The 57,671-nt window shown below is 38.5% G+C and carries 52 protein-coding genes (2 of these 52 running past the window's edge); 19 read left to right on the forward strand and 33 right to left on the reverse strand.

The annotated features are described in order from the left end of the window. The 3 genes from arsC to BFP77_RS14695 all read left to right on the forward strand — a co-directional run. Window positions 1–13 carry the 3' portion of an arsenate reductase (glutaredoxin) gene (gene arsC, locus BFP77_RS14685; RefSeq protein ID WP_099574785.1) on the forward strand. The gene continues 332 nt to the left of window position 1, outside the view, so only the last 13 of its 345 coding nucleotides appear in the window; its start codon lies beyond the left edge, outside the window; its stop codon occupies window positions 11–13. Window positions 14–100: 87 nt separating this feature from the next. Beyond that, a complete protein-coding gene (locus BFP77_RS14690) occupies window positions 101–610 on the forward strand; it encodes a hypothetical protein (protein ID WP_099574786.1) in 510 nt (169 codons plus the stop codon). 4 nt (window positions 611–614) lie between these two features. After that, on the forward strand, window positions 615–3,104 hold the full coding sequence (locus BFP77_RS14695) for an outer membrane beta-barrel family protein (RefSeq protein ID WP_099574788.1): 2,490 nt from the start codon (window positions 615–617) through the stop codon (window positions 3,102–3,104). A gap of 60 nt (window positions 3,105–3,164) precedes the next feature. Here BFP77_RS14695 and BFP77_RS17035 read toward each other — a convergent pair whose 3' ends face one another. Then, window positions 3,165–3,338 (reverse strand): hypothetical protein, encoded by a 174-nt coding sequence (locus BFP77_RS17035; RefSeq protein ID WP_099574789.1) that lies wholly within the window; start codon window positions 3,336–3,338, stop codon window positions 3,165–3,167. Window positions 3,339–3,502: 164 nt separating this feature from the next. Between BFP77_RS17035 and fumC the strand changes: the two genes are divergently transcribed. Further along, on the forward strand, window positions 3,503–4,900 hold the full coding sequence (fumC, locus tag BFP77_RS14705; RefSeq protein ID WP_099574791.1) for a class II fumarate hydratase: 1,398 nt from the start codon (window positions 3,503–3,505) through the stop codon (window positions 4,898–4,900). 74 nt (window positions 4,901–4,974) lie between these two features. On the opposite strand, the gene BFP77_RS14710 is transcribed toward fumC, so the two are convergent. After that, window positions 4,975–5,862, reverse strand: a complete 888-nt coding sequence (locus BFP77_RS14710; protein WP_099574792.1) for a hypothetical protein — start codon at window positions 5,860–5,862, stop codon at window positions 4,975–4,977. A gap of 170 nt (window positions 5,863–6,032) precedes the next feature. Between BFP77_RS14710 and BFP77_RS14715 the strand changes: the two genes are divergently transcribed. Together BFP77_RS14715 and BFP77_RS14720 are read left to right on the forward strand one after the other, a co-directional pair. Then, a complete protein-coding gene (locus tag BFP77_RS14715) occupies window positions 6,033–6,509 on the forward strand; it encodes a GNAT family N-acetyltransferase (RefSeq protein WP_180272367.1) in 477 nt (158 codons plus the stop codon). 6 nt (window positions 6,510–6,515) lie between these two features. Beyond that, window positions 6,516–7,310: an MBL fold metallo-hydrolase gene (locus BFP77_RS14720; protein WP_099574796.1), complete on the forward strand. Its 795-nt coding sequence runs from the start codon at window positions 6,516–6,518 to the stop codon at window positions 7,308–7,310. An 82-nt stretch (window positions 7,311–7,392) separates the two neighbouring features. Here the strand turns inward: BFP77_RS14720 and ettA are convergent, their stop codons facing one another. The 3 genes from ettA to BFP77_RS14735 all read right to left on the reverse strand — a co-directional run bounded on the left by ettA (window position 7,393) and on the right by BFP77_RS14735 (window position 10,474). Beyond that, the gene (gene ettA / locus BFP77_RS14725; RefSeq protein ID WP_099574797.1) at window positions 7,393–9,084 is read right to left on the reverse strand and encodes an energy-dependent translational throttle protein EttA; all 1,692 of its coding nucleotides are present in this window, start codon (window positions 9,082–9,084) and stop codon (window positions 7,393–7,395) included. 132 nt (window positions 9,085–9,216) lie between these two features. Then, a complete protein-coding gene (locus BFP77_RS14730) occupies window positions 9,217–9,399 on the reverse strand; it encodes a CAL67264 family membrane protein (RefSeq protein ID WP_099574799.1) in 183 nt (60 codons plus the stop codon). Window positions 9,400–9,472: 73 nt separating this feature from the next. Then, a complete protein-coding gene (locus tag BFP77_RS14735) occupies window positions 9,473–10,474 on the reverse strand; it encodes a Gfo/Idh/MocA family protein (protein WP_257212978.1) in 1,002 nt (333 codons plus the stop codon). A gap of 51 nt (window positions 10,475–10,525) precedes the next feature. On the opposite strand from BFP77_RS14735, the gene BFP77_RS14740 reads away from it, so the two are divergent. Beyond that, window positions 10,526–12,154, forward strand: coding sequence for an acyl-CoA carboxylase subunit beta (locus BFP77_RS14740; RefSeq protein WP_099574802.1), 1,629 nt, complete (start codon window positions 10,526–10,528; stop codon window positions 12,152–12,154). A 1-nt stretch (window position 12,155) separates the two neighbouring features. Here the strand turns inward: BFP77_RS14740 and BFP77_RS14745 are convergent, their stop codons facing one another. The 6 genes from BFP77_RS14745 to BFP77_RS14770 all read right to left on the reverse strand — a co-directional run bounded on the left by BFP77_RS14745 (window position 12,156) and on the right by BFP77_RS14770 (window position 20,418). Next, window positions 12,156–13,295, reverse strand: a complete 1,140-nt coding sequence (locus BFP77_RS14745) for a carboxypeptidase-like regulatory domain-containing protein (protein ID WP_099574804.1) — start codon at window positions 13,293–13,295, stop codon at window positions 12,156–12,158. Window positions 13,296–13,298: 3 nt separating this feature from the next. After that, window positions 13,299–14,000, reverse strand: coding sequence for a DUF2135 domain-containing protein (locus BFP77_RS14750; protein WP_099574805.1), 702 nt, complete (start codon window positions 13,998–14,000; stop codon window positions 13,299–13,301). Beyond that, a complete protein-coding gene (locus tag BFP77_RS14755; protein WP_099574807.1) occupies window positions 13,991–15,055 on the reverse strand; it encodes a carboxypeptidase-like regulatory domain-containing protein in 1,065 nt (354 codons plus the stop codon). Before BFP77_RS14755 ends, BFP77_RS14750 begins: the two co-directional genes overlap by 10 nt. Window positions 15,056–15,064: 9 nt before the next feature. Further along, window positions 15,065–16,816 (reverse strand): carboxypeptidase-like regulatory domain-containing protein, encoded by a 1,752-nt coding sequence (locus BFP77_RS14760; protein ID WP_099574808.1) that lies wholly within the window; start codon window positions 16,814–16,816, stop codon window positions 15,065–15,067. Window positions 16,817–16,882: 66 nt separating this feature from the next. Then, on the reverse strand, window positions 16,883–19,066 hold the full coding sequence (locus BFP77_RS14765) for a YfaP family protein (protein WP_099574810.1): 2,184 nt from the start codon (window positions 19,064–19,066) through the stop codon (window positions 16,883–16,885). A 5-nt stretch (window positions 19,067–19,071) separates the two neighbouring features. Continuing rightward, entirely contained in the window at window positions 19,072–20,418 is a 1,347-nt protein-coding gene (locus BFP77_RS14770; protein WP_099574812.1) for a M24 family metallopeptidase, read from the reverse strand. A gap of 85 nt (window positions 20,419–20,503) precedes the next feature. On the opposite strand from BFP77_RS14770, the gene BFP77_RS14775 reads away from it, so the two are divergent. Continuing rightward, window positions 20,504–21,250 carry a DUF4886 domain-containing protein gene (locus BFP77_RS14775; protein WP_143751920.1) on the forward strand — a complete coding sequence of 249 codons (747 nt, stop codon included), beginning with the start codon at window positions 20,504–20,506 and terminating at the stop codon, window positions 21,248–21,250. On the opposite strand, the gene BFP77_RS14780 is transcribed toward BFP77_RS14775, so the two are convergent. Genes BFP77_RS14780 through BFP77_RS14790 form a run of 3 tightly spaced genes read right to left on the reverse strand, consistent with a single transcriptional unit; the run spans window position 21,247 to window position 24,327 of the window. Further along, entirely contained in the window at window positions 21,247–22,332 is a 1,086-nt protein-coding gene (locus BFP77_RS14780) for an AMP-binding protein (protein ID WP_099574814.1), read from the reverse strand. The genes BFP77_RS14775 and BFP77_RS14780 overlap by 4 nt on opposite strands. Beyond that, on the reverse strand, window positions 22,319–23,284 hold the full coding sequence (locus BFP77_RS14785; protein WP_099574815.1) for a CPBP family intramembrane glutamic endopeptidase: 966 nt from the start codon (window positions 23,282–23,284) through the stop codon (window positions 22,319–22,321). The genes BFP77_RS14780 and BFP77_RS14785 overlap by 14 nt, the downstream gene beginning before the upstream one ends. After that, window positions 23,275–24,327 carry an o-succinylbenzoate synthase gene (locus tag BFP77_RS14790; protein WP_099574816.1) on the reverse strand — a complete coding sequence of 351 codons (1,053 nt, stop codon included), beginning with the start codon at window positions 24,325–24,327 and terminating at the stop codon, window positions 23,275–23,277. Before BFP77_RS14790 ends, BFP77_RS14785 begins: the two co-directional genes overlap by 10 nt. A 47-nt stretch (window positions 24,328–24,374) precedes the next feature. Here BFP77_RS14790 and BFP77_RS14795 point away from each other — a divergent pair, with 47 nt between their 5' ends. Further along, window positions 24,375–25,169: an SDR family oxidoreductase gene (locus BFP77_RS14795; RefSeq protein ID WP_099574817.1), complete on the forward strand. Its 795-nt coding sequence runs from the start codon at window positions 24,375–24,377 to the stop codon at window positions 25,167–25,169. Window positions 25,170–25,176: 7 nt separating this feature from the next. Here the strand turns inward: BFP77_RS14795 and BFP77_RS14800 are convergent, their stop codons facing one another. The 9 genes from BFP77_RS14800 to BFP77_RS14840 form a co-directional block, all read right to left on the reverse strand. Next, window positions 25,177–27,141 carry a histidine kinase dimerization/phosphoacceptor domain -containing protein gene (locus tag BFP77_RS14800; protein ID WP_099574818.1) on the reverse strand — a complete coding sequence of 655 codons (1,965 nt, stop codon included), beginning with the start codon at window positions 27,139–27,141 and terminating at the stop codon, window positions 25,177–25,179. A 485-nt stretch (window positions 27,142–27,626) separates the two neighbouring features. Beyond that, a complete protein-coding gene (locus tag BFP77_RS14805; RefSeq protein WP_099574819.1) occupies window positions 27,627–28,388 on the reverse strand; it encodes a LytR/AlgR family response regulator transcription factor in 762 nt (253 codons plus the stop codon). A 34-nt stretch (window positions 28,389–28,422) separates the two neighbouring features. Further along, entirely contained in the window at window positions 28,423–29,331 is a 909-nt protein-coding gene (gene menA, locus BFP77_RS14810; RefSeq protein ID WP_099574820.1) for a 1,4-dihydroxy-2-naphthoate octaprenyltransferase, read from the reverse strand. After that, on the reverse strand, window positions 29,331–29,933 hold the full coding sequence (locus BFP77_RS14815; RefSeq protein ID WP_099574821.1) for an SPOR domain-containing protein: 603 nt from the start codon (window positions 29,931–29,933) through the stop codon (window positions 29,331–29,333). Before BFP77_RS14815 ends, menA begins: the two co-directional genes overlap by 1 nt. A 182-nt stretch (window positions 29,934–30,115) precedes the next feature. Continuing rightward, window positions 30,116–30,952, reverse strand: coding sequence for a CvfB family protein (locus BFP77_RS14820; protein WP_099574822.1), 837 nt, complete (start codon window positions 30,950–30,952; stop codon window positions 30,116–30,118). A 115-nt stretch (window positions 30,953–31,067) separates the two neighbouring features. Continuing rightward, on the reverse strand, window positions 31,068–31,406 hold the full coding sequence (locus BFP77_RS14825) for a DUF2853 family protein (RefSeq protein WP_099574823.1): 339 nt from the start codon (window positions 31,404–31,406) through the stop codon (window positions 31,068–31,070). Between the two features lie 43 nt (window positions 31,407–31,449). Continuing rightward, window positions 31,450–33,204, reverse strand: coding sequence for a 2-succinyl-5-enolpyruvyl-6-hydroxy-3-cyclohexene-1-carboxylate synthase (gene menD, locus BFP77_RS14830; RefSeq protein ID WP_099574824.1), 1,755 nt, complete (start codon window positions 33,202–33,204; stop codon window positions 31,450–31,452). A 55-nt stretch (window positions 33,205–33,259) separates the two neighbouring features. Continuing rightward, window positions 33,260–34,363, reverse strand: a complete 1,104-nt coding sequence (locus BFP77_RS14835; RefSeq protein WP_099574825.1) for a chorismate-binding protein — start codon at window positions 34,361–34,363, stop codon at window positions 33,260–33,262. A 4-nt stretch (window positions 34,364–34,367) separates the two neighbouring features. Next, window positions 34,368–34,790 carry a PaaI family thioesterase gene (locus BFP77_RS14840; protein WP_099574826.1) on the reverse strand — a complete coding sequence of 141 codons (423 nt, stop codon included), beginning with the start codon at window positions 34,788–34,790 and terminating at the stop codon, window positions 34,368–34,370. Between the two features lie 63 nt (window positions 34,791–34,853). Between BFP77_RS14840 and BFP77_RS14845 the strand changes: the two genes are divergently transcribed. Together BFP77_RS14845 and BFP77_RS14850 are read left to right on the forward strand one after the other, a co-directional pair. Further along, window positions 34,854–35,492, forward strand: a complete 639-nt coding sequence (locus tag BFP77_RS14845; protein ID WP_099574827.1) for an alpha/beta hydrolase — start codon at window positions 34,854–34,856, stop codon at window positions 35,490–35,492. A gap of 5 nt (window positions 35,493–35,497) precedes the next feature. Continuing rightward, window positions 35,498–36,049 (forward strand): GNAT family N-acetyltransferase, encoded by a 552-nt coding sequence (locus BFP77_RS14850; RefSeq protein WP_099574828.1) that lies wholly within the window; start codon window positions 35,498–35,500, stop codon window positions 36,047–36,049. Between the two features lie 61 nt (window positions 36,050–36,110). Here the strand turns inward: BFP77_RS14850 and BFP77_RS14855 are convergent, their stop codons facing one another. Both BFP77_RS14855 and dnaK read right to left on the reverse strand, forming a co-directional pair. Then, window positions 36,111–37,037 (reverse strand): hypothetical protein, encoded by a 927-nt coding sequence (locus BFP77_RS14855; RefSeq protein WP_099574829.1) that lies wholly within the window; start codon window positions 37,035–37,037, stop codon window positions 36,111–36,113. A gap of 236 nt (window positions 37,038–37,273) precedes the next feature. Next, on the reverse strand, window positions 37,274–39,181 hold the full coding sequence (dnaK, locus tag BFP77_RS14860; RefSeq protein ID WP_099574830.1) for a molecular chaperone DnaK: 1,908 nt from the start codon (window positions 39,179–39,181) through the stop codon (window positions 37,274–37,276). A 184-nt stretch (window positions 39,182–39,365) separates the two neighbouring features. On the opposite strand from dnaK, the gene BFP77_RS14865 reads away from it, so the two are divergent. Continuing rightward, entirely contained in the window at window positions 39,366–40,790 is a 1,425-nt protein-coding gene (locus BFP77_RS14865; protein ID WP_099574856.1) for an L-serine ammonia-lyase, read from the forward strand. 19 nt (window positions 40,791–40,809) lie between these two features. Here BFP77_RS14865 and BFP77_RS14870 read toward each other — a convergent pair whose 3' ends face one another. Continuing rightward, window positions 40,810–41,766, reverse strand: a complete 957-nt coding sequence (locus BFP77_RS14870) for a phosphoribosylaminoimidazolesuccinocarboxamide synthase (RefSeq protein ID WP_099574857.1) — start codon at window positions 41,764–41,766, stop codon at window positions 40,810–40,812. A gap of 7 nt (window positions 41,767–41,773) precedes the next feature. Further along, a complete protein-coding gene (locus BFP77_RS14875) occupies window positions 41,774–42,727 on the reverse strand; it encodes a PhoH family protein (RefSeq protein ID WP_099574831.1) in 954 nt (317 codons plus the stop codon). Between the two features lie 130 nt (window positions 42,728–42,857). On the opposite strand from BFP77_RS14875, the gene BFP77_RS14880 reads away from it, so the two are divergent. Then, complete coding sequence (locus tag BFP77_RS14880; RefSeq protein ID WP_099574832.1) at window positions 42,858–43,688, forward strand: SAM hydrolase/SAM-dependent halogenase family protein; 831 nt, start codon at window positions 42,858–42,860, stop codon at window positions 43,686–43,688. Window positions 43,689–43,977: 289 nt separating this feature from the next. After that, window positions 43,978–45,096: a DNA polymerase III subunit beta gene (gene dnaN / locus BFP77_RS14885; protein WP_099574833.1), complete on the forward strand. Its 1,119-nt coding sequence runs from the start codon at window positions 43,978–43,980 to the stop codon at window positions 45,094–45,096. Between the two features lie 65 nt (window positions 45,097–45,161). On the opposite strand, the gene BFP77_RS14890 is transcribed toward dnaN, so the two are convergent. Together BFP77_RS14890 and BFP77_RS14895 are read right to left on the reverse strand one after the other, a co-directional pair. Beyond that, window positions 45,162–45,524, reverse strand: coding sequence for a DUF4870 domain-containing protein (locus BFP77_RS14890; RefSeq protein WP_099574834.1), 363 nt, complete (start codon window positions 45,522–45,524; stop codon window positions 45,162–45,164). Between the two features lie 82 nt (window positions 45,525–45,606). After that, window positions 45,607–46,026, reverse strand: coding sequence for a hypothetical protein (locus tag BFP77_RS14895; protein WP_099574835.1), 420 nt, complete (start codon window positions 46,024–46,026; stop codon window positions 45,607–45,609). A 117-nt stretch (window positions 46,027–46,143) separates the two neighbouring features. Between BFP77_RS14895 and mnmE the strand changes: the two genes are divergently transcribed. Both mnmE and BFP77_RS14905 read left to right on the forward strand, forming a co-directional pair. Continuing rightward, on the forward strand, window positions 46,144–47,514 hold the full coding sequence (gene mnmE, locus BFP77_RS14900; protein WP_099574836.1) for a tRNA uridine-5-carboxymethylaminomethyl(34) synthesis GTPase MnmE: 1,371 nt from the start codon (window positions 46,144–46,146) through the stop codon (window positions 47,512–47,514). Between the two features lie 49 nt (window positions 47,515–47,563). Then, window positions 47,564–48,304 (forward strand): tyrosine-protein phosphatase, encoded by a 741-nt coding sequence (locus BFP77_RS14905; RefSeq protein ID WP_099574837.1) that lies wholly within the window; start codon window positions 47,564–47,566, stop codon window positions 48,302–48,304. 6 nt (window positions 48,305–48,310) lie between these two features. Here the strand turns inward: BFP77_RS14905 and BFP77_RS14910 are convergent, their stop codons facing one another. The 4 genes from BFP77_RS14910 to BFP77_RS14925 are packed head-to-tail and all read right to left on the reverse strand — an operon-like array spanning window position 48,311 to window position 54,547. Next, window positions 48,311–50,680, reverse strand: coding sequence for a GumC family protein (locus tag BFP77_RS14910; RefSeq protein WP_099574838.1), 2,370 nt, complete (start codon window positions 50,678–50,680; stop codon window positions 48,311–48,313). Between the two features lie 37 nt (window positions 50,681–50,717). Further along, complete coding sequence (locus tag BFP77_RS14915) at window positions 50,718–51,503, reverse strand: polysaccharide biosynthesis/export family protein (protein ID WP_099574839.1); 786 nt, start codon at window positions 51,501–51,503, stop codon at window positions 50,718–50,720. A 27-nt stretch (window positions 51,504–51,530) separates the two neighbouring features. Beyond that, window positions 51,531–53,462: a polysaccharide biosynthesis protein gene (locus tag BFP77_RS14920; RefSeq protein WP_099574840.1), complete on the reverse strand. Its 1,932-nt coding sequence runs from the start codon at window positions 53,460–53,462 to the stop codon at window positions 51,531–51,533. Then, a complete protein-coding gene (locus BFP77_RS14925; protein WP_099574858.1) occupies window positions 53,459–54,547 on the reverse strand; it encodes a DegT/DnrJ/EryC1/StrS family aminotransferase in 1,089 nt (362 codons plus the stop codon). Before BFP77_RS14925 ends, BFP77_RS14920 begins: the two co-directional genes overlap by 4 nt. A 427-nt stretch (window positions 54,548–54,974) precedes the next feature. Here BFP77_RS14925 and BFP77_RS14930 point away from each other — a divergent pair, with 427 nt between their 5' ends. The 3 genes from BFP77_RS14930 to BFP77_RS14940 form a co-directional block, all read left to right on the forward strand. After that, entirely contained in the window at window positions 54,975–56,372 is a 1,398-nt protein-coding gene (locus BFP77_RS14930) for a nucleotide sugar dehydrogenase (protein ID WP_099574841.1), read from the forward strand. Further along, window positions 56,369–57,403, forward strand: coding sequence for an NAD-dependent epimerase (locus BFP77_RS14935; RefSeq protein WP_099574842.1), 1,035 nt, complete (start codon window positions 56,369–56,371; stop codon window positions 57,401–57,403). Before BFP77_RS14930 ends, BFP77_RS14935 begins: the two co-directional genes overlap by 4 nt. 212 nt (window positions 57,404–57,615) lie before the next feature. Continuing rightward, on the forward strand, window positions 57,616–57,671 hold the 5' end (the start) of the coding sequence (locus BFP77_RS14940) for an SDR family oxidoreductase (protein ID WP_099574843.1). The gene runs 940 nt beyond the window's last position; 56 of the gene's 996 nt are visible here — the first part of the coding sequence; its start codon is at window positions 57,616–57,618; the stop codon falls past the right edge of the window.

Genomic DNA, 57,671 nt, shown 5'->3' on the forward strand with positions numbered 1-57,671 from the left:
TTTTCTTGCCTAAATTGGGGAGAATGTTCATTTTTAAACATATTAACAAAGAATTAACCAATTACGGTTAAACCAACATATCGCATTATAATCTAACATCATGAAAATTTTATTGAAATCAAGTTTTGCAAGAATATCGCTTTTAGCAGTTTTGCTGCTTATTGGTTCTGAAAGTTTTGCTCAGTTCGGTCGCGGCCAACAAGGTTTTGGTGGCAGGGGAGCCTACGGCTATGGGAGACAGCGCAGTACTATTCCACAAGCCCAAGAAGCTCCAAAAAAAGAGGAGCCTCAAACAGCGGAACAAATCGTGGACGGCACCATGCCATCCATCACGGAAGCTCTGCAGCTTAACGAATTTGAAACGGCGGTTCTGAGTTCGGTTTTAAAGAAATACGTGCAAGAACGTATTGAAGCTCAAATTTTGAAATTACCTCCAGAGAAAATGAAGGAGGTTTATGAAAGTATAACGGAGCGACAAGATGAAGAGTTAAGGGCAGGATTACCTGCGGAGAAATACGAAGCCTTCGTTGAACTCCAAAAGAATGGCGTGGCCAAGACCATAAAGAATAATAAAAAGAAAAAAAAGAAACGCAAAAAAGACAAAAGTTAACCTTATGAAAAACATTTTCCTGTTACTCCTTCTATTATGTATTACTAGTATTAACGGTCAAAGACAAGGAGGGAATAAAGGGCAGCGACCCAGCCCTATAACAATAACAGGAAAAGTTATAGATCAAGAAACAAGCCAACCTTTAGAATACGCCACCTTTGTACTGCAAAGCATTAGAAATCCCGACAAAATAACAGGAGGAATCACCGACATAAATGGTATATTTAATGTAAAAACACCCCCTGGGAAATATAACTTAAGTATTGAATATATAGGGTATAAAACCTATAAAAGCGCTAATCAGGAAATCACGAAGAATACTGATATCGGTACTGTAAAGCTTCAAGTTTCTGCCGCACAATTAGAAGGGGTAGAAATTGTCGCTGAAAAAACTACCGTAGAAGTTAGGTTAGATAAAAAAGTATATAATGTTGGTAAAGACCTCACCAACAGTGGTGCCACCATAAGTGATGCATTGGACAATATACCTTCCGTGACCGTAGATGTTGATGGAGCTGTGGCTTTAAGGGGTAACGGTAATGTGCGCATACTTATAAATGGAAGGCCTTCGGCTTTGGCAGGTTTTGGATCAACAGATGCGCTCCGTCAACTCCCCGCAGATGCAATAGAAAAAGTAGAGGTTATTACCAGTCCGTCAGCACGGTACGATGCAGAAGGTACTGCAGGTATTTTGAATATCGTTTTGAAAAAAGAAAAAACCCGTGGTGTAAACGGCACAATTAACACCATTGTAGGTTTTCCCGCAGCAGCTTCACTTACTGCTAATCTTAACTTAAGAAAAGAAAAATACAATCTCTTTACTACCTTAGGATATTCCTATCGTGAACCACCAGGAAATGGTTTTGCCGACAACACTTACTTTAGCGATGCAAGTGAGTTTGATAGGATTATAGAAGAGCGAGATATCAACAGAATAAACAGCGGTTTTAATCTAAATTTAGGTGTCGAGTATTTTTTAACGGAAACCTCATCGATTACCGCAAGCGCCTTCGCTAGAACTAACGATGGAGAAGATATCACTGAAAATATTGCAACAGGATTCGTAGCGGGCGAAATTAACCGTATTGCGTTACGTGTGGAGGACGAGCAAGAAGAAGAGAAGAGCGCACAATTCTCCTTGAATTATAATAATGATTTTAATACCGAGGGACACAAGCTTACCGTAGACTTACAGCTTTCCTATGACGAAGAATTTAAACCAACACCGATTACAGAAAATCAAATCTTTCCCAGTACCGCGCCCATCGCAAACCTGAATATAGAAGAATTAGAGGTGCAAAATGAATATTTGGTGCAGGTAGATTATGTGCTCCCTATGGGAGATGCACAATTTGAAGCAGGATACCGAGGTAATTGGGAACAATCGGATACCGATTTTTATTTGGAAGAAGAACTCGATTTAGGTTCTGGCGTTTTTATCCCCAATGCAGGCCTCGTCAACCGCTTTGTATTTAACCAGAACGTGAATTCTTTTTACACACAATATGGAGATAAGTTAGGGGCTTTTTCTTATTTGGCCGGACTTAGATTGGAAAACACCCGACTTCAAGGAGAAATTGTAGGTGCGGACGTCGAAAGTTTGCAAGAGATAGTAGGCGAAGGAATAGATATTAATTTTGATAAGAATTACTTGGGCCTTTTCCCTACTCTAAACCTTATTTATGAGCTAGCAGAAAACGAGAATTTAACCTTAGGTTACAATAGGAGAATCAACAGGCCTAGAGGACGCTTTATTAATCCGTTCCCCTCACAATCTAGCCGGACCAATATTTTTCAAGGTAATCCGGATTTGGACCCTGCATTTGCAAATGCATTTGATCTTGGATACTTGAAACGATGGGAAAAATTAACTTTAACCTCATCTATCTATTACCAAAAAGAAACAAATTCTTTTGAACGTGTACAGGAAGAAACGGGACAAGTGACATCAGACGGTATTGTAGTTATCCGCTCTATCCCTATTAACCTAGCAACCAACGAGCGTGTGGGTGCGGAATTGGGATTGTTGTACAATCCGGCTAAATGGCTTCGGTTAAACGGTAGTTTTAATTTCTTTCAGTTTAATTCGGAAGGAGAATTCAACGGTGTTGATTTTGGGGCAACAAACACAAGTTGGTTCTCTAGATTTAGTTCAAAAGCAACCTTACCCGGTAAAATAGATTGGCAGACCAACGCCTTTTACCGTGGACCTACCAACAATGCACAAACTGAAAATGAAGGTATATTTACATTGAATTTAGCTTTTAGTAAGGATATTCTAAAGGATAAAGGTACGCTCGCGTTAAATGTGAGCGACCTATTAAATTCAAGGAAAAGAATTTCATCTACGGTAACCCCGTTTTTTACCTCGGAAAGTGAGTTTCAATGGAGAGAGCGTCAAATTACGCTTTCCTTTGTGTACCGTATAAACCAGAATAAGAAACCCGAGCGCGGAGGAAATCGAGGAAACGACGATGATGATTTTGAAGAATAAGAGCTAACGTGAAGCCTATAAGTATCTAAAATGAAAAAGAAGCCAATAAGGCTTCTTTTTTTATGCGTCACGCTTGGCTCGTTTGGCGTCACGTTTCTCTTTCAAAAGTTCTATAATATTACCTCCCAGCCAATAAGGCACTGCAAAGAGTAATAAAAATATCATTAACCAAAACCCGATAGTAAGTATGGTTAAAAATGCTAAAAATCCTAAATATTGGTCAAATTCGAACATATCAATATTATATATATCACAAAGATACCATAAACCTATTATTTTTTGCAAACTATAAATGAAATTAATTTGTCTTGAGGATAAAAAATAGGTTCTAATTAATTTAATCCTTTATTTTTAGCTTTTATCGTATACCTTAACTTTGTAATTGAAAAAAGTACAGTATGGAATATAGAATTGAAAAAGATACCATGGGACAAGTAAAAGTTCCAAATGATAAGTATTGGGGTGCCCAAACAGAGCGCTCTAGAAATAATTTTAAGATTGGGCCCGTAGCTTCTATGCCCTTGGACATTGTGTACGGTTTTGCCTATTTAAAGAAAGCTGCGGCTTATACCAATTGTAAACTTGGCGTTTTAACCGAATCCAAACGCAATTTAATAGCCCAAGTATGTGATGAAATATTGGCAGGTAAGCATGATGACCAGTTTCCATTGGTCATTTGGCAAACTGGCTCTGGAACACAGAGTAATATGAACATAAACGAGGTTATTGCAAATAGGGCACATGAGATAGCCGGCCATAAAATTGGTGAAGGCGAAAAAACCATACAACCCAACGATGATGTCAATAAATCGCAATCCTCTAATGATACCTTCCCTACGGGCATGCATATTGCCGCCTACAAGAAAATTGTGGAAGTAACGATTCCTGGAGTTACCAAATTACGAGACACCTTACAGGAAAAGAGTGAAACATTCAAGTCCGTTGTAAAAATCGGAAGAACGCATCTTATGGATGCCACTCCCCTAACCCTTGGTCAGGAATTTTCCGGTTATGTTTCTCAGCTAGATCACGGTCTAGTGGCCTTAAAAAACACCTTAGGCCACTTAAGTGAATTAGCACTGGGCGGAACTGCGGTAGGAACTGGACTCAATACGCCAAAGGGTTATGATGTCCTGGTGGCAAAATATATTGCTGAATTCTCCGGTCTTCCATTTGTAACGGCCAAGAATAAATTTGAGGCACTAGCAGCGCATGATGCTATTGTTGAAAGTCATGGGGCGCTTAAACAATTAGCAGTTTCATTGAATAAGATAGCGAACGATATTCGCATGATGGCCTCGGGGCCAAGATCGGGTATCGGAGAAATAATTATCCCGGCCAATGAACCCGGCAGTTCCATCATGCCCGGAAAGGTGAACCCTACGCAATGTGAGGCCCTGACCATGGTCTGTGCACAAGTAATGGGTAACGATGTAGCCATAGGTGTTGGAGGTACACAAGGACATTATGAATTAAATGTTTTCAAGCCGATGATGGCCGCTAACATTTTACAGTCCGCTCAGTTAATAGGAGATGCTTGCGTTAGCTTTGAAGAAAACTGTGCTGCGGGTATAGCCCCGAATCATTCCGTAATCAAAGAATTATTGAACAACTCCTTGATGTTGGTGACCGCGTTAAATACTAAAATTGGATACTATAAAGCGGCGGAAATAGCCAATACAGCGCATAAGAATGGAACTACTCTAAAAGAAGAAGCTATTAATTTAGGCTACGTAAGTGCTGAAGATTATGATGAATGGGTAAAGCCCGAAGCTATGGTAGGTAGTTTAAAATAGGGTCGTATTTTGCCATAAAACAAAAAGGGCAATCCATGATGGATTGCCCTTTTCTTATAAAATGGATAGTGTTCCTACTTTAAGGTAAACTGAGAAGTTCCCAGTAATTTCAACTTGTCGTCATATACATTTACCATGTATTGTCCTTTTTGAAAATCACCTGCCGGCTTATTGATATAATCACAGATATCCAAGGACTTGTTCTCGTAGTAGAAACCAGTTCCCTTGCTATAGGTTATTGAAGCACCGTTATCATTGGTCTTAGAAAAACTCTCTCCTAAAACGTTTCCTTGAGGATCTAATGTCTCAATATAGAACTCTCTGTCCCCTGCTTGTGCTATAACGTTATCAGCAACTGTAAAACAGATTTTAAACTTATCTGTAACTTTAGCTCTTGAAGTAGAGACTAGTTTACCGCTGTTACGCTCCTTAACGGCATCAACGTTTATTTTTGAAAGATTCAAAGCGGAACCCTTCTCTACAACATCTGCTAATTGTGTATTTTGAACTACAAGAGAATCATTGAAGACCGTTTGCTTCTCTAACTCCACGTAAGTACTATCTCTCTGCATGGCGATCATGCTGTTAGAACGTGTTAACGAATCTACTTGCTTTAATAATTGCTCTCTTTCCGCTTTAAGAACACCCACTTGTCTTCTATATCTTGCTAAAGAAGAAATATCGGCTTTCATCGTTTTTACAGAATCAATATATTTTGCAATATTATCTCTGGCACTTACCAATTCCTCATTAGTAGCATTGCTCTCTAAAATAGCCTTATCATATTCAGATTTTAAACTATTCAAATCTTCTACTACCAGTGCTTTTTCTTTAGTAAGAACAGTTTCAGTCTTCTTTTTATCTTGATAAAGACTTACTGTGTAAATAATGGTACCTAAAAGCACAACACCAAGTAATGCCGCTAATACCTTTAATCCATTGTTATTTTTTGTTTCAGTCATAATGTACTATTTAATTAATCTTAGTTGATTTTCAATAAATATTTTTAATTATATCATTATTATATACGAGTAGAACAGTTTTTTAGATGTTGAAAGTGTTAATTAATTGAAACGGCTTTAATTACATAACTTAACTTTGTTAAATCAATTGAACCTATCAATATATTATCATGGTTAACATAGTCCCATTTCAAAGTGAGTATGCTACGGCTTTCAGAGACTTGAATATGGCGTGGCTCAAGGAATATTTTTATGTAGAGCCAAAGGACAGGATGTTATTGGAGCATTGCCAAGAGCACATTATTGATAAGGGAGGGCATATTTTCGTTGCCCTAATAGAAAACCGTCCTGTGGGTTGCTTTTCGCTTATTCCCATCTCAGCTAAAATTTTTGAACTTGGCAAAATGGCCGTGTCCAAGGAAAATCAAGGAGAAGGAATAGGACAACAATTACTCACTTTTGCCATAGACTTTGCAAAACAACGGAATTGGGAAAAAATCATTCTCTACTCTAGCACTAAATTACCGAGTGCGCTTTATATTTATAGAAAATATGGATTTAAAACCGTTGCACTGGAAAAAGATTTACCTTACGCAAGAAGTGATATAAAAATGGAATTAAATTTGATTCCCGTAATTGAAAAATAACGAATAATGAAAAAGATTAGCGTCAGTCTAGTACTACTATCAGTGCTAATATTAGGCTGTAAAGAAACGAACAAAACCAAGATAGCGCAAACTGAAACATTACCCAGTAATGAGGCTGTGACGGAGAATTCAGACTTAAAAATAATACCTATCGCCCATGCTACGACTGTTCTAGAGTGGGACGATATTGTTATCTACATTGATCCCGTGGGAGGTGCTGAAGCCTTTTCATCTCAAAAAGACCCCGATCTCATATTGATAACGGACATTCACGGCGATCACTTTAACTTAGAAACTTTACAAGGACTCAATACCATGAAGTCCAAAATTGTTGTACCACAGGCTGTAGCTGATAAAATGTCTGATGAATTTGTACCACAACTGGATATTCTAAATAACGGTGATACAAAAGAACGTTTTGACATTAGCATCAAGGCAATACCGATGTACAATTTGCGAGAAGAAGCCTTGAAGTTCCATGAAAAAGGCAGAGGTAACGGTTATGTCTTAACAAAGGGAGGCGAAAGTCTTTATTTTTCAGGAGATACCGAGGATATTCCGGAAATGAGAGCCTTAGAAAATATAGATAAGGCTTTCATCTGTATGAACCTCCCCTATACCATGACCGAAGAAAGTGCTGCGAATGCAGTGCTCGAGTTTGAGCCAAAACAAGTGTATCCTTACCATTACAGAGGAAGACCTGATGTGAGTGATGTAGCAAAATTCAAAAAAATCGTCAATGATGGAAATCAGGACATTGAGGTAGTTCAGCTAGATTGGTATCCCAATGAGGATTACTAAAGTATAGGTAACACATATAATACTGAAAAAAGCTCCTAAGAAATTCAGGATCTTTTTTCAGTATTGACATCAGCAGCGACTACTATCGAATCAGCTTTTTGTATTTAATTCGCTTGGGCATAATATCCGCCCCTAAGCGTTTCTTTCTGTTTTCTTCGTAATCAGAGAAAGAACCCTCAAAGAAATAAACTTGCGAATCACCCTCAAAAGCCAATATATGCGTACAAATCCTGTCTAAAAACCATCTATCGTGAGATATCACCACAGCACAACCAGCGAAGTTTTCTAACCCCTCTTCTAGGGCTCGTAAGGTATTTACGTCCAGATCGTTCGTTGGTTCATCTAAAAGTAAAACATTACCCTCTTCTTTTAAGGTCATGGCCAGGTGCAATCGGTTGCGCTCTCCACCGGAAAGCATACTTACCTTTTTGTTCTGCTCACTTCCTGAAAAATTGAATCTACTTAAATACGCTCTGGAGTTAACTTGTCTGCCCCCCATCATTACGAGCTCTTGTTCATCACTGAAATTTTGCCAAATGGTTTTTTCAGGATCTATGTTAGCGTGACTTTGGTCTACGTAGGCAATTTTAGCGGTATCACCTACGATGAACTCTCCCTTATCGGGTGTTTCTTCTCCCATTATCATTCTAAATATGGTCGTTTTACCAGCACCATTAGGACCAATAATACCTACTATACCCGCTTGTGGTAAGTTGAAAGCTAAATCCTCATAAAGCAACTTGTCGTCATATGCCTTGCTCACACCTTTGGCCTCGATAACGTTTGTACCTAGTCTAGGACCGTTGGGAATATATATTTCCAGCTTTTCGTCCAGCTGCTTTTGATCTTGGCTCATTAACTTGTCATAATTCTTCAAACGTGCCTTTTGTTTGGTCTGTCTTCCTTTTGCTCCTTGCCTTACCCACTCCAGCTCTCGCTCTAAAGTCTTCTGTCTTTTAGAGGCCGTTTTACTTTCTTGGGCCAAGCGTTTCGATTTCTGGTCTAGCCAAGAAGAATAATTCCCTTTCCAAGGAATGCCTTCTCCCCTGTCTAACTCCAATATCCAACCGGCAACGTTATCCAAGAAGTACCTATCATGCGTTACGGCGATTACCGTGCCTTTATATTGGGCCAAATGATGTTCTAACCAATGTACGGATTCAGCATCTAAATGGTTCGTAGGCTCATCTAAAAGTAAAATCTCCGGCTCTTGAAGCAGTAATCTACATAGGGCAACCCTTCTGCGTTCCCCACCGGACAGCACTCCTATTTTCTTATCTGAATCAGGTGTTCTTAAGGCATCCATCGCGATTTCTAGCTTGGTATCTAACTCCCAAGCGTTGGAGGCGTCTATCTTATCTTGCAACAAAGCTTGTTTATCCATAAGTTGCTGCATCTTATCCGCATCTTCATAAACTTCTGGAAGCCCAAACATGTCATTGATTTTGTTATATTCATCTAAAATGGCCACGGTTTCCGAGACACCTTCTTTAACAATCTCAAGAACCGTTTTATTTTCGTCCAACTCCGGCTCCTGTTCTAAGTAACCTACATTATACCCAGGAGAGAAAACTACATCACCTTGAAAATTTTTATCGACTCCCGCGATTATCTTGAGCAAGGTGGATTTACCTGAACCGTTCAGGCCCAAAATACCAATTTTTGCTCCGTAGAAGAAGCTTAAATAAATGTTCTTTAGAACAGGCGTATTCGCATTCTTGTAGGTTTTGGTTAAACCGGACATAGAAAAAATGACCTTCTTATCGTCAGACATAAATTTTTAATATTAAATGTTAGATGTAATTGAACAATTGGTGAACGTTCGAAAGTATCGCACGTATTTTATATAAGATCAGCGGATTAAGTAAGGACTATTATTCCTTAGATTTAAACGCTATGGTAAATTTTAAACCCTACCCTTCAGTGCATTGAATACCCAAGCAATGGCAAAAAAACCTACGCCTACAGAGGCAAAACCCCATCCGGCAACATCATCATATCTAAAGGCCCCTAAGGCAATAAGTCCAAGCCCAACTCCTATCATAATCCAAGTTGCCCATGCCAATACTGTATTCTTATTCATGCTCATATGCTCATTTTGGTTTGTGGTAACTCCAAATATCGTGAATTTAAAAAATAATACAAGATTTTTTAGACAGGTTTTACCCTTCAAATGGGAATCTTACACCGGCTTTGTTCCTTACCGTATCTAAAAGCGCACACAAATCGGTACTATTCTTATGGCTCCAAAGTTCACTTTGTAATAAACCTGCTTCCAGACAACGCTGTACCTCTTGAATTTCATAAGAGTATCCCTTGCCAACTTTACCAACCTCAACATCCGTCGTTTCTTGCCCTTTTTGTACGATATATCCAGAAGTTTCATGCCATCTAGGTTTTATATAGATAGACCCTTTGCTGCCGGCTATCTCCGCCTTCATCTCCGAATTAGAAGATAAACCGCTATAAAGTATGGCCTGTGCTTGCTCATATTCGAAAATCATGGAAGTCTGAACTTCAACCCCGGTTTTATGAAAATTTGATTTTGCCGTAATATTATCTGGCATTCCTAATAGGAGATAAGCCAGAAAAATAGGATAGATTCCGATATCCAATATAGAGCCCCCTGCCAAAGCCGGATTTAAAATTCTTCCCTTCTCATCCCTATCCAATCCATAGAAGGCAAAATCGGCCTTTAAATAACCGAGGGCACCTATTTCACCATTTTCAACAAGTTCCTTTACCTTTTTAATGGTAGGATTAAATCGGGTCCATAAGGCTTCCATTAAAAAAACCTTATTCCCCTTAGCTTTTTCGAGCATACCTGCTACCTCTGCACCATTTATGCCTAAAGGCTTTTCGCAGAGTACATGTTTTTTATAATCCATCGCCATAATACTCAGTGCTGCGTGCGATGTGTGTGGCGTAGCGATGTAAACCACATCTACAGTATCACTTTTAAAAAGGTCTTCATAGCTTCCAAAAGCGTGTGGAGCGTTATAATGAGCAGCAAATTCCTGTGCTTTTGTTACATCTCTGGATGCTACCGCAGTAATGGCATTATCCTTCACCAAAGCCATATCCTTAGCAAAGGTGTGAGCAATATTACCGGCTCCTACAATTCCCCATCGTATCATTCTAAAAGGTGTTTGAAGTTTATCCAAATGTACTCAATTTTCCTGCTTATCTTTAACCTATAAATTGAAACTACTGGAATGGATATTAAGTTCAATAAAAACGAAGACGTAAATAAATTGATGCTTTCCGAGCTTCGAAAAAAACTAGCCGAGGTTGCTTTAGGAGGTGGTAAAGCCAGAATTGAGAAGCAACACAAGCAAGGGAAAATGACCGCTCGCGAGCGTATCGATTATTTATTGGACGATACATCCCAAAGTATAGAAATAGGGGCATTCGTAGGTGATGGCATGTACGAAGAACACGGGGGATGTCCATCTGGTGGGGTTGTTATAAAGATGGGTCATGTTTCGGGAAAACAATGCTTGGTAGTTGCAAACGATGCTACGGTTAAGGCAGGAGCCTGGTTTCCCATAACCGCCAAAAAGAACTTACGGGCCCAGAAAATTGCCATTGAAAATAAATTACCGATCATTTACTTGGTGGACAGCGCAGGGGTTTACCTGCCTATGCAGGATGAGATTTTTCCGGATAAAGAACATTTTGGACGCATCTTCCGCAATAATGCTATCATGAGCAGCATGGGAATCACGCAGATTTCTGCCGTCATGGGTAGTTGTGTGGCGGGTGGTGCCTATTTGCCCATTATGAGCGATGAGGCTCTAATCGTAGATAAAACCGGTAGCATCTTTTTAGCGGGAAGTTATTTGGTAAAAGCTGCTATTGGGGAAAGTATAGACAATGAAACCTTAGGAGGTGCTACCACACATTGCGAAATCAGCGGTGTTACGGATTATAAGGCAAAAGATGATGGGGCAGCACTTGATACCATTAAAAACATAATGGATAAAATAGGTGATGCGACCAAGGCAGGATTTAACCGCAAGGAGACGGCAGCACCTAAGAAAGACCCAAAGGATATTTACGGCATATTACCGGGTTCTAGATCCGAGCAATATGACATGATGGACATAATAGAACGGCTGGTGGACGATTCGGAATTTGAGGCGTATAAGGATGGTTACGGACAGAGCATCCTAACGGGCTATGCCCGGATTGATGGTTGGGCAGTAGGTATTGTCGCCAATCAACGAAAGGTGGTCAAGACCAAAAAAGGAGAAATGCAATTTGGAGGAGTCATCTATTCGGACTCCGCAGATAAAGCAACACGCTTTATAGCCAATTGTAACCAAAAAAAGATTCCACTGGTATTTTTACAGGACGTAACCGGATTCATGGTGGGGAGTAAGAGTGAACATGGCGGAATCATAAAAGATGGAGCAAAAATGGTGAACGCGGTCAGTAATTCCGTGGTGCCTAAATTCACCATCGTTATTGGCAACAGCTACGGCGCAGGGAATTACGCCATGTGCGGAAAAGCCTATGACCCCAGATTTATCGTCGCATGGCCAAGTGCGGAGTTAGCGGTCATGAGCGGAAATTCTGCGGCAAAAGTACTTTTACAGATTGAAAAAGCTTCCTTGAAGAAGAAGGGTGAAACGATAACCGAAGCCAAAGAAAAAGAACTGTTCGATAAAATTAAAAAACGCTATGACCGGCAAGTATCTCCCTATTACGCTGCGGCCCGTTTATGGACCGATGCCATCATAGACCCACTTGATACTAGAAAATGGATTTCAATGGGTATAGAAGCTGCCAATCATGCGCCGATTGAAAAGGCTTTTAACATGGGCGTTTTACAGGTATAAACTATTCACTTTCTAAATTGACATTGACCCTGGTTCTATCTAGAATTTTAATCAGTTTGGTTTTCATATCCGCTGCTTTAAAGGTAACTAAATCCCCTTTTTGGGCCTTTAGGACATATCTACCTTGCGTATTGGCTACGGTAGATTCACCGTTCATTTCATTGGTAATAGTTGCACCTGAAACCCCACGCCCCGCAAAGAAAACAAAGCCTGAAATATTCAAGTTCGTCGCTTTCTTTCCTTTAGCGACCAGAGCTTTGAAATTACGGGCGGGCTTATCGGAATAATAGGTAGAATTCAATTGATACGCCATAGCTGATTTTTCTAATTTTTCCCACGCCGCCAGACTCGCGTATTTTCTATAAGAGTGTGTATACTTATTAGGAGCTGCCATGAGCACCAAGCTCACTTTTTTGGCTCCATATATTTTTAATAGTTCCAAACTCAGAATAAAATCGTTCTTAACATAGATATCATAAGGCGATAAATCTACCTTAGATACCCTCGCGTTTTTGCCTATTGTATGAAAAATACTCTTACCAGAAGTATTCAGGTTAGTGCCCGGAAAACTCTTAAAACCGTCTTCATCATAAATATTAATGCGTACAAGAAGACTATCCGAGGCATTGGAGGCAACTTCAAAAACCAGGTCCTCTAGTTTTCTGAGACCTTTTTTTACTTTTATTTTTGTGGCCAGTTCTCCGCCTAAAGCAATATTATCCTTCCAATAGCCATAAATTTTCTCACCAGTATTTTGATAGCCAATAATTTCCTGAATCTCATAAGCGCCCTTATTGGTTACTACAATCTCATTAAGTTTTACTATTTCTGGCTGCAGTACTATTTCAGGGTATTCATCATAAGCGAACTGTAAATCTTTTACCGCTTGTTTAAATGTTTTATAACCGATTGAAGAAAATTGCAAGGAATCCCTAAGGCTATATTCCTCTTTGTTCAATTCTAAATGAAATAGACCCTCTTCATCACTAACGGTCCCGACACCTCTATTGACAATACCAATATTGACATAAGGTACAGACTCCTTAGTCTTAGCGTCTAGTACACGACCCTTATAATCTTGTTGTGCATACATCGGTAAGCAGGAAAGGGCGACTAAAATTATAAATAATATTTTCCGCATAATTTAATTTGAAACAATTGAAAGCGCATTCGAAACCGTGAACAATTGCTGGTTTACGTTTTTCAGACTCAACTTAAAGACTTTAGTTTCTTTACGCTGTGACGCACTACCGTAGTTGTGGTAGATAGTTGCTTTCAAATAAGTAGGTGTTAAACTTTTGTTTCCAAAATATTTAGCGTTTACTTTCCATACCCCTTTAATACTTTCATCTATAAGATATTCTTCACTTGAGAAACCGGATATCTTCTTGTTCTTTAAGCCTTCTGCATCGGCAAAGAGCGAATGTTCCGATTTGAAATAATTTTCCTCTGGGTTTACGAACTGTAGCTCGAACTCCGCCTCACTATCGTTCCATTCGAATACCAATCGCGTGCCGTTGAACTCGTCGTCCAACACAAGGTTCTTCAGTTCTTTTTTACGCAACAAATCTTTTCCCTTTAAAGCGATAAGATTGTTCAGCTCGCGTTCCATGATAATGTTCTGGTCGTCCTCCGCCCTCAGGAAACCCTCTTGCAACAGATAACCGTATCTGGCGTACATTGCCGCAGCTCTTTGGTTTTCTCCAATCTCGCGATAACTGTTGGCCAAATCCATATAACTCTGCGCGTAATTGGCACGAAGTATAAAAAGTTCCTTGTAAAGCTCACTGGCTTTCTTAAAGCTTCCTTTCTCTTGGTAAAGGTAAGCCAGGGCTTTTAAAGCCATAGGGTCTGAGGCGAATAGCTCTTTATGTTCTTCGATGATACCATAAGCGAATTCACCGTTCCCAAGTTCCTTTGAAAAATACTGATAGGCATCCAAAACAAAGTGGTAGGATTTACCGTATTGTGCCGATCGTTCCCTATAAATTTTCTTCGCTCCTCTTCGGTTACACTACTCCTTAATTGCCTCAGATATTCCGGCTCGTTCGAGGAGGTATCGAATGCCAGGGCGTCGTTTGAGTAAATATTGTTTCGAAGTTTTGCTTGATCATAATTTTCAATACCATTAGTACCGGGCGAGAAATTACCCGTTTTAGTGTTGATGATGACAATACCTCCCTTAGCCATGGTCCCATATTTAGTTAAACCGGAAAACGAAGGGATAACTGCAATTCTCTTTATATTAGAAATATCGACCATTGCACACGGCAAGCTTTCAAATACCGTTCCATCCACTTCATAAATTGAACCTCCTCCTCCTGCATTTCCTAAAGAAGTAACTTTCCTCATGGTTGTCTCCAAAAGATCCGTTACAGGATTGCACCTCGACGCTACTCCTGCAAATCGATTATTGATTAGGAAGGATAAATCGGGATAAACAATTTTAATTTCTTTCTCATCAACGGTTCGCATAGAATAGCCCACAACATCCTTATCCAAAATCCCGAACATGGTTTTGATAAGATTAGGATTGGTATTGTATTCTTGAAAGAGTTCTTTTTGAGTTTTACGTGGTAGGGTCTTAGTCACCGTAACATTATCCAGTTCATTTACTTCTGGCACCATTACAATATTTAATGTTCTACTAACATCCTCGGCAAGTATTTCCGCAGTTTCAAAGCCAACATAACTATAGCGAAGTAAAGCACCTTCTTTTACATTTAAGCTGTAATAACCGTTAGCATCGGTCTTGGTTCCATTTTTCGAATTTGATACAGTGATATTAACATCCTCCATCGGGGTCATACCGTTCGTAACCTTACCCGTAACGGTGATTTCATTTTGTTGACCCCATACAATAGAGGTAAACAGCCATAACATGACAGTGAATCTATACATATTCAGGCTTTAATTACCCACCACGGTGGACATATTAGAGACCGTAAACAATTGCTGGTTCACGTTCCTTAGGCTTAGTTTGAATACCTTGGTCTCCTTACGTTGCGATGCACTACCGAAGTTATGGTAAATAGTTGCTTTCAGATACGTTGGGGTGAGGCTTTTGTTGCCGAAGTATTTGGCATTTACTTTCCACACTCCTTTTACACTGTCGTCTATAAGGTATTCCTCACTGGAGAAACCGGATATCTTTTCATCTTTGATGCGATTTGCATCGGCCAGCAACGAATGTTCCGACTTAAAATAGTTCCCCTCGGGATTCACGAACTGTAGTTCAAACTCCACCTCACTATCGTTCCACTCGAATACCAGGCGCGTACCGTCGAACTCATCGTCCAAGACCAAATTCTTTAGTTCTCTTCTTGATAGCAATTCTCTACCTTTTAAAGCTATAAGATTGTTCAATTCCCTATCCATGATAATACCTAAATCTCCCTCAGCTCTTAAGAAGCCTTCTTCCAACAAGTAACCATATCTAGCATAAATTGCCGCAGCTCTTTGGTTTTCTCCAATCTCGCGATAACTATTGGCCAAATCCATATAACTCTGCGCGTAATTGGGTCTAAGACGAAAAACTTCTTTATATACTTCGTTGGCTTCTTTAAGTCTACCTTCTGCTTGATAGGTATACGCTAGCGCTTTTAAAGCTAGGGGATTATCATAAATGACTTGTTTGTTGTTTTCAATAATACCGTCTGCAAAATCAGTATTTTTCCATCTATTAGAAAAATGGTCGTAAGCGTCCAAAATATAGAAATATGAACTTCTGTACACCTTTATCTGTTCATTGTATGTGGCGATGGCCTCGGCCTCGCTTTTACTATCCATTAATTTAGTAAGGTAGATAGGTCTATCTTTTTTTAAATCCTCGCTAGTCAGTACATCCCCATTAAATTTATTGTTCCGAAGTCTTGCCAGGTCATATGGCTTATCCGTACCAGGCTCTGGGAAATAGTTAGCTCCTTTGGTGTTAATGACTATGACACCTCCATTTGCTGCTCCTCCATATTTTGTAACGGCCCCTAGACCGCTGATTACAGCAATCCGTTCTATATTTTCTATTTGTAGAAAATTAGGGAAATCTGTAATAATCAATCCATCAACATCATAAATCGCTGGAAAAAATCCAAGAGCACCTCCTCGTAAGTAAATGGTAGGATTTAAAAAATCTAGACCATTTCTTTCTACTCTAACCCCTGGGAATCGATATTGAATAACTGTAGCTATGTCCAAACCAATAGGATTTAAATCCCTGCCTTCTGCAATGCGCACGGCAAAACTGGTAACATCCTTATCCAAGATACCAAAGGCGGTGTTTATAAGATTTTTATTGGTGGCATATTCCGCTCTCAATTGTTTCTGAGATTTCAACACCGTTTTTTCGACGACCACTTCATCCAATTGATTTACTTCCGGAGTCAATTCAATATTTAAAATACGCGTCACATCTTCAACAACTATTTCTAAAGTACGCATGCTGGGATAGGCATAGGAAACTAATTGTCCTGGTCTGGCATTAATGGTATACCTGCCTTCCATATCCGTTTTGGTAGCTTCCTCTGAACCGGAGACTTTTATTTCAGCATTAATAAGAGGTGTATCGAGATAAGTGACCACTCCTTTTATAGTGTTCAATTTTTCCTGTGCAAAAGAAAATGCACTAACAGTACAGACGAGTAATAGGACAACGGCTTTTTTCATGGTATCGATTTTTTATTAAGATAAGAAAAAGACCACAAGAATTAAGCCATCTTATGATTTGATTAACTAAATTTTTAAAGCAATAATCTCTTTTTTAGGATTTTGACCGTCTAGATATAGCCAGACCAATTTCTTTGTTTGTGAAGGATATCCAAAATTAGAGTAAACGGAACACAACAAAACCAATGGCTCTGAATTGTCCCTGTCTAAGTTACCCAGGAAATCCGCATTTATTTTCCAATTGCCTTTTAGATCGTCATACAATTCAAACTCCTCCATAGCGTAACCTAAACTTACTTCCTCTTCAATTCTACCACTATTCGCCGCACTGGTATGCTCCCAATTGAAATAACGGTTTTGAGGGTTGACGAATTGAACGTTGAATTCTGTTTTAGCATTGCTCCACTCCACTAGGAGACGCATATTCATCTGCGTATTCTTAAAATAGGGTTCCGCTACCTTGGTTATATCCAAAACATCTCGTTTTTGAAAAATCAAATTCTTGAGTTCTCTTTCTAAAGATTTGCTTATGGGGCTTACTTCCATTGTACCATAAGCACCCCCATTAGCCAGGGTAATGAGGCGGTCCAATGCCGCTTGATATTCTTTTTGCTCAAGTTGTAATTTAGCCTCGGTGAAAAAGGGTTGTAATGCGGTTGGCTTCGCGGTATTTAGCTGGTTATTGAGAATTTGTACGGCATCATAATCTCCCAAATATCGTAAGGACAGGGCTACAAGGCTTAAGTACGATTCTTTGTCACTATTCTTCTCCCATAGATTAGATATCACTCTAGCAGCTAACTTGCGGTCCTTATCCTTGAAAAACTCAAAAGCATCTAGGTAAAAAGAATCGTTGTTCTCATTGAAGTTTCGTAAGGTCAAATACTTACCATATGCCTTATCCATATCCGTATACGCCTCCAGAGCTTTGGTAAGTGCGGATTTGGTAATAATGATTTTTGCCTCAGGGTCATATACATTATTTTGAGCCAAGGCCGTATTTTTTGTTCCACCAGTACCCCCACCGTAAGATGCGGTTTTTGTCGTTATTAAGATTACACCGTTGTTACCCGCCGAGCCGTACCTATTGGTAGCTGCGTAACCTTTAAGCACCGTGATATCAGCTACGTTGTCGGGGTTTACAAAGCTCGATGCAGCATTACTAGAACTACCGAAAGAAGAATCGTTCTGCTCCATAGGAACCCCATCGATAACAATAAGTCCGTAATTATTACCCAATATAGTGGCGTTTGTCCGCATAGTGACTTGGGTAAGGTCTTCTCCAGGACCAAGATTGACCCCAGAAAACCTTCCTTGTACCGATTGTCTAATATCTGTCTGTATAGGGGTTATGTCTTCCGAATCGATTGATTGCACCGCATAACCGATTTCTTCCTTGCTTTTGAGGCCATTTCCCGTATTCACAAGATCTTCTGAGATTGCATTGACCCGTTGTTCCGTTACAACCACTTCGTCCAATGTGGTTACATTGGCTTTTAAGAAAACATCTAAGCTGTTATTAAAGTAACCGATTGGAACGGTTTTCATCGTTTTATTTGCCCTGCTGGTAATTAGAATAGAATCACCAGGAACCGCGGGCAAGGAAAATTTACCACTACTATCTGTCTTAATTATCTTGTTACTTCCAATAATTCTAATTTCAATATCGTTGGTAGGGACATTGTCAATATAAACTGTACCGGTTATTTCTTTTTTATTCGGAAGTTCCTTTGCTGCCGCGGTGGCTTTTATATTATCCGGTAATATGGCTGCAAAATCCATTAATCTTCCACGACCTACTAGAGCAGATTTTTTCAAGAATTCCTCATTCCTGCCCAAAGCGCTACTGATGACATAATTACCCTTTTTTACGGGTAAAACCTCATCAGGCACTAAGGCATTACCATCGGTAAAAAAATATACCGTTTTATTCGCAATCTTGGCGGCAAGACCCTCATAGACTGTTGCGCCATCCGGAACGACAGAAGTTAAGGTAGTTTTTAATTCGCTCCAATCCCCGTTATTAATCTGAAAAACCTTCTCCTCTATAGCGATATCAAAAAGCAAGAGTTGAACGGTTTGGTCGGGATTTTTTTTAAAAATTTTCTCTAAAATTTCAAATTCCTTTTCCATATCTCGGCTCAACATGGAGAATGAAGTGTCCCAACAAATTGTAATCGTATTGTTTTCTACCCCCTGAGCGTCTAGCAGATTTGCCAATAAAATAACGAGGATACTTAGTCTTTTCATATTTTCTAATTGCCTTGATGCGTTTTTAAACGGGGTATTAACATAAGTTCTTTTTGTCTACCATTAACGTATCTAAATCCGTTCGCTCCAAAAAAACCTGCTTCTTCCAACATAATTCTAATATCCCGGTTCCATTCTGGAATAGTGATCGTGGTATTTAGTTCTATGGCGTAAACGGTATTCGGGTTTAGCGGATAGTTCTCCCCATCGTCCTTCATTACGCCACCTTGAGCATCCCACATACCAATGGTTGTTCCTGCAGAATGACCGTATAGACCAAGAGGATGTGTATAGATTGAAGGTCTTAAACCTGCGGCTTTTGCCTCAGCTAATGATTTTGCCAAGATTTCGTTCCCTGTTTTGCCTTCAACCATGTTCCCGGTCAAAAAGTCTTGCACACGATTCCCATCTTTTAATCCATTGATTAAAAAGTCAGGCGCAGCTTTTTCCTCTGGTTTTAGCACATAGGCCAATTCCTGACAATCTGTATTGAGTCTTAAATAGGTAATACCAAAATCGCAATGCAACAAATCTCCCGGAAGAATGACCATATCGTCCGGCCGGCCGGAGAACGAATAGAGGTGACCCACCAAATCTTCCTTTGAACGCTGTACATCAACCGTTGGGTGAAACCAGGTTTCCAGCCCTAAATCAGTTACTTTTTGACGCATCCACCATTCTACTTCGGTGGTCGTCGTTACCCCTGGGGTAATTACTTTTTCAGAAAAAGCTTCGGCGATAATATCATGGGTAATATCTACCAATTGGTTGTAAATGACCATTTCGCTTTCTGTTCGGGTTTCTATCCACCTCACCGCCAATTGCTCGGCAGAAACAACACTTTTTTGAAAGCTCTTGGGAAGATTTTGCATGAACTCATCATAATCGGTCTTATCCAATCCATCTGCAATATTGTGATCCTTAGAAAAATTGAGCCCTATTTTCTTAGGATTTCGCTCGGAAATCAACTGCATGAGCCGCTTCCACTGGTTCGGTTCCTTTTCCTTATCCCAAGCGGATTTAATACTCTTTCCTACATTATAGCGAGCAACCGCTAGTTTTTCAATGGTATTATTGGTCTTATCTCTGTAAAATAAAAGAATAGTTCTTCTCCTTGCGTTTAACCAAGTAGCCGGAAGCATGGTCTTGATCACCGGGTCTTCATTATATTCCCTAGAAATAACGACCCACATATCAATATCGGAAGCGTCCATCAATTGCGGAAGCAAATTATTAAAACGATTTTCTAAAATTTCATCGACCACCATGGCCCGTTTGTTTTCAGGCAAAATTTGTTGTCCAGAAACCTGTAAAACAATGAGTAGAAATATAAGTTTAACAACGTTATGCATTTTTAAATTTTTGGTTTAAAATACGTTTTTTTTAGGTACAGAAAAATAGAAGTACCTTTAAATGATGAAATATTCCATTTTTAAAATGAAAGAAATTTTGGTTCTTATACCCTTACTTTTTCTAATGATAAGTTGCTCCGAAGACCGTACGGACGAACCCGAGAAAGAAGACACCATAGAGATACCATTTAGACCACAGAACGTACTTTTTATAGAAAACAGTCATACCCGTTTTAACCAAGGCGTGGATTTTTATTTAAAAGGTTTTTTAGACAACTTAAACCTCTCTTACGAACCATTAATAGAACGCTCGGCCTTTGATGGCTATACGCTCGATGAGCATTTAGAAAACAACAGTACCACTTCTATACTAGAATCAAAAAAATGGGACATTGTAGTGCTTCAAGAGAATACGTTTAAAGCGGCCAACGACAAGCTTGGTGCTAAGGTTGCTATGGAGAGCTTTAAGTTTGCCATTACTAACAATGATACGCAGCTTTATCTTTTTTTAACCTGGGCTTACGAAGACGAGCCAGAAATGTTGTCCAAAATTATCGAAACCTATGAAGAGACAGGTGTGCTTTTAAAAGCTAAAGTTGTTCCGGTAGGAGTAGCTTTTAGAGATTTTAAGAATGCCAACGGAGAAACTATCAACCTTTATAATCCGGACGGAGTGCATCCAAGTATAGCCGGTTCTTTTCTAGCGGCAAGTATGTTTTATTATGCCATATATAACGAAGATCCCACTAAAAATAACTACACCGCTTCACTAGAAGAAGCAACGGCAGATTTACTAAAACAGATGGCAAAGGAAGCTATAGACGCCCATTAATTGCCAAGTAATTTGACAGTCTCATTACGCATTATCTTACCATTTTTGGTTTCTTTGAACTTCGCCACCATAATTACTTCTTTGGGTATTTGATAGTTTCCAAGAATACCGCTACGCCTTATTTTCATAAGAACCTCTTCCCGATTCAATTTGCCTTCTACAATCAAAACCAATTTCTCACCTAATTTTTTGTCCGGTTTACCGGCGACAAAGAATCGATTATCAATAAGAGCGGAGAGTGCTGATTCTATTTGCTCTGGAATTAATTTTATGCCCCCGGAATTGATCACATTATCATGTCTACCTAACCAAAGAAACTCCGATGTTGAAGTAAGTTCAACAATATCATTGGTATACACAGTTTCCTCCGAGATATGTGGCGCATCAATAACGAGACAATTCCTTTGATCTGTAGAAATCTTAACTTTTGGTAGCACCTTAAAAGGAAGTGCTGACAATCGAGAGTCGCCCTGAACGGCTCCATTGACTTTTCTAGCAGCGATATGTGTAATAGTCTCCGTCATACCATAGGTCTCATAAATTTGACACCTTTTATCTTGCACTAGATTTTTTAAATCTTGAGAAAAAGGAGCTCCGCCAACAATTAACTTTTCAATAGAATCTATGAAATTGATACTTTTCCGCAGTTGCAGCGGTACCATGGCCGAAAAACTATATTTTTTTTCATCGGATGTAAGTGGACTAGATTTAGGTTCAATCACATCAATATGTAGTCCTAATACCAATGCACGCACCATTAGCATTTTTCCGGCGATATAGGTCATGGGTAAACAATGCAGCACGGTATCCTTTGGTTTTAATGCGAAGAAATCTCCTGTGGCCATGGCCGAATTGACCATGTGTTCCTTCAAAATAGAAATACGCTTGGGTGTTCCCGTAGAACCAGAAGTCTGGACACCAATTTCATGGGAGGGCTGTAACCAGTCCAATAAAAAATCACCCAATTTTTTCTCGAACTCCGACCCTTCCTTGACATAACTATAGGCCAGTTCGGTGAGGTCCGTCTCTGTATAGGACAAACCGTTAAGGGCAAAATCAGGATGTACATTAACGCTGTTCAACTTCAGTTTCTTTTCTAGCTTGGAACTCTTTCATGGACAATACTTTGCCGGTAAGTTTTTCCTTCCAATTGGACCATCCGTATATCTGAGAAAAAATCAATAATAATATTGGGAAAACTACAAAAACCGGAATCAAAACGTCCCAACCCAGAACAGGGTCTGAGATATCCCTGTAAACGGAATGTGTCTGAAAAGCGGTCCAGTCCGCCGTGACCAGTAATGCAGCGGTTAAATTATTCGCTGCATGAAAGCCAATTGCGAGCTCTAGCCCGTCATCCATTAGCGTAACAATACCTAAGAAAAAACCGGTACCTATATAAAAGATTAAAATTCCATAACCCAATTTTTCGACCTCAGGATTGAGAATATGCATGAGTCCGAATAATAACGATGTAAATACCAGAGGGAACCATCTGTTTTTAGCCATAACCCCTAAGCCTTGTAACATATAACCTCTAATAAAATATTCCTCCATACTGGTTTGCAGGGGAATCATCACGATAGCAATTACAGCTAAAATGAGGAACGGTGTCATTTGAAAGTTATATTCATAGTCTTCCGGTGCCAAATACATATCCAGAAAAATAAAAAGTACGGAGATAATAGCCCATAGACCAAAAGCGAACAGTATTCTAGACCAATCTATTTTCTTTCTTGCCGTAGTTAAAGAGGTCAACGATTGTTTATGAACAAATTTTACGAATAGGAATAATGCTCCTAGCCCAATAGCAAAAGTTAGTAGCATCAGAAACAAGAAGGTGTTGGAACCGAGTATATTGGACATTACACCTAAATCCCCACTCCCTAAAACAGCAAGGGAGTCGCTCTTTAAAATTAAAGCGACCACTAAAGGAACGCCTCCCAATATTTGCCAAACAAAAAATACGGCAATAATACCGAGCACGTATCTCCATGCTTCACTTAAACCCTTATATCCCTGCTCTATGTACATAAATTCTTTATTAACTTGTTATCCCAAACCTTTTTTGGGTTATAGTATAAACTCCCGTTTCTTACCTCCAAAGGACTATCGATATTATTAGTGAATAACGCCCCTGTACCCAAGCCTTGCGGCAAATTACTATTTAAAACGGAGGTCCATTGTGCAATTGCGTTTAACCCTATATTACTTTCCAATGCACTGGTAACCCACCAACCGATTTTATATTTTTCCGCAATGGATATCCATTCCTCACTACCCTGAAAACCACCGACCAGACTTGGTTTTAGAATAATATACTGAGGGCGTACCGTTCTTAGCAGTTCGTCCTTTTTTTCAATATCTACGATTCCTATCAGTTCTTCATCCAATGCAATTGGCAAGGGTGTCTTACTACACAATTCTTTGAGTGCATTCCATTGTCCTGCTTTGATAGGTTGTTCAATGGAGTGAAGATCAAGGGTTGAAAGTATTCTCAATTTATCCAAAGCTTCAACCGAAGAAAATGCACCATTGGCATCTACCCGTAATTCTATTTCGTCTTTATCAAATCGATTTCTAATGGATTGCAACAATGTTATTTCCTTACTAAAATCAACCGCTCCTATCTTCATTTTGATGCAAGAGAATCCTTCTTCTAACTTGCGCTGAATCTGTTCGTGCATAAAGTCGATATCACCCATCCAGATGAGTCCGTTTATTGCTATAGGCTTATACTCGTTAACAAACGGCGTATGAAATAGTTTAAAAGAATCTTGTGCCGCTAGGGACAAAAATGCCTGTTCCAAACCAAACTGAATACTAGGAAAATGTTTCAGTTCTTTTATCAACTCTCGTTCCCCGAGATTAATATTCCGAGACACCCAGGCTAGCTTTTCCTCGTAATTGGGCACATCATCATAACTTAAGCCCCTAAATACACCACATTCCCCTATACCGTACCGTCCACTATCCTTCAAAATAAGGAACCATGTTTCCTTGGTCTTTAGGGTTCCACGAGAAGTTCCGCTAGGCCGTTTAAAATTAAGTATGTGTTTTTTATAAGTGGCTTTCATATTAAGCCTATAAATTTAGGTATATTTTAGCGGTCTAAAAGAACAAGATGGGGCATATACAAGGAAAAAAAATATGGATTACCGGCGCATCCTCCGGTATAGGGGAAGCATTGACCTATAGATTGAACGAACTAGGTTGCTTTCTTATCATTTCCTCAAGGAGATCTGAAGCATTATTAAGCGTTAAAAATAACTGCAAAAATCCAGAAAAGGTATCTATTTTACCTTTGGATTTAGCAGCTTTTAATACACTCTCCGAAGCAACCGAAAGAGCTATTGCGTTCTATGGCAGAATAGACATTTTAATCAATAACGGTGGTATAAGTCAACGCTCTTTAATAAAAAACACTAAGTTTGAAGTATTTAAAAAAATGATAGACGTTAACTATCTGGGAACTATTAAATTAACAAAGTCATTACTTCCATATTTTTTAGCCGAAAAAGATGGTCATTTTGTTACGGTTACAAGCCTTATGGGAAAATTTGGTTCACCTTACAGGTCCGGGTATTGTGGCGCTAAACATGCCCTTCATGGCTTCTTCGATGTCTTGCGGATGGAACATGAAAAAGACCATATTAACGTTACACTTGTATGTCCAGGATTCATTCAAACCAATGTGGCAAAAAATGCACTAGTAGGAGATGGCAGTCAACAAAGAAAACAGGACGAAGCTACGGCCAATGGAATGTCTCCAAACGAATGCGCCGCTAAAATCATAAAGGCGATAGAGAAAAATAAATTTGAAGTATATATTGGTGGTAAGGAAACTTTTGGAGTCTATCTAAAACGCTTCTTTCCAAAGATGCTACACCGGGTTGTTCTAAAAAGTGCGGTTCGTTAAAACCGTACTACTTGAAATTGAACCAGAAACGAACTCCATCAGAGGTCTTATCCGTATTTAAATTGGTCTGTAGCTGATTTGCGAGTCTGTTCATTAGACGAATACCCATGGAAGAGTTTGCCCGTTCTTCGGTATCCTTCGGCAGACCCACGCCATTATCGGTATATTCAAAAAAGCCTTCCCTACCCGCTATTTTTCTAAGATGAATATATATTTTACCGTCCTCTTCGTTTTGCGGGAAAGCGTATTTAAAGGAGTTAGAAACAAGTTCGTTCAATATTAGTCCAAAAGGTATCGCCCTATCAATATCAAGCTCTACACCTTCAGCGTCTATAGTGATATTAATATTATGACCACCCTTCTTGTAGACTGACTGTACACTGTTAATAAGACTCTCGATGTAACCCTGCATTTCTATTACCGACAAGTCGTCATTCTGATACAATTTTTGGTGAATGAGCGCCATGGCTTTCACCCTACTTTTTCCTTCCTCTAGTGCTTCAATTGCAGCCTTACTTCGCGTATTCTTAGTCTGAAGGCTCAACAAGCTCGAAACCATCTGCAAATTGTTCTTCACTCTATGGTGAATTTCTTTTAATAGAGAGTCTTTTTCTACCAATGAGTTTTCTATAATATGTTTCTGCTCCGCTATTAAACGTTGGTTCTTAATACTCTTTAAGTAGGCATACACCAACCCCGCAAACCCCAGCAAAGTGAATATCAAAGAAATGAACACCAAACTTATCCTTTCATCCTTAGCAGCAATATCATTTCTTGATTGCTCTAAATCCGCCTTTTGCTGCTCGATCATATCCTTGGAATACTCTACTTCTTGAGTAATGACAGCAGCCAATTGCTGATTTCTTATATTTGACTCATTAAATTCTATAGAATCCCTTATTCTAGTATTTCTTTTTAGATAGGTATTGGAAGTCCTATAATCTCCGGTCTTATCGTAATAAGAGGCATAAAGACGATTTTTCTTAAGAATATTCTCCGTTTTAACCGGCGTTAAGCCATCACTTAAATAGTCCGTCGCCTTTTCAAAATTGTTCAGGTTTAACTGACACTCGGCAATTTCCAAGGTATTTTCCACTAAGTCTGACGAAAATTTGCCCGGGTTATATTTTTTTATTGCCTCAATGCTTTTTTCCAAATACGGAATGGCCTCCTCATACTCCTTTAACTGAACATAACATTTTCCAATATTACCTAAGATAATGCCTTTTAGGAGGTTTGCCTGTACAAGTTGGTTATCTGATTTTACCTGTATAACATCGCTAAAATAAACATCTATCAGGGCATTGGCTTTATTAAACTGTGTTAACGCGGTGGGTGTGGATTTATCTAGCCTAAGATAATTTCCAATATTGTTGTTATATACGGCCTGTGCATAAAAGTCGCCATCTTCAATTTCCTTTTTCTCCTCGGTCATATAGTCCTTCATAGCCTTTCTGTGCTGACCTAAGCTAGAATAGATGTCATAGAAGGCAATGTTCTTAGTAATACCTAACTCTCGTTTGCGTCTTCTGACCTCTATTTGCTTTTCATACAGTTCCAATCTGGCATAATCAGCATCCATCAATTCCAAAATAAGCGATTTGGTGACAATATCGTAAGAATCTATTTCCTCATACAGCTCTTTGACAATGGCGAGACTCTTTTCATAGTCCCCTAAATCGTAGTAAAGTTGACCTTGCATCAACTTATAATTAACAATACCGGTGGAGTCCTTTGTTTTTTGGGAACTGTTCAAGTAAACGTTCACGGTGTCTAACCAATCATAAGCAGAATTCTGATTATATCTATCCGGAGTACCGAAGAAAAAGGTAGACCTCAACTCTGAATCTTCGAGTTCTTGAAATTGCTGGTAATAATCAGTAGCGTCTAGGGAATCCTGAGCAGAAACCGAAAAGGCCATGAGCAGGAACACAGTAATTAAAAAAAGATTTGAATAACCGTTTTTTTTCATATCATATTAAGACACCATATCAAACTTAGAACTATTCTTTGATATTGCTAAATTTTTGTTGTTAACCCTTCATCATAATTTCTAACGAAGTGTAACGAATTTAATCGGTTTCAATAAGTTGGTGTTCTAAGAGTACAACCGTATCAATAACCGCCAAAAGTTTCAAAAGGGTTTTAAATGCACGGTTCACCGTAATAATTACGAATTGAACTGTGCAACTGGAATCTAAAACGAATAACAGCACCCTCCTTTTACAAAAATATTATATAAGCAACCAGGTATGGGAATATTGTTGTGTAAAGGGTCTATTTTGTTGTGAAACTTTGTCTAGCCCAAAAGACTTGCGGTTCAGCGTTATTACCTGCATTTCATCGATGATTTGATGTGCCGCATAAAGACGATAAGATCACGATTCATAATAATTTCCCATGAACCAAAAAAAATCACTCCTAAAGAAGTGATTTTTAAAATGCGTTATTCAGACGTCATGAATTCATAGCAGAAATAATGAACTCCTTAAAGTCTTTAGAGATAGGAATCAGGGTATTATTAATCATAATATCCTTTGAATTGATAGCATCGATATGATCTACATTAACGATATAGGATTTATGCGCCCTGTAAAATTTATTCTTCGGCAGCTTTTCTAAATAATCCTTTAAAGGAGACCTTACCAGAAACTTCTTATCAACCGTATTCACCTCTAAGTAAACATTATCTGCCTTTATGAACTGTATATCCCCGAACTGAATTCTATAATAGAGGTGTTGTTTTTTTACGAAAATGGAATCTTTTAATATGGAATTGGACATCGGTACATCCTTGTTGACCGTTCCCTCATTTACACCGCTATTCCCTGGTTGCTTGCCATAAATAAAATTAGATAAGGCAATTTCTATAGAAGTATACAGATCTTGTTGCTCAAAAGGCTTTACAAGATAACCGTTTGGTTTAACGGTCTTGGCATTTTCTACCGTAGCCCTATCAGAGTTTGACGTTACAAATATGAAAGGAATGTCATAATTCTCACGGATATGCTTTCCTAAATCTATACCGGTCTTATCAGATGCTAGAATTATATCTATTAAAACAAGGTCTACCTGTTGCGTTTTCAACACTTCGACAGCCTGCTCATAAACAATAACATTGTCTACAATCTCATAACCGATTTCCTCCAACATGGACTGCATATCATCAGCGATGATAACATTGTCCTCCACGATAAGTATTTTAATAGGTTGCTCCAAGTTTATTTGTGGTTTAGATGGTTTACACTCAAAATTACAAAAAATAATTGTATCCCAAATAAAAGAGCAATGCCATTGCAAAAGCACTCAACGCCAACTTTTTGAGTTCGGGATCCAAGTTTTTGGGAATAGCCGTATTTTTAACTTTGAACGCATGCAATACTATAGGTACAAATGAAAGAAGACATAATAACTGACTCCAGTGCTTATACGTCAAGAATATAAATAGGGCTAAGCTTATGAACGAGCCAAAAAGAAGTACGTAATGGTACTTTTTTCCTGCTTCGAAACCTATTTTCACGATTACGGTATTCTTACCTGATTCCTTATCGGAGTTAAAGTCCCTTAGATTATTTAAATTCAACACACCGACACTAAGCAAACCAATACTTGTGGCAGGTAACAAACCCAATAGATAGAAGGAAGAGGTGTATAAAAATAGGGAACCTAAAACACTGACCAAACCAAAGAATACAAAAACAAAAACATCCCCTAAACCTTTGTAACCATAGGCCGTATCTCCTACAGTATATTTAATTGCCGCCCATATACTTAAGGCACCAAGTAGAAGAAATGTCAAGGACAGAACAAGGTTCTCTTTTCCAAAAGCCGTATAGATCAAAGCTATGACCAAAAGAATATTAATAATTACGGAAAAAATGATACCCCTCTTTAAGGTGCTCCGTGACAGCAACCCGCTTTGTAGTGCTCTTTTAGGACCAACCCTATTATGATTATCGGTTCCTTTTACACCATCTCCGTAGTCATTCGCAAAATTTGAAGTGATCTGAAAACCAATGGTAGTGAAAATTGCCAACCAGAAGAGTGTTGTATTGCCATCGCCAAGATAGCCCGCTAAAGCAGTACCAATCAGTATTCCCGAAATGGATAGGGGTAGCGTTCTAGGCCTAGCAGCATTAATCCATGCGCTTAGTTTACGCACTAATAAGGGTCTTCTATTTGAATTCTTTTACCTTCTTTGTATGAAGCTACAAAAGCATCTTCAAAACCAATATCAACCAGTTGTTTCCTAAACGACTGTGCTTCTTCAAGCGTTTCAAAATTACCGAGTGAGTACGAATAAAAAGGATTTGTTTTAACGAACAATGTGTTGGTGAGCGCTTCTGAAGCCAGTGTTACGTTGTTATCCACAAAAGATTTCACCTGCACTGAGTAAATTTTCTCTTTTTCTAAAAATTCCTTGGCCAGATAAAATTCCTTTACCAAACTTAACTCCTCGTTCTGAACCTTTAAATTATCGATTCTTGTTTTAATGGCGTCCAAACTGTCAATTGAAACAAGGAGATTATTGTTTTGTCTGTCGTAATTGTTCGACATACTTAGGCCAGCTGCGAGAGAACCAAAGGCTAGTCCTCCTATCAAAAAGAATGCCGTTATACCTGCAAAAATATTACGTTGAATTTTACTTTTCTTAAGTTCTTTATTTTTGAATTTAATTTGATCCAACAAACGCTCGTTGATAATTTGAGCCTTATCAACGTCTTTATGTAGTTCTAATAGATCGCTTTCTTCTATAAATGGCATTGTCTATATCTTTTAGGGACCTTTTATGCTCTTAAAAGTTTAAAATTGCAAATTACGGTACAAGCTTAAATCATTCAGTACTACAAAAATAGAATTTCTAAAATAGTTTCCTAATAAAAAAGAAATAATATTCCTTATAACATTGCAAATCAAATATTTAAGAAAAAACCTACATAGTCGTCTTAATCGGTAGCAATACTGATTCCATCTTCGCCTATCGTTATTTTTCTCGCTTTATAAAGTGTGCCCAATCCTTTCTTAAAGGCCTTCTTACTCATTTGCATCATATCTCTAATTTCCTCTGGGTTAGATTTATCATGTAGCGCAAGAAATCCCCCGTTTTCCTTAAGCACTTCATATATCTTATTGGCGGCTGGCTCCAAAACCCTACTTCCTAAAGGCTGAAGGGAAATATCAATTTTATTGTCCTTTCGAATTTTCTTTACACATCCGGGGATGACGTCACCAATATTAATCGCTTTAAATACCTCATTAAAGTATACCAGACCCTTGTGCCGCTCATTAACAATTACTTCCCAGCCCAAATCCGTTTGCCTGGTAACCACCAAATCTACTTGGTCCCATTCCCTTAATTCTAAGTGGTCGTTACTTAGAAATTTATCTAATTTGTTCGATGCGACGAGTCTTCCTGATTTTTGATCTAAATAACAATGTACTACATACCATTGCCCTTGCTTCATTTTATCTCGTTGCTCTCTAAAAGGAACAAGAAGGTGTTTTTCAAGACCCCATTCCATAAAAGCTCCGTATTCATTGATTTCCGCTACTTGTAACAGACGAAATTCCCCAAGCATAATATAAGGCTCAAGAGTAGTGGCCACAGGCCTTTCGTCGTAATCCAAATAGCAAAAAACTTCTATGAATTTCCCTATTTCATAATCGGCCGGCACATACTTATTGGGCAATAAAACATCATTACCTTCGCCATCACCCAAGAAAAGGCCAACGCTTGTATCCCTAAGAATTTCCAGTTTATTTTTTCTTCCTAAATCGATCATAGGACAAAATTAAGCTTTCTATCCATACTACTATTACAATTAGTGACATCTTAAATTTATTCAACAAAAAAAGACCGTTCTAAAGAAACGGCCTTTAACTTTTAATGTCGATTATCTAATAGATAGATGCTTTATTAAAATGCTTACAAAGCATGTAATAAACAACTGCTCTATGTTTGTTCTTATTAGACGAACCGTACTTATCTAGTACACTTTTAATAGCGTCCATCAATTCAGGACTGTCTTTTAAGCCTAATTTTTTAATCAGGTAGTTATTTTTTACTGTTTGTAATTCTTTATCATCACCTCCAGATACTTTAGAAGCATCCAAATTATAAATCGAAGGGCCTAAGCCAATCGTAACCTTGGTTAGCAAATCCATATCTGCACTTTCACCAAATTTGTCCTTAATGTCCGCAGCATACTTAGTAATTAAATCATCTCTTTTACTCATAATTAACAGTGTCTTATTTGTTATAATTAATGGTTAACAAGAACTAAGATATGAAATGAAAGTAATCCACCAAAATTTTATTATTCTTCAACCTTGGCGTAAACACTTCCAAAAGCTGCGGTTTACTGGAAGGTTCAAAGAAAGTTACAAGTTTTTTTTCTAAAGATTTTTTTTCATTGACAGCACTATAATCTAATCCATACATCGCGCAGAGTGCCTTTGCGTCTAGTTGATGTTTGGTCTCGAAAAATCGTTCAAAGTTTTCTGAATCATCCTTGCCAGGTAATATTCTAAAAATACCTCCTCCCCCATTATTAATAAGAATAATTCTAAAATCCTTGCGTATGTAATTATTCCACAACGCATTACTATCATAGAAGAAACTCAAGTCCCCGGTAATCAAGAGTGTTGGTGATTCAGCGTTTAAAGAAGCTCCTATGGCTGTTGACGTGCTCCCGTCTATTCCACTAGTACCTCTATTACAATATACTTTTATGGTTTTATCCAAATCAAACAACTGAGCATACCTTACTGTGGAACTATTGGCTAACTGTAGTTGTAAATTATCCGGTATTCGTTGCGCAATGATATAGAATGCTAAAAAATCCGAGAATTGAATTTGAGTTAAATAACTTTCTCTCTTTCTAAGATATTTGGTCCTAACCCTATTCCATTTAGCATAGTAATCACTGTGTACGGTTTCTTTCTTCTTTGTATATATGTTGGACAAGAAATCTTGTGCAGGCATTTTGAGGTGTCTTGTTAGACAGAAAAACGTATCGTTTGCTTTTTTCTGTCCTACATGGTAATGCCGTTCAGGACCAAAAGAACGTAAAAAGGCCTTTATTTTTTTTGATACGATTAAACCTCCAAAAGTCAATAAAATATCCGGCTGTAATTCTTGAAATAAAACCTCCTTGTCCTTTGATAATTCCATAGGAGCGATTAACGTATCTATACTAGAAAAAAAGTTCTGGTGATGTATATTAGATGTATTTTCTGTTAGCATTATAACCGATGGGTCACTTCCAATATGATTTAACCATTCTTGAGCAACGGAGTTTGGAGGATTTACACCTACCAAAACCATCTTTCTCTTCGCCTTTTGCCAGGCCGATATAATCTCATCGTCAACAGAGCCTGCCGCTTCACTATTTTCATAGAAATCTAGGTTGGGCTGAAGGGTAGATTCCTTTAAAACTTCATACAAGGGTTCTTCAAAAGGGGCGTTAATATGAACAGGGGTATATTCATGAATACTGATGTTGATTGCCTTATTGAGTTCGTTATCATTATATGCCTGAACCTTGTTTTGCTCATTTTCCACAGATAACTGATCAATCCATTCTGGCCTGTACCTCTTAATTCTATCCATTGCATGTGTCAAATCCTGTTTAAGGTTTGCGCTATAACCTATATGCCTATCAAAAACATTATCCTGACGAATGGTCTGGCCGTCACCCACATCAATCTTATAAGACGGCCTATCTGCAGAGATTACGACTAATGGAATCTCGCTATAAAAGGCTTCCGCTACGGCGGGATAATAGTTTAAAAGTGCACTGCCAGAGGTACATACTAAGGCAGCTGGCTTTCCGGAATACTGTGCTAGACCGAGTGCAAAAAAGGCCGCACAACGCTCATCGACAATACTGTAACAGTTAAAATAAGGGTTTTCAGTAAAGGAAATTATTAAAGGTGCGTTCCTAGATCCAGGTGAAATTACAATGTTAGATATTCCCTTGGCTTGACAATGCTGAGTAATAGTCTGGGCCAGTGGTATTGTGGAGTATTTCATTACTTACAAAAATACGACCTGCAAATTTTAAAACCCAATAGTTACTTGCCTAAACCTACAAAATATTCAAAATGGTTCCGCTTTTGTGTACAGTTTCTTCCCATTCCCTAAAGGGGTCAGATTCTGCAGTGATACCTCCACCAACATATATAATGGCCTTCTTATCTTTAAGTTGTACGCAGCGTAAATTCACATATAATTCCGATGAACTTGCAACCGTTCTGTATGCATTGTTCTCTGTATTTCTAGCGTTCCTATTTCGAGTGCTAGCTTTCTTAAAGTTCAACTCTCCTAAGTAACCGGTGTAAAAAGACCTATGATAACCTTCATTTTCTAAGATGAATTTTTTGGAAGATTCCAAAGGAACTCCGCACACGGCCGGGGTTGGATGAAGCTTCTTAGTTAGTTCACCAAAATCATTTGTTCCCATTTGTCCGGAAAGTTTCGTTCTCAGATGCCAAAGCTGACCTGCTCTAACACTTTCTAAGGCCGATTTATGAAGTTCTGTTGTTACAGGTCTCAGGTTCTCGGCTATGTAATCCGTAACCAATCTTTGTTCATCCAATTCTTTATTGGACCACACGGGTGTTTTCAGTGCATCGTTATGAGCTTGCGTACCGGCCAAGGACATAGTCGTAAAATTAACCCCGCTCCTTTGTACCAATATCTCCGGGGTTGCACCCAACCAAATCCCTACTTTTGGGTGATACCATAAATAACAGAATGCATTACCATAGGTTTTAATAAGCCTTTTTAGCAAAGTAATCGGAGAATCGGTATAACTAACTTCTACCTTTCTGGATAATACGACTTTCTTAAATTCGTTGGATTTTATGGTCTCTACCGCGCTTGAGACCAAGTCCATATATCGTGTGCGGTCTGTGTGATCTAAATCTAGATTTTTCCTGACAGAAGCCCTATCAGGGATGTCGAAGTCAATGCTACCTTTCATAACATTATCCGGCTTCAAGAGAATACTAGGAGCATTACTATCAAATGGAGCAAAAACAAAACCCACTTCCTTTAAATCCTTTACCAAGTTTAAACTATCGTCTTTCTGAAAAATTCCATGAAGTGTTTCTTCTCTTGGTTTTTTGTAAAGAACAAAAGGATGTGACTGCCCCAGACTTTCTTTTGCAAGTGCTAAAAGTGTATTCATTTGACTACTTTTTTGGCAGTGCAATAGTAGTCAACTTGCATATAGAAACTAGTTCATTAGCCTCGTTCGTTATTTTAATTTCCCAAAGTTGAGTGGTTCGCCCTCTATGAACAACAACTGCTTTTGCAAAAACGAAACCTTCTTTTACACTTTTTACGTGATTGGCCGATATTTCAATACCCCGTATATAATATTCTTGGGCGTTCAAAAAAATATAAGAAGCCGTACTTCCTACGCTTTCAGCCAAAGCAACCATGGCACCACCGTGCAGGACACCGTCTGGTTGGTGCACTTTGGACGTAACAGGCATTTTCCCTACCAAGAAATTCTCTCCAACGTCTATGTATTCTATTTCCAAGGTTTCCATCATCGTATTCTTGGATGATGCATTACAAACCTCTAGTATTTTATCTTTATGACCACTCATCTTTTTTATTGTAAAATTAAGGAATAGATTAGCAACCACGGCAACGATACTAATTTGAACGAAATGACCAGAAAAACCATAACCTATTCTACCACTAATTCTTACGAAACGCTAAATAACATAGGTCCTAAGACAAAAAATGTTTGGATTGTTTTTCATGGTCTAGGCTATTTAAGCAGGTATTTCTTAAAACATTTTAAAGAATTGGAAGCAGACGAAAACTACATTATTGCTCCGCAAGCTCCTTCTAAATATTACTTAAAAAACGAGTTTAAGCATGTGGGCGCCAGTTGGCTCACAAAAGAAGACACCAAACAAGAAACGCAAAATGTAATGACTTACATCAATGCAATTATGAAAGAAGAAACTTTACCCAAGAATTGTAAGCTAATAATATTCGGTTTCTCTCAAGGCGTTTCTATTGCGGCAAGATGGGTAGCAAACTATCAAATACCGTGTAATAAATTGGTTTTTTATGCCGGTGGAATTCCGAACGAACTAACACCATCAGACTTCCTATTTCTGAGCGATACGAAAACAGAAATTATAGGTATTATAGGTGACTCGGACGAATATCTTACTGAAGAGCGTGTGAAAAGTGAAACCGAAAAAATGAATTCCCTTTTTCACCGAAAGGCAAAACAGATTACCTTTAATGGCGGTCATGAAATTGAAAAGGAAATCATCAATTCATTAGTGTAGTAATCATGGGCGTTATATTGGAAGATAGAAGAGTAAAACTTACACCTTTAACGTTAGAAAACTATGCACATTTAATTCCTATAGCCAGCGAGGAAAAACTGATACAATATTCTCCATCGGACATAGGCAGTCCCGAATCCTTGAAGCGCTACGTGCAATTAGCACTAGCGCAACAATCAGAAGGAAAAAGTATTCCCTTTATAGTGTATGACAAGAAAAATAATTCATATGCCGGCAGTACCAGATACATGCACATCAATAGAAAAAATAAAGTTTTACATATAGGAGCTACCTGGATTGGTAAAGAATTTCAAGGGAGTGGCTTAAACAGCCATATGAAACAATTAATGTTATCCCATGCTTTCGAGAAAATGGAATTCGAAAAAGTAGAATTTAGAGTGGACGAGAGAAATATAGTTTCTAGAAAAGCGATGGAAAAACTAGGGTGCACCTTGGAAGGAGTTTTACGTCGGGATGTGTACCTGCTAGACGGTTATAAAAGAAATACCTGTTGTTATGGTCTATTAAAACAAGAATGGGATAGGTTAAAGAAATAAATTGGCTCAGTCCAAGTCTCCAAAACACTTTAATCCAGATTAAAGGGTAGAATTCTATGGACTATTCCTTTTCCATTACTTCTGGGACATAATAGGTTATTTTTCTAGTCTTGTAAGTATTCTCAGGGCGCACTATTTGTTTAATCCAATTACCTTCTCCTTCTCTATCATATTGATAAACGTACTCTTTCTTCATAACCTCATCGCCATTTTTAGAGGCTTCACCCACTAACATGTCATTGTCATCATAGGTATATATGGTTCTTTTAGTGGGCACAAAAGTCTTCTCTGCGATATTATATTCAAATTCTTGTTGTGCTACCAAAAGTCCTTTTTCGTTAAAAACCTCTTCAAAGGCTTTGTTGGCTTCTCCCTTTAAATATTCCTTTGTTAACACTACCTTTTGAACAGTACCGTTCTTTTTCTTTAACTGAGAGGTCCTAATGGATTTTAGCGGTTCATTATTTATAAGATACGTTACCGTGTATTCCCCTTTATATTTTTTGTATTCTATTAAGGTCTCATCTATACCATCATTATTGGTGCGAATGATTTTAACCATATCTCCCTTTTCATCATAATGATATACGTATTGATCTAAAAACTCCTCTTCATAAGAAACTATTTTTTCGGTAATCTTGACGTTGTTTAAAGTGTCTAGCTTATAGAAGTGGGCAATTGAAGTACTTGGGTCAAAAATATTGTTTCTATAGGACTCCGACCTTTTTTCAATGAGTTCATCATTTTGATATTTATAATACACCACATCATAATCGGCCTCATTATATCTGGTTACCGATTTGGTCAATACCCCCTTTCGGTTAAAGTCGTATTCCTCCTTTCCATAGCTAGTGCTTACCAAACATGTTTTAACACTATCCTTTAAATCGAAATCCTTTAGAGTAAAAATTTTGACCTCTTGGGCATAAAACACCAAAGGCAAACAAATTAAAATAAATAAAAATTGGGGGATGTAATTTTTTACCATGGCATCTAAATTACTTCAAAAACTTCAAAAGATGTACCAAAAATAGAAAGGAGCGGTGAATACCGCCCCTTTTTCGATATTGTTGTTATGTAAATTACTTGACTTCTTCGAAGTCTACCCTTCGGCGGAGCCTGTATTGAGCTCGTTCGAAATGCTCAGGACAGGCTACTTGACTTCTTCGAAGTCTACCCTTCGGCGGAGCCTGTATTGAGCCCGGTCGAAATGCTCAGGACAGGCTACTTGACTTCTTCGAAGTCTACGTCTTCTACGTTATCACCTTCTGGTGCTGCATCAGCAGTTGGCTCTCCTCCTTGTGGAGCACCACCAGCTTGTTGCGCTTCTGCTTGTGCCTTGTACATTTCTTCGGAAGCCACTTTCCATGCTTCGTTTATTTTGTCCAATGCTGGTGCAATTACCGCCAAATCTTTTGATTCATAAGCAGCTTTCAACTCAGTGAGTGCTTCTTCAATTGGCTTTTTCTTATCATCGGAAAGCTTGTCACCAAACTCGGTCAATTGCTTTTCCGTTTGAAAGATCATTCCATCGGCTTCGTTCAGTTTATCAGCAGTCTCCTTTGCCTTCTTATCAGATTCCGCATTAGCCTCAGCTTCAGCCTTCATCTTTTGGATTTCTTCTTCAGTTAAGCCAGATGATGCCTCGATACGGATATCCTGCGTTTTGTTCGTTGCCTTATCCGTGGCCGATACTTTAATGATTCCGTTCGCATCGATATCAAACGTAACCTCAATCTGCGGTGTACCTCTTTGTGCAGGTGGAATACCATCTAAGTGAAAACGACCGATAGTTTTGTTATCCGAAGCCATAGGTCTTTCTCCCTGTAATACGTGAATCTCCACTGAAGGTTGATTATCTGCTGCGGTAGAGAATATCTGAGACTTCTTCGTAGGAATGGTGGTGTTGGCATCTATTAACTTGGTCATAACGCTTCCCATAGTTTCAATACCTAACGATAGTGGTGTAACGTCCAATAAAAGTACATCTTTAACATCACCGGTTAAAACACCACCTTGTATCGCTGCTCCAATGGCAACAACCTCGTCCGGATTAACGCCTTTTGAAGGTTTCTTTCCAAAGAACTTCTCCACAGCTTCTTGCACTGCGGGAATTCTAGTAGAACCACCTACTAAAATAATCTCATCAATATCGCTTTTTGAAAGTCCGGCTGCTTTTAAAGCAGTGGCACATGGCTCAATAGTTCTCTTTACCAAATCAGCGATTAACTGCTCAAATTTAGCTTTTGTCAATGTTCTAACTAAGTGCTTTGGTCCAGAAGCCGTTGCGGTTACATAAGGCAGATTAATTTCTGTCTGTGCAGAAGAAGACAATTCTATTTTTGCTTTCTCCGCTGCCTCGCGCAATCTTTGGAGTGCCATAGGGTCTTCTCTTAAATCCATACCTTCTTCAGATTTGAACTCATCAGCCAACCAATCTATAATCTTTTGGTCAACATCATCCCCTCCTAAATGCGTATCGCCATCCGTAGCCAATACTTCAAATACACCATCACCAAGTTCCAATATGGAAACATCATGCGTACCTCCACCAAAATCAAAAACAACTATTTTTTGATCGGTATCTTTTTTGTCCATACCATATGCCAATGAAGCAGAGGTAGGCTCATTAATTATTCTCTCTACGGTAAGACCTGCAATTTCACCAGCTTCTTTCGTAGCTTGTCTTTGCGCATCGTTGAAGTATGCTGGTACGGTAATAACAGCCCTAGACACATCCTGACCCAAATAATCTTCTGCGGTCTTCTTCATCTTTTGAAGAATCATTGCAGAAAGTTCCTGTGGGGTGTACAAACGACCGTCTATATCTACTCTTGGTGTGTCATTATCGCCCTTTACCACTTTATAGGGCACACGCTTGGCCTCCTTGCTAGATTCCGAAAACTTGTTTCCCATAAAACGTTTTATGGAGTATATGGTATTGTGTGGGTTTGTAACGGCCTGACGCTTTGCAGGATCACCTACCTTAATTTCACCGCCTTCTACAAACGCAATAACGGAAGGAGTTGTTCTTTTTCCCTCTGCGTTAGGTATTACCACTGGCTCGTTCCCCTCCATTACGGAAACACAGGAGTTGGTAGTGCCTAAATCTATTCCTATAATTTTACTCATCTTATATGTTTTAAAATATTAGTGCATTATTTTTTAATCGATTAGTAAATGTCAAACAATATGCCAAGGGAACAAAACTGACAGGATGTCATTTACGGAGTCAGTTTCATACAATACCGCTGATAGGTTTGGTAGGATTGACAAACGTTGTACATTAGCATACAATCTAATACCAATGTTGCAAATAGAATGCATTAGCATATTTGATATGCTTAAAATAGGCGTAGGGCCTTCTAGCTCGCATACCTTAGGTCCATGGAGAGCGGCCGAAAGATGGATAAAAGATTTAGAAAAATCGGGAACCTTAACAGAAGTTGTAGAGGTAAAGGTACAGATGTACGGCTCATTGTCATTAACAGGTAAGGGCCATGCAACAGATTATGCCGTCATTTTAGGGCTTCTAGGAACTGACCCCGAGTACATACCCATTGATAAGGTTCATGAACTCGTCTCAGACGTTACCCTCAATAAAAAACTACATCTCGGCGGAAAATTTGAACTAGATTTTGACCCGAAGGCAGACATTATTTTTAATAGAAAATTTCTGCCTTATCATGCGAATGGTCTACAGTTCGAGGCCAGATTAAAATCGGGTAAAAAGACCTCAAAAAAATATTATTCCATTGGAGGAGGTTTTGTGGTGGTTGAAGAACGTAAAAATGCCAAAAAGAAAGTAGCGGCATTTAATTCCTTTCCCTATCCCGTTCAAAAAGGCGATGAACTATTGCGTTTCTGCGAACAGGAAAAAAAATCTATTTCGGAAATTGTATTGCAAAACGAACGATCGTTAAGGACCGACGCCAAAATTGACGAGGAATTGCTGCGCATATGGAATACGATGCTGGAGTGCATGTATACCGGATGCCATACCGAAGGGAAGTTACCAGGAGGCCTTAACGTAAAACGACGTGCCTTTGAAATGCATAAAAACCTTATCGGAATTGTTCCCTACACTAACCCTAGTGAATGGTTACAGTCCATAAGGCAGACTGAAGTTAAGTTCCGACAAATACTGCAATGGGTAAGCTGTTTCGCCCTTAGCGTCAATGAGGTTAATGCTTCATTGGGGAGAGTGGTCACTGCACCAACAAATGGAAGTGCAGGTGTAATACCAGCTGTTTTAATGTATTACTTGGTGATAGAGAACCATGCGGGTAATTTTGAACACATCAAACAATTTCTTCTGGTCGCTGGAGAGATAGGAAGTATTTTTAAAAAGGGTGCTACAATTTCTGCCGCTATGGGAGGCTGCCAAGCAGAAATAGGAGTATCTTCGGCGATGGCAGCAGGGGCGCTAACAGAGCTACTGGGAGGTTCTCCTGAACAAGTACTAATGGCTGCGGAAATAGCCATGGAACACCATCTAGGGCTAACCTGTGACCCTATTGGCGGGTTGGTTCAAATTCCATGTATAGAACGAAATTCAATGGGTGCGATAAAGGCCATCAATGCTGCTGAACTAGCATTGGGGTCCGACCCAAAAGAGGCAAAAGTACCACTGGACAAAGTTGTACAGACCATGTGGGAGACTGCCAAAGACATGAATTCCAAGTACAAAGAAACTTCAGAGGGCGGCTTGGCCGTTGGTGTATTCCTAAGTGATTGTTAAGCAAGAACAACCTTAGTTTCTATTCTACTGATTTTAGGTAGGCAGTAACGTTTTGTTCAATGCGCTCCTTAATATTTTCTGTATTCGCTTTTACGAATTTTTCTCCTGTAATATTCTCATACAGCTCTATATATCTTTCTGATACCGAAGCAATATATTCGTCTGACATTTCTGGAACGGTCTGACCTTCTAGTCCTTGAAAACCATTAGAAATTAACCATTGCCTTACAAATTCTTTAGACAACTGTTTTTGAGCCTCTCCCCGCTCCTGCCTTTCTTCATAACCATCCGCATAAAAATATCGCGAAGAATCAGGGGTATGAATTTCATCGATCAGAACAATTTTACCCTCCTTGGTCTTTCCAAATTCATATTTTGTATCCACTAGGATCAGTCCTCTATCGGCAGCAAGTTGGGTACCACGTTCAAAAAGGGCATAGGTATACTTTTCTAAAACAGCGTAATCTTCCGCAGAAACGATTTCTTTTTCAACAATGGCCTCTTTGGAGATATCCTCGTCATGATCACCCATTTCGGCTTTGGTGGCAGGGGTGATAATGGGTGTGGGAAATTTATCGTTCTCTTTCATTCCCTCTGGCATCGGAACACCGCACAGCATCCTCTTACCTGCCTTATATTCTCTTGCGGCATGCCCGGACATGTACCCCCTAATAACCATTTCCACCTTAAAAGGTTCGCAACGTGCGCCGACAGCTACGTTAGGGTCTGGTGTGGCAGAAAGCCAATTGGTAACTATATCCGCGGTGAGCGCCATCATTTTTGTTGCTATCTGGTTCAATATTTGTCCCTTAAAAGGAATTCCCTTTGGCATTACCACATCAAAGGCAGAAAGTCTATCCGTTGCGATCATCACCAATACATCGTTGTCCAAGGTGTAGACTTCCCTAACCTTTCCTTTGTAAACATGCTTTTGGTTGGGAAAGTTAAAATTGGTATCGTAAATAGTCTGGGGCATTCTTTTGTTAATTTTGGTGTTCAATATTTCTGTAGGCATCAATTACCTTTTTTACGAGCCTGTGCCGTATTACGTCCTTATCATCAAGATATATAATTTCTATGCCTTCAACATTGGCTAGAACCAAAAGTGCTTCTTTTAATCCGGAAATAGTTCTTCTGGGCAAATCTATCTGTCCAGGGTCACCAGTAATCAAGAACTGGGCATTTTTTCCCATTCTGGTAAGGAACATTTTCATTTGGGCGTGTGTAGTATTTTGGGCTTCATCCAAAATCACAAAGGCATTATCCAAAGTACGTCCTCTCATAAAGGCCATAGGCGCAATCTGAATGGTTCCATTTTCAATAAAATGTGCCAATTTTTCTGCAGGAATCATATCCCTTAACGCATCATATAATGGTTGCATGTAAGGGTCTAGTTTTTCCTGTAAATCCCCTGGCAGGAAACCTAGATTCTCCCCCGCCTCTACGGCAGGCCTGGTAAGGATAATTCTTCTCACTTGCTTTTCCTTAAGGGCCTTTACCGCCAAAGCCACACCTGTATAGGTCTTACCTGTTCCTGCAGGCCCTATAGCAAATACCATGTCATTTTTTTTGGCAGCATCCACCAAACGTCTTTGGTTCGCCGTTTGAGCTTTAATCAGCTTTCCACTTACACCATGCACTAAAGTTTCCCCGCTATTTGCAGAAGATTGATAGTCATTGGAAGTTTCACTGGTTAGGACACGCTCTATACTATTTTCATCTAATTTATTGTATTTAACGAAATGTTCCGTCAACATGTCAAAACGTTTATCAAATTCCTCTAAAAGGCTTTCATCGCCATAGACTTTTATTTTATTTCCCCTAGCTACAATCTTAAGCTTTGGAAAATATTTTTTTAAAAGATCAATGTTCTCATTCTGCTGTCCAAAAAACTCTCTTGGACTAATTTCGGTAAGTTCTAAAACCAGTTCGTTCAAATAGTAGAATTTAATAAGATTAAGCCAAGGTGAAGTTTAATTTCGCTTGGCTCTTTTTTTGTTTAATTTTGTATATCAAATTTAAGCAAATTTTCACTTTGCCCAGTCAAAAACATATCAACATTGCTTCATGGCAATCATTACACTAACTACGGATTTTGGACTTAAAGACCACTTTGTTGGGGTACTAAAAGGTTCTATCTACAGTGCATTGCCAGATGCTAAGATTGTTGATATATCCCACGACATTACCCCTTTTAATATTCATGAATGTGCTTATATTTTGGAGAATTCGTACCATAATTTTCCTAGAGGCACTATTCACATAGTAGGTGTAGATTCTGAGGCTACACCAGAAAACAAACATATAGCGGTGTTGGTAGACGGCCATTATTTTATAAGCGCAAATACCGGGGTAATCGGACTTATAACTTCAGAAATGAAACCGGAAAAAGTTATGGAAATCAATATTCCAGACCCTATTCATGGTTCTTTTCCCGTTATGAGTGTTTTTGTTCAAGTAGCTTGCCATTTAGCCAGGGGAGGAACTTTAGAGGTTATTGGAAAACCTTTCTCCGAACCAAAAAGCCTAAGAGAGTTCGCTCCCCGTATTGTTGATGATGGAAAAAAAATAATTGGGAGTGTTATCTATATTGACAATTACGGCAACGTGGTCACGAATATTCAAAAACATTTATTTGACGCCTACAGGAACGGGCGTTCTTTTGAACTACAGGCCAGAAACTATAAAATAAAAGTAATATTCAACGCCTACAGCGATATCGTTGATTTCTCTCTTGATAAAAGTAAACGAAAAGGTGACGGAGATTTACTGGCATTGTTCAACTCCTCCGGATATATTGAGTTGGCCATCTATAAAAGTAATTTAAATACCGTAGGAGGAGCTTCTACCCTATTGGGCCTAGATTACAGAGATACCATTATTATCGATTTTCTTTGAAATAAGAAACTTAAGAACGCTCTAGTACTTCTATCTTTTTAGAAGGTGGCCGGTACACCCTCCCAAACACAAAACGTTAATAACTAAAGTAATGTTCTAGTGTAAATTCCTTATTTGGTTGATTCTACGGTGCTTTTAGACCAAAGTTAACACCGCCTTACTGTTGATAAGTTTGTTTCCTTTGAACAGGCATTTCAAATATCTTTGTTTTAGACGAAGTGCTGATAATAGTGAATGACATTCTCACAAAGGCACCGCAGTTCTCATAAAAGAAATCAAAGCATAAAGAATGAAATTCATAGTCTCTAGCACATATTTATTAAAACAACTTCAGGTTTTAGGTGGGGTTATCAATAACAGCAATACCTTGCCGATTTTGGATAATTTTCTTTTTGATTTAAACAAGGATAAATTAACCGTTTCCGCATCGGACTTAGAAACTACAATGAGTTCCGTACTCAATGTAGATTCTGATAATGAGGGAACTATTGCGGTACCGGCACGTTTACTTTTGGAAACTTTGAAAACCTTTCCGGAGCAGCCGTTGACTTTCGTTGTCTCTGATAACAATACGGTTGAAATCAGCTCTAATCATGGTAAATATGCATTGGCCTATGCAGATGGTGCGGAATTCCCTAAGGCGGTTGAGCTTTCAAACCCAAGTTCCACGTCCCTTTTAGGTGACATTTTAGCCACGGCGATAAATAAAACCATATTCGCTGCGGGTAATGATGACCTTAGACCCGTTATGAGTGGAGTGTTTTTTCAATTTTCACCCGAAAGCCTAACATTTGTAGCTACAGATGCACATAAATTGGTAAAATACCAACGAGCGGATGTAACGGCCTCTCAAGTAGCTGAGTTCATAATGCCTAAAAAACCACTTACACTGCTTAAAGGTATTTTGGCGGGGAGTGAATCAGAAGTAGTTATCGAATATAACGATAGTAATGCCAAGTTTACCTTTGATGAAACAGAATTGATTTGTAGATTAATTGATGGCAAATACCCTAATTATGAGGCTGTAATACCAAAAGAAAACCCTAACAAATTAACCATTGCCAGAAATCAGTTTTTAAGTTCCGTTAGAAGGGTCTCTATCTTTTCCAATAAAACCACACATCAAATAAGACTCAAAATAGCAGGCGCGGAACTAAATATTTCTGCAGAGGATATTGATTATTCCAACAAAGCGGAGGAGCGTTTAACTTGTAGTTATCAAGGTGATGATATGCAAATAGGATTTAACTCTAGATTCCTTACCGAAATGTTGAATAATTTAGGCTCTGACGAGGTTTCTCTAGAGATGAGCTTGCCAAACAGAGCAGGCATACTTACTCCTATAGATGGCCTGGACGAAGGTGAAAACGTAACAATGTTAGTAATGCCAGTTATGTTAAATAGTTAGTGATAATCAGATTTTTAAATAAGTAAAAGGGGAGCTAAATAGCTCCCCTTTTCAATGTCATTATTTTAAGATATGAACTTTATCGTCCCAAAATAACTTGGACCTTCTCCGTTACCTGCTTTTACAGCATTAACAATAGGCATTATGAGAGATAAAACACCTGCGAATATCAGTAGTACGATTCCTAAACCAAATAAGAGAGCTGGAATACCTATGATTACGTAGAGAATTAGACTCAATTGAAAATTAATTATTGCTTTGCCGTGTTCGTCCATACCAACTACCGAGTCCTTCATGGTAAGCCAAAGTACCAATGGCACAATAAGTCCTCCAAATCCGGTGATGAAATCTAGATATTGGGTTAAATGGGCAACGACCAAAAGGTTTCGGTCTTCCCGTAACGCGATGTTGTGATTAATTACTTCCATTTTCTGATTGATTTTAAGATGAATAACTACAAATGTGACGTAGCAATCAGATAAATGTTACACTTTTTCCTAAGAATTAATATTAAACCTTCTTCAGAAGCTTTTCTAACTTTAATTTATTCTTGGCGATTTTGGCATTCAGTTTCAAGACCTTACTGTTTATTTTATCTATGTCCACAGGTGCCAATTTACCTTTGGCCTTGCCCTTTTCTAATTTGGATTGTAATTTCTGAACTTGATTCTCATCCTTGGCTATTCCTTTCTTATAGGAGGCTATAGTCTTCAAGAGTTTTTCTCTTTTATCCTTTTGCTTCTTCTTCTTTTTAAGTTTTTTATCTTCCTTTTTGGCTTTTTCAACCTTACGTTTAACAGCCTTCATCTCCTCCTCTTCTTGGATTTTTACTTGCTCTGAAGTTTCCGTGGACTCGTTTATTTGTCCGTAAGAACCAGAAACTATGACCCCGAATAAAAGTAGGAATAAAGCGTACCTGAACTTTTGCATGCAGTTATAGAATTTAAAATTATTATACTAATGTAGATAATTATCATTAACCATAGATGAACCGAAAATTATTTTCAATCGCTACAGGCTACCTTATTAATTATTTACTTTTACATCATGATTCAAGATGATACCATTATAGCACTGGCAACTCCTTCGGGAGCCGGCGCAATTGCCGTAATAAGAATATCCGGGGGCCATGCTATCGATATAGTCTCAAAACACTTTAAATCTGTTATCAATAAGAAACTAATAGAACAAAAAAGTCACACCATTCACTTGGGACATATTATTGATGGTAAGAAATTTTTAGATCAGGTTTTGGTCTCTATTTTCAAAAACCCACATTCGTACACCGGAGAAGATGTGGTTGAAATCTCATGTCATGGCTCAGTCTATATTCAACAGCAAATTATTCAGCTTTTTTTGAGAAACGGTTGTCGCATGGCGGCGGCTGGCGAATTTACCATGAGGGCTTTCCTCAATGGTAAGATGGATTTGAGTCAGGCCGAAGCCGTTGCGGATTTAATTGCTAGCGATAGCGAAGCAGCGCATCAAATTGCCATGCAGCAGATGCGGGGAGGATTTAGTAACGAGATTAAGAACCTAAGGCAAGAACTATTGAACTTTGCCTCTCTCATTGAGCTAGAATTGGATTTTTCCCAAGAGGATGTTGAATTCGCCGATAGAACGCAATTTAATATTCTTCTAGATAAGATAACCCAAGTACTAAAGGGGTTAATAGACTCATTTGCCCTTGGAAATGTCATCAAAAATGGTATTCCCATTGCCATAGTAGGTGAGCCCAATGTGGGGAAGTCTACCCTCCTCAACGCCATTTTGAACGAAGAGAGAGCTATTGTAAGCGATATTCCAGGAACTACAAGAGATACTGTTGAGGACCAGATAGCTATCGGTGGAGTAAATTTCAGGTTCATTGATACCGCAGGCATAAGAAATACAGAGGATAAAATAGAACAAATAGGTATTGCTAGAGCTTACGAAAAAATTGAACAGGCACAGCTAGTCATCTATCTTTTTGAGGCCTCTGAAGACAAAGCAGCGGAGATTGAGGCTTTACGGAATAAATATCCAGACAAAAACATTCTGCTTATAGCCAATAAAATAGATACCGTAAAAAAGGATAGAGCTAGAGAGTTAAAAAACTCATTTAAGGACCTCGTACTATTATCCGCCAAAGACGGTAAGGGCATCGAGGAATTGAAAGAAAAATTATTGACACTTTCCAATACTGGCCAAATGGGCAAGAATGATACTATTGTGACCAATAACAGGCATTATGATGCCTTATTAAAAGCCCTAGAAGCGATACACAAGGTTAAAGAGGGCATGGATATGGAGTTATCAAGTGACCTTATGGCGATTGATATTAGGGAAGCTCTTTTTCACCTCGGTGAAATCACTGGAAGCGTTTCTACGGATGATTTACTTGGAAACATCTTTTCTAATTTCTGCATAGGAAAATAATACCACTTCAAAAAAGCTTGTTGTATATTTAACTTTCCAAATTTTATACATGTTCAGTTTTTTTTCAAAAAAAAAGTACTTAGTCGATTATTTAGAGGGATTTGTTGATATACATAATCACATCTTACCAGGTATTGATGATGGCGCCAAAAATGTTGAAGAGTCGATAGCCCTATTAAAAGCGTTCGCTGAATTTGGGGTGAGAGATTTTATATGCACCCCTCATATTATGGAGAATTATTACCCCAATACTCCAAAGACCATAAATAAATCTTTAGCCGTTTTAGAGAATGGCTTAAAAATGAGTAATTTAAACGGGTTTAATATTCGTGTGGCCGCCGAACACATGATCGATTCAAATTTCGAGTCTATTTTAGAAGAAAAAAAAACAATGCCCTTGGCGAACAACTATCTTCTAATTGAAATGTCGTATTTACAACCGTCACTTAATCTATTAGATTCTGTAGAAAAAATAGCGCTCAAGAAATATTATCCTATTCTAGCCCACCCCGAACGATATGTCTTTTTGCACGAAAAAAAGAGCACTTATTCTATCTACCGAAAAAAAGGATTATTGATGCAATTAAATTTACTATCATTATCAGAATATTATGGAAAAAATGTACAAAAAGCAGCCTTTGAATTACTTCAGTCTGGTCATATAGATTTCCTAGCCACAGATATACATAATAAAAGACAGTTGAAAGCTCTAAATGAAATTAAGCTAAATACCAAGGTGTTGAATCAAATTGTGCCTATTATTGAAAAAACTACTTTTAATTTTCGTTAGGCGTTACTAAAATTTCCACCATGGTTTCTTGATTGTTTCGCTATATCCATAACCATATTTGCCACCATAACCCAAATTGTCAATACTCACATCATTTACGACAAAGGAAACATTCTTTATTTTACCTTCATTTTTCAATTGTATTGGAAAATGAACAGCGTTTGTTTCCGTAACGCCTGCTCTTGTCACATATATCATATGATCTGCATACTGACTAATTAATAGCGTATCACTCACTACCATTAATGGGGCCGTATCAACTATGACATAATCATAATCTTGAGAAACTTCGGTGAGTAATTCATCGACTCTTGGGCTCATTAATAACTCAGCCGGGTTTGGTGGTATTTTTCCTGAATAAATTACATCAATCGTGTTATGATGCACCAACATAGGGTTTATAATGTCCTTACACTTAATAGCACTATTAAATAGATAGTCAGTAAGACCAGCATCTTTATTCCGCTCCGATCTTTTCATTTTATCTACAGAGTCAGAAATAAAAAAGGTATAAAATTTTGGATTTCTAATATCGGCACCTATCAAAAGAACTTTTTTATTGGTACTTGCTAAAATCATTGCGAGATTGGTAGAAATAAAAGTTTTGCCCTCTCCAGAAACACTTGACGTAATGAAAATTTTATTACCCTTCTTAACAGATGGTCCGCTTTTAGTGTTTATTAGATAATCCAGATTAGTACGTAGTATTCTCAAGGCTTCCGCCAGAACCGATCGATCGTCTTTAACAATAAGTTTCTTGTCCTTTTTTCCCAACCTTGGTAGCTCGCCAAGAACTGGTATATCTTTAGAAATTTTTTCAAGACTATGTTTATTGTGAATTTTAGTGTCCAATATATCTTTCGCGTAGATAATAGAAAAAGGAACTATAAGCCCCAAAATTAAGGCGGCTAAATAAGTAATGGCCTTTTTTGGTTTGACAGGATTCGGACTTGCCAAATAGGCTTTATCAATAATATTTGACCTTGGCGCAGCGGAAGCAAACGCAATCTGTGATTCTTCACGTTTTTGTAACAAATAAAGATATAAGGATTCTGTAGTTTCTTGCTTTCTAGTAATATCACGTAACTCCTTTTGGTTTTGGGGAGCAGAATATATCGTTCCTTGAATACGTCCTAACTGATTTTGAAGAGTGCTCACACTCATACCCACGTTAGTCTCTAACGCATTTAAACTGGATGCCATGGTACTTTTTAATCCATTTAGCTGTTGGTCTAAACTTACAATAATGGGGTTTTGCTCATCAGCGCTTTGCAGTAGCCGTTTTCGTTCCGCTACCAGTTGATTGTATTGTGCCGTAGCAGAAGATAGTGCTCCACTCCCTACATCAACCACTGGTATTTCTTCATAACCGACCTCACCGTTAATATAATCCTTAAGACCGTTCACCATTTGGAGTTGATTTCTTGCATTGTCCAAACTTTGTCTGCTGGCAGCACTCACTTGTACCGCAGCCCCAACTTCAAGTCCGCTGCCCGTCATCCCTTTTTCGGTTAACATTTCTTGTGCATCTTTATCCACATCACTCAGTGTTCCAGAAATCATTTTTATACGATTGTCGATAAAATCTGATGTAGTATTTGCAATACTTCTTTTATTTTCCACCGCATTGCGATTGTATATATCTATTAACTTATTTATGACATCTTTAGCTTTTCGGGGCACCTTGCTAGTCATTGAAATGTCTATTATGTTCGAAAACTCTTCGTTTACTAGGATACTTACGCTAGTTTTATAAGCAACGGCCAAACGCTCTACGGGAACAATACTTATCTTATATCGTTTACCCACCTGTGATTTAGGGTTATCAACATTTGGAGTGATTACGATATTTCCTATTGAAGAAGGTACCGCATCACCAAAAGTATATTCCCCATCAGGAATATCTATAGATTCGGAAAAACCATACTTAGTTGCTGATATGTACTCGATAAAGAAACTATGATTTGTTTTGCTTATAACGGAATCATTTGCCATAAAACTAAGCTTAACCGGAGGTGATCCGTAAACTTCTGAATCTATTACATTACCTAAGGCAGTAAAACTAATGTTAATCTTCAATTCTTTGACCATATCAATAAAATTGGCCCGCGATCCCAGAATTTGAATTTCGTCAGCTACTTCTTTAGACCCCCCCGAGAAAACATCCAACTCTTTAAACAAACTCAATTCATTTGTCGAATTTTGATCTTGTACGATTTGAATCTGAGAAGTAACCAAATACTCAGGTATAGTATATCTTATTTTTATAAATGCTATAACTAATGCAACAATTGCTGCCATCGCAAACCATTTCCAATGCTTGGAATAGACTTGAATAATACTTTTCAAATCATTTTTATTTTCTATAAAACTCATGCAACTTTAGGTTTAAGATATATATTGAAGTAGAATCTTAATTTCTAGATAGTATAATTACTGTAGAAGTAATAATTAAAGATGCTATAGAAATTGCGATACCAGCTCTGTTATCTAATGATGAGGCCGTTATTCCAGATTTATTTGGTTCTACATAAATCACATCATTTTGTGTTAGATAATATACTGGGGAATTTAAGGTTTCCTTTTTTGTTAAATCAACTCGCTGTGATACTTTCGTGCCATTAAAATCACGGATAACGAGAATATTCTCCCGCTTTCCCTTAATGTTTAAATCACCCGCGAGACCTAAAGCCTCTAAAATGGTAATCTGCTCGCCATTCACAATGTAGGTTCCGGGTCGGTTTACCTCACCTAGGATGGTCACGGAAAAATTTCGAAGTCTAATATTAATGATAGGGTCTTTTAAATACACTTTAAGTTTTTCCTTCAAAAGTTCTTTTGTTTCGTTTGGCGTTAGTCCTAGAATATTTACAGGACCTAGAACAGGAAAATCGATGTTTCCGTCTTTGTTGACTATATAATCAATCAATTGTTGTTGCCCAAAACCTTGACCCTGACCCAAAGGTGGACTCACTAAGTTAAAAGGAATACTTGCCTCTGCATCCAACGTAGAAACGTTGATACTTAATACATCATCTACCTTGAATTTATAAGCATAGGAATTATCGCTTACTATAGTCTCATAATTCTGAGTATCCTGAAAATAAACTACCTCTTTGCGAGAGGCGCAAGAAAAAATTAAAAAGCAAAGTATGCAAATAATAAAAAATTTCCCGTGGGAATCAAGTTTTTTTGACATATTACAAATAGTTAGTGATTATTTAAATTAAGGTTGTACTATTTTTAATTTTTTATTTGGACCCGATATTTTCTTTTTGTAGTCCAATTCACAAAAATCGGAATTTTTAGACACAAATTCAGGAACAATTTTCTTCATTAATTCTACTGTATTTCCATTAAAGAACATATTGGTAATACATAATTCATCAATTTTTGAACGGGTCTTTGCAAAATCTTGATCTCTAACCTTACTAATTTTAATTTTTTTATGATAAGTTGGTAAGGTGTTTTCTCCATTTGCTAGCAATTCCTCATATAATTTTTCACCAGGACGTAAACCCGTTATCTTGATATCGATATCCTCGGGATAACGCAATCCAGATAAACGAATCATATTTTTTGCCAAATCATATATTTTAACCGATTCCCCCATATCAAATATAAAAATTTCTCCTCCTTCACCCATGGCTCCCGCTTCCAGAACTAATTGCGATGCTTCAGGTATCGTCATAAAGTATCGTGTAATATCTTTATGGGTTAGGGTAAGCGGACCACCTTTCTCAATTTGTTTTCTGAACAAAGGAATGACAGATCCGTTAGAACCAAGAACATTACCGAAACGTGTAGTAATGAACTTCGTTTTTCTCTCTTTTTGCATACAACTAATGTACATTTCAGCAATACGTTTACTCGCTCCCATGACATTCGTTGGATTGACCGCTTTATCGGTCGATACAAAAACGAATTTCTCTACTCCGTGCACTATGGACAGGTCCGCAACGGCTTTTGTACCCCCAATATTAATTTTTATTGCCTCATAAGAATTGTACTCCATTAAAGGTACATGTTTATACGCAGCAGCGTGAAAAACGATATCTGGCTTATATTCTTCAAAAATAAGGTTCAATCTATTCTTGTCACGGATATCACCAACTATAGGAATGAAATTATGGAAACCGTTTTGTTTAAGCTCCTGTTGTAAATCATAAAGTGCAGATTCTGCTTGATCTATAACAATTAAAGATTTATAGGAGTAGGTACATATTTGGCGTACGATTTCACTACCAATAGAACCCGCACCTCCAGTCACCATAACACACTTGTCCATTAATTCCAAAGCTATCTTACTGTTCTTTATTTGTATTGGTGCCCTATCCAATAAATCTTCGATTTGTACCTCCTTGATCTGAGCAGCATTTAGTTTGCCATTAATCCAATTCTCTATAGGTGGGACTATTTTGACGGTTACCGGAAACTCTACCAGGCCTTCAACTGTATTTCTTAATTTTTTCGCATCTATATTTTGAATTGAAAAGATAACCTCCTTAATATTATTCTTTGATAAAAATTTTGCATTCAAAATAGCTTTGGTGTATACAGGAACACCATTGATACGCTTACCTACCTTTTTTTGATCCCTATCTATAAAGCCTATCACCTTAACATTTCCCTTCGAATGATTGGTCAGAGCTCCATAGGTTAAAATACCCGAATCACCAGCTCCGTATATCAAAACGTTTTTTGAAGTCATTAAATCACCGCTTATTTGATTATAAAGCGATTTAAAAACGTATCTAGAAGAAGTAAGGGAAATAAAACTTATTAAGCTATTTACTATTATAATAGAAATTGGAATGGTAAACTGTGGGAGAAGGTCAAATTGCCTGTTAGAGATAACCACAAATATTACCATAATACTAGATAAGCAGATGGCGTTGAAGATATTATAAACATCACGTACACCTGTATGTCGCACTACACCTTTGTAAGAACCTACGAACAAAAATGAAACCAATGCTATACCAACTACAAGGGGTAGCTGTAGAACCAAATTACTGACGTCAAAATCGAAAGTTAGGTTAAATCGTATAAGGTAGGATAGAATAAAAGAAAAAGCAACTGTAATGAGATCAATGCACAAAACTAGCCATTTAGAGGCATAGCGCTGTGCATTATCGGTTACAAATTTCTGTATCATGATAAGGTTGTTTTTATGATATTAACAATGAGTTCCAAGTCGGCTTCGACTAAGTTAGAACCACTTGGCAAACAAAGACCACGATTGAACAAATCTAATGAAGTTCCATCTAAAAAATTCAATTCCTGCTCAAAAATAGGCTGCAGGTGCAAAGGTTTCCATAGAGGTCTAGATTCAATATCCTTTTTTTGCAGAGCTAACCGAATCTTTTCCCGATGTTCAAAAGAAGGCGTAAGTAAGCAACTGAGCCATCGATTAGAACGGTAACCCTCGGGTTCAGCTAAGAATTCCAATGATTCCATATTTCCTAAGTGGCCCACATAATACTCATAGTTTTTTCTTCGGGCAGCCACTCTATCCTTAAGTACTTCCATTTGTCCGCGACCTATTCCTGCTAATACATTACTCATGCGATAGTTGTAGCCAATATGAGAATGTTGATAATGTGGAGCTTCATCCCTTGCCTGTGTCGCAAGAAAAATGGCTTTTTCCGTGTAGGTCTTATTTTTGGATAGCAAAGCTCCGCCTCCTGAGGTCGTAATAATTTTGTTTCCATTAAAAGATAGTACGCCAATTGTACCAAAGGTTCCACAAGAAAGCCCATTACAAGAGCTTCCTAGTGCTTCCGCGCTGTCTTCCAAAACAGGAATATCATATTCGTCTGCAATTTGTTGTATGGCGTCCACATTATAGGGCATACCATATAAATGCACAGCTAATATGGCTTTAGGTTTCTTAAAATTGGATATTCTATGCTCTATGGCTTCTCGTAGTAGCATCGGAGACATATTCCAAGTACTACGTTCGCTATCTATAAAAACAGGTTTTGCCCCCAAATAAGTAATAGGGTTTGCGGATGCAGAAAATGTAAAGCTCTGGCACAATACCTCATCGCCATGCGAAACACCAAGAATTTGTAATCCAAGATGGATAGCGGCAGTTCCGGAACTTAGCGCGGCTGCATGTACGCCACTACCGAGCTCTTCACGTATGGAAGACTCAAAGGCATTAACATGTGGTCCTAAAGGAGCTATCCAATTTGTAGCAAAAGCCTCAGATACATATTTTTCTTCGTTCCCACCCATATGCGGAGAGGAAAGCCATATTTTTGTAGGAATGTTCACTGTTTTCAAAACTTAAAAAATTAGGTTGGGGTTAACTGAGTACGAAATTAAGTATAGTTTCAAATAAAGAAGTATTTTCTTATGCAATTTCGTTTAATCTTCGATAATCATCGGTTAATGGAAGACTTTTGTAATTCAAACAATAAAACCATACCGTACCATACAACCTTATAGATATGTGGTTTGACTAAAATATATTTTTATTTAGCCCATTATTATGTAATCTTTGCAGATGGTATTGAAGCCTGGAAGCTTCAAAGAATGAAACAAAATAAATAGTCTAATTCGACAAATCCCGTTTCATTCAGGGCCTTAGAAACTATTAAAGTATACAGTAAAGATGGTTTTAAGAATTCATATTTCAAATTAAATAGATTAAGAGATCAACATGCAGAAAATAACTAACATCTGTTGTATCGGAGCAGGTTATGTAGGTGGGCCCACGATGTCCGTCATCGCCAATAAATGTCCACATATTCAAGTAACGGTGGTAGACATCAATCAAGACCGTATTGATCAGTGGAATACCGAAGATTTAGATCAATTACCTATCTATGAACCGGGACTCAAAGAAATTGTTGCGGAAAGCCGAGGAAAAAACCTATTTTTTTCTAACGAAGTAGACCGCGCCATAGACGAGGCACAAATGATTTTTATATCGGTGAATACCCCTACCAAAACCTACGGAAAAGGAAAAGGACAGGCCGCCGACCTCAAATTCGTAGAACTTTGTGCCCGTAATATCGCCAAGGTATCCAAAACCGATAAGATAGTGGTCGAAAAGTCCACGCTCCCCGTACGCACGGCCCAAGCCATTCAGAATATTTTGGACAATACGGGCGATGGGGTACATTTTGAAATTCTTTCGAATCCGGAGTTTTTGGCCGAAGGTACCGCTATAGATGACCTTATCCATGCGGACCGCGTCCTAATTGGCGGGAATGAAACGCCCACGGGACAAGACGCCAAGGATGCCTTGAGTGCCATTTATGAAAACTGGCTACCGAAGGAACGTATTTTACAAACTAACATTTGGTCCTCTGAACTTTCCAAGCTCGTAGCCAATGCCTTTTTGGCGCAGCGGGTATCCTCTATCAATTCTATTTCGGCCCTTTGCGAAAAGACCGATGCCAACATTCAGGAAATTTCAAGGGCCATTGGTTTCGATAGTCGTATCGGACCCAAATTCCTGAATGCCTCCGTTGGTTTTGGGGGTTCCTGTTTTCAGAAGGATATATTGAACCTCGTCTACATTGCCCGTAGTTTTGGCCTGCAAGAAGTGGCCGATTATTGGGAACAGGTCATCATCATGAACGATTACCAAAAAAGTCGCTTTGTAGAGCACATCATCAGTACCTTGTACAACACCATTTCCGGCAAAAAAATAGTCATCTATGGTTGGGCCTTTAAAAAAGATACCAATGACACTAGGGAGTCTGCCGCGATTCATGTAGCCAATGCCCTTATGGAGGAACATGCGGAGGTCATCGTATATGACCCTAAAGTAACCGAAAGCCGCATATACCAAGACCTAGATTATTTGAATACGAGGAGTCCAGAAGAAAACCGACGCCTGCTTACCGTGGCCAAGGACCCTATTGCTATCACGACCGATGCCCATGCCATTGCCATTTTAACGGAGTGGGATGAGTTTAAGGGCTATGATTGGGAGAAAATCTACTCCCAAATGCTAAAACCTGCCTTTGTCTTTGATGGCCGACGGATATTAAAAACGGACGAAATGAAAGCCATCGGCTTTAACTACTACAAAATAGGGCAATCATGAAAACTTTAGTAACCGGAGCAGCAGGATTTATTGGTTTTTTCGTAGCCAAAGTGCTACTTGGCAAAGGCCATACAGTGGTAGGTCTGGATAACATCAACGATTATTATGATGTAAACTTAAAATATGCCCGGCTTCAAGAACTGGGAATTGCCAAATCGGATGCCCAAACAGCTGGGGTGTTGTCAAGTAGCACCCATCCCGCTTTTTCCTTTGTCCGTATGGGCTTGGAAGACCGGGAGGCATTGCCCAAATTGTTCAAGGACCAGGGTTTTGATGTCGTCTGCAATCTTGCAGCACAGGCAGGAGTGCGCTACAGCTTGGAAAACCCAGAAGCCTATATTGATAGTAATGTGGTGGGTTTTTTGAACATACTGGAATGTTGTCGCCACCACAATATAAAACACCTGGTCTATGCCAGTAGCTCTAGTGTCTACGGCCTCAATGAAAAAATTCCCTTTGAAACTACCGACTCGGTAGACCATCCGGTAAGTCTGTATGCGGCCACTAAAAAAAGCAATGAATTAATGGCACATTCCTACAGTCATTTATACGGCTTTAAGACCACAGGATTGCGCTTCTTTACCGTGTACGGCCCCTGGGGACGACCCGATATGGCCATGTTCCTCTTTACCGATGCCATTATCAAGGGCAAGCCCATTAAAGTATTCAACCAAGGAAAACTGGAAAGGGACTTTACTTATATAGACGATATTACTGAAGGCGTCGTACGGATTTTAGAAACATCCATAGACGACACAATAGATAAAACTGCGCTTTACAAAGTCTACAATATAGGTAATAGCAAGTCCGTAAAGTTAATGGACTTCATAGCGGCCATTGAAGACAGCTTGGAAACCACAGCAACAAAAGATATGATGGCCATGCAGCCTGGCGATGTAGAAAAGACCTGGGCCAATGTAGACGACCTTATTGCCGATTATGGATATAGGCCCAATACACCAATAAAAGAGGGTGTACAACGTTTCGTAGACTGGTATACCGATTTTTATAACGTGCAAGTGATTCCTTAGGTAAAAACAACTACTGTTCTTTACCAACTATCACCAACTTAAATTAGTAAGAGCTAAATTATTAATATTTTTTTGTACTGTAGGGTTCTTGTTATTTATCATTGGATAAATAGTAACTTTTTTTAATTCATCGGATATACCGTTACCTTCATATACATTGTTCGTAATTTTACAGTTAATTATACATCTTTGCGACCCAAAATAATTTTAGAATGAAAACATATAATCTATCGCCTGACCTCCACATTTTAGTTACTGGGGGCGCGGG

Source organism: Maribacter sp. 4U21 (assembly GCF_002742365.1).
Lineage (GTDB): Bacteria > Bacteroidota > Bacteroidia > Flavobacteriales > Flavobacteriaceae > Maribacter.

Excerpts from the sequence above, each read along its gene's own strand:
- dnaK (WP_099574830.1), bottom strand. The coding sequence starts at position 39,181 with ATGAGTAAAATTATAGGAATAGATTTAGGCACTACCAACTCCTGTGTT.
- ettA (WP_099574797.1), bottom strand. The coding sequence starts at position 9,084 with ATGTCTGACGATAAGAAGGTCATTTTTTCTATGTCCGGTTTAACCAAA.
- BFP77_RS14715 (WP_180272367.1), top strand. The coding sequence starts at position 6,033 with ATGGTTAACATAGTCCCATTTCAAAGTGAGTATGCTACGGCTTTCAGA.
- BFP77_RS14815 (WP_099574821.1), bottom strand. The coding sequence starts at position 29,933 with ATGCCATTTATAGAAGAAAGCGATCTATTAGAACTACATAAAGACGTT.
- BFP77_RS14910 (WP_099574838.1), bottom strand. The coding sequence starts at position 50,680 with ATGAGTTTTATAGAAAATAAAAATGATTTGAAAAGTATTATTCAAGTC.
- BFP77_RS14890 (WP_099574834.1), bottom strand. The coding sequence starts at position 45,524 with ATGGAAGTAATTAATCACAACATCGCGTTACGGGAAGACCGAAACCTT.
- BFP77_RS14905 (WP_099574837.1), top strand. The coding sequence starts at position 47,564 with ATGTTCAGTTTTTTTTCAAAAAAAAAGTACTTAGTCGATTATTTAGAG.
- BFP77_RS14770 (WP_099574812.1), bottom strand. The coding sequence starts at position 20,418 with ATGCATAACGTTGTTAAACTTATATTTCTACTCATTGTTTTACAGGTT.
- BFP77_RS14740 (WP_099574802.1), top strand. The coding sequence starts at position 10,526 with ATGGATATTAAGTTCAATAAAAACGAAGACGTAAATAAATTGATGCTT.
- BFP77_RS14795 (WP_099574817.1), top strand. The coding sequence starts at position 24,375 with ATGGGGCATATACAAGGAAAAAAAATATGGATTACCGGCGCATCCTCC.
- BFP77_RS14920 (WP_099574840.1), bottom strand. The coding sequence starts at position 53,462 with ATGATACAGAAATTTGTAACCGATAATGCACAGCGCTATGCCTCTAAA.
- BFP77_RS14870 (WP_099574857.1), bottom strand. The coding sequence starts at position 41,766 with ATGCCCCAGACTATTTACGATACCAATTTTAACTTTCCCAACCAAAAG.
- BFP77_RS14800 (WP_099574818.1), bottom strand. The coding sequence starts at position 27,141 with ATGAAAAAAAACGGTTATTCAAATCTTTTTTTAATTACTGTGTTCCTG.
- BFP77_RS14925 (WP_099574858.1), bottom strand. The coding sequence starts at position 54,547 with ATGGGTGGGAACGAAGAAAAATATGTATCTGAGGCTTTTGCTACAAAT.
- BFP77_RS14825 (WP_099574823.1), bottom strand. The coding sequence starts at position 31,406 with ATGAGTAAAAGAGATGATTTAATTACTAAGTATGCTGCGGACATTAAG.
- BFP77_RS14750 (WP_099574805.1), bottom strand. The coding sequence starts at position 14,000 with ATGGCTTTAAAAGCCCTGGCTTACCTTTACCAAGAGAAAGGAAGCTTT.
- BFP77_RS14755 (WP_099574807.1), bottom strand. The coding sequence starts at position 15,055 with ATGTATAGATTCACTGTCATGTTATGGCTGTTTACCTCTATTGTATGG.
- BFP77_RS14785 (WP_099574815.1), bottom strand. The coding sequence starts at position 23,284 with ATGTACATAGAGCAGGGATATAAGGGTTTAAGTGAAGCATGGAGATAC.
- dnaN (WP_099574833.1), top strand. The coding sequence starts at position 43,978 with ATGAAATTCATAGTCTCTAGCACATATTTATTAAAACAACTTCAGGTT.
- BFP77_RS14850 (WP_099574828.1), top strand. The coding sequence starts at position 35,498 with ATGGGCGTTATATTGGAAGATAGAAGAGTAAAACTTACACCTTTAACG.
- BFP77_RS14845 (WP_099574827.1), top strand. The coding sequence starts at position 34,854 with ATGACCAGAAAAACCATAACCTATTCTACCACTAATTCTTACGAAACG.
- BFP77_RS14760 (WP_099574808.1), bottom strand. The coding sequence starts at position 16,816 with ATGAAAAAAGCCGTTGTCCTATTACTCGTCTGTACTGTTAGTGCATTT.
- BFP77_RS14745 (WP_099574804.1), bottom strand. The coding sequence starts at position 13,295 with ATGCGGAAAATATTATTTATAATTTTAGTCGCCCTTTCCTGCTTACCG.
- BFP77_RS17035 (WP_099574789.1), bottom strand. The coding sequence starts at position 3,338 with ATGTTCGAATTTGACCAATATTTAGGATTTTTAGCATTTTTAACCATA.
- BFP77_RS14835 (WP_099574825.1), bottom strand. The coding sequence starts at position 34,363 with ATGAATACACTTTTAGCACTTGCAAAAGAAAGTCTGGGGCAGTCACAT.
- BFP77_RS14880 (WP_099574832.1), top strand. The coding sequence starts at position 42,858 with ATGGCAATCATTACACTAACTACGGATTTTGGACTTAAAGACCACTTT.
- BFP77_RS14790 (WP_099574816.1), bottom strand. The coding sequence starts at position 24,327 with ATGAAAGCCACTTATAAAAAACACATACTTAATTTTAAACGGCCTAGC.
- BFP77_RS14820 (WP_099574822.1), bottom strand. The coding sequence starts at position 30,952 with ATGATCGATTTAGGAAGAAAAAATAAACTGGAAATTCTTAGGGATACA.
- mnmE (WP_099574836.1), top strand. The coding sequence starts at position 46,144 with ATGATTCAAGATGATACCATTATAGCACTGGCAACTCCTTCGGGAGCC.
- BFP77_RS14895 (WP_099574835.1), bottom strand. The coding sequence starts at position 46,026 with ATGCAAAAGTTCAGGTACGCTTTATTCCTACTTTTATTCGGGGTCATA.
- BFP77_RS14730 (WP_099574799.1), bottom strand. The coding sequence starts at position 9,399 with ATGAGCATGAATAAGAATACAGTATTGGCATGGGCAACTTGGATTATG.
- BFP77_RS14720 (WP_099574796.1), top strand. The coding sequence starts at position 6,516 with ATGAAAAAGATTAGCGTCAGTCTAGTACTACTATCAGTGCTAATATTA.
- BFP77_RS14710 (WP_099574792.1), bottom strand. The coding sequence starts at position 5,862 with ATGACTGAAACAAAAAATAACAATGGATTAAAGGTATTAGCGGCATTA.
- BFP77_RS14915 (WP_099574839.1), bottom strand. The coding sequence starts at position 51,503 with ATGTCAAAAAAACTTGATTCCCACGGGAAATTTTTTATTATTTGCATA.
- fumC (WP_099574791.1), top strand. The coding sequence starts at position 3,503 with ATGGAATATAGAATTGAAAAAGATACCATGGGACAAGTAAAAGTTCCA.
- BFP77_RS14840 (WP_099574826.1), bottom strand. The coding sequence starts at position 34,790 with ATGAGTGGTCATAAAGATAAAATACTAGAGGTTTGTAATGCATCATCC.
- menD (WP_099574824.1), bottom strand. The coding sequence starts at position 33,204 with ATGAAATACTCCACAATACCACTGGCCCAGACTATTACTCAGCATTGT.
- BFP77_RS14695 (WP_099574788.1), top strand. The coding sequence starts at position 615 with ATGAAAAACATTTTCCTGTTACTCCTTCTATTATGTATTACTAGTATT.
- BFP77_RS14765 (WP_099574810.1), bottom strand. The coding sequence starts at position 19,066 with ATGAAAAGACTAAGTATCCTCGTTATTTTATTGGCAAATCTGCTAGAC.
- BFP77_RS14855 (WP_099574829.1), bottom strand. The coding sequence starts at position 37,037 with ATGGTAAAAAATTACATCCCCCAATTTTTATTTATTTTAATTTGTTTG.
- BFP77_RS14935 (WP_099574842.1), top strand. The coding sequence starts at position 56,369 with ATGAAAACTTTAGTAACCGGAGCAGCAGGATTTATTGGTTTTTTCGTA.
- BFP77_RS14690 (WP_099574786.1), top strand. The coding sequence starts at position 101 with ATGAAAATTTTATTGAAATCAAGTTTTGCAAGAATATCGCTTTTAGCA.
- BFP77_RS14775 (WP_143751920.1), top strand. The coding sequence starts at position 20,504 with ATGAAAGAAATTTTGGTTCTTATACCCTTACTTTTTCTAATGATAAGT.
- BFP77_RS14930 (WP_099574841.1), top strand. The coding sequence starts at position 54,975 with ATGCAGAAAATAACTAACATCTGTTGTATCGGAGCAGGTTATGTAGGT.